Source organism: Echinicola soli, assembly GCF_006575665.1.
Classification (GTDB): domain Bacteria; phylum Bacteroidota; class Bacteroidia; order Cytophagales; family Cyclobacteriaceae; genus Echinicola; species Echinicola soli.
The window spans coordinates 2,606,371-2,664,041 of the sequence record NZ_CP041253.1; the positions used below are offsets into that span (position 1 = coordinate 2,606,371).

The window sequence follows — 57,671 nt, forward strand, 5'->3', positions numbered from 1 at the left end:
ATGAGGTGAAATTCGGAACGGGCGAACAAAGCATCACCAAAAAGTATGATGCTGAGGGAAAAATACTAGTAGAGGAGTAGTAGTTTCTTTTTATTCATGACTAAGGCACCGATTTATTGAGTCGGTGCTTTCTTATTTTATAGCAAAAAATAGTGAGGGTCAGGTAATGCTTGGATCAAGCAATATTTCAACTAACCTCTTCTTGGTACTTTAGGGATCAAGCGAACAAGTTGGGGGGATTGGATTGGTTCCGATAGCACGCAGGTGGCGCAGATTAAGAAGATTAGCGCAGATTTTTTATAACAACCTGATCTTGAATGCTGAAAACCAACTATTTAGGATAGGTTCCTGTAGTTCCGACAGCTGTGCTGCGGAACTACGAATATTGAGTTTTCAACTCAATACCACATATCTAGAATACTCCGGACCACGCCATATTTCTGGGGGCGGGGTAAGGTTTCCATTCATTTGGTATGTCGCCACGAAGTCGCCAAGACACGAAGTGTTTTGTAGGCGGATTCCAAATTTCATGGAAAACAAACAGCTTTGGGTCTTAGAATCTTTGTGGCAAAAAAGAAACCATATTAAAATAGAGGGATTCATGCCCAAACTTTTCCGATAGCCCCTTATTTGGTTCGTTGTCGGATGATTTCGTAGATCAATACACCACTGGCCACTGATACATTGAGGCTTTCAATATTGCCGGCCATGGGGATGCGGACAAATTCATCACTCAGTTCCATCAGGTCATCGGATATGCCGTCTTCTTCAGAGCCCATGATGATGGCTGTAGGTACAGTGTAATCTGCATCGTACATTTTTCGCTCCGTTTTTTCAGTACAGCTGACGATATTTAATCCCATTTTTTTAAGGTCCTTCACCATAAAATGGAGATTCCTGGCCCTGCAAACAGGTAAAAAGTTAAGTGCTCCCGCAGAGGTTTTTACAGCGTCGGAATTGATCTGGGCAGCGCCTTTTTCAGGAATAATGATGGCATGTACGCCAGCGCATTCGGCCGTTCTGGCTATGGCACCAAAGTTTCTCACATCAGTAATCCTGTCCAATACCAAAATCAGGGGATCTACACCTTTGGAAAAACACTCCGTGATGACATTATCGATGGAAGCATATTGTATGGCAGACATGTGTGCCACGACGCCTTGATGGTTCTTGCGCGTGATCCTGTTCAGCTTGGCCTCAGGGACTTTTACCACCGGTACGCGGTCTTGTTTCGCCTGGCTGAGGAGTTCCTTGATCAGTTCATTGTTCAGCTCCTTGTTCACCAGGATTTTGTCAATGTCTTTCTGCGCATGGAGGGCTTCCATCACTGCTCTAGTGCCAAATATGAAATCTTTTTCGTGCGCTCCCTTTTCGATCAGAAAGCCATCTTTCCGCTTCTCCATAATGTAATGCTTTGGAACCATTCAGGCTGATATGATCTGGAACGGTTCAACTTGTAGTAATTTGGTGTAAATATATTCCTAATTCGAGCAAAGGTAAAGCTTATTTTTGACTTGGAGCCTATTTTAGCATAAATCCAGATTTCTTTATCAGCGTCAAAAAATACACTGGCAGGAGGTCCCATAACGGTGTAGATCATGCCACGGTCAGTTTTCCACCCTTCTTTAAAATCTGTGAAGAGAATATTGGCAAACTCAATTTGACGGAAATACTCACGGATAATTCCCTGTGCTTTTTCCGTATCATGTGTCAGCTCCAACCAGTATTGATCCAATGCTTTCTTCTTGTCTTCTGCGGCACGCAGTGCTTCATGCTCGTTTCTGGTAGAGATGTATACCAATTTGTCGATCATCTCATCATAGGTGGATACACGGGGATAGGCAGCACTAGTGGCTTTGACCATAAATCCAGTTTGCTCAGTGGTGTCTGTCTGAACAAAATAATATCCTTCCTCTTCAAAGGGCTGAGGGACATTGACCAAGAACTCGCCATTGTCGATCACCTGAATGTCCTTGGCCACAGGAGCAGGTCGGGTTTCCATGGGGGGGAGAGGGATTTCAAAATCCTGGGGATAAAAGTAATTATAGAAGTTCAAACTTTTGCCACTCTTGAAAAGCAGTGCTTCTCCTTTATTGATAAATGTTTGATCAAAAGGAATGTCATTATCGTAATAGGCGCCAAAGCCAGGGATGTCAGCAATAAAAGGGCTGATGAGATCGGCATGGTAGACGTATTGGTCACCCTGTCGGGTGTCCTTGCAGATGATTACCGCATAGGCCTCTTGCTGGTCTGTAGGAATGGTGACGGACTTTTCGAAATAGAAATGCCTGTCGGTGTCTTTAGTCAAATCAGATGAGGTAAGTGGGACGATGTTTTTTTCATTGATCTCTTCTTCGAAGTCTTCTACGACTACATAAGAAAAGGCGTAATCATCAAAGTTGGGGCTTTCTTCGATTTTTTCCACCGGCATTTGAAGCAGGAATTTCCTTTCACCGGTTTTTATTGGGATAATCTTGGGCGAAATCCGGGAGTACCGGGAATAACGAAGGCTTTGATTGATGTTTTTCAGGTTACTTTGTGCCTGTGCATTCCATGCTGTCAGAAACAGTATCAAGGAAGTACTAAGTAATGTTAAATTTACTGTCTTTATCTTTATCATCATTCGGTTTTAAAAATTAACCTTAATTTTGCTTAAAATAATAAAATTTTAAATGGCTACCTATACAACGGAAATTGCTTCGGATAAGTTGGTAAGTGATAACCCAATTCATCAACGTTTATTAAAGGCATACATTGCGGCGAAACCTTTGGTAAATGGAGATTTATTGGAAATTGGCTGTGGAGAAGGCCGAGGAGTGGAAGTGCTCAGTGATCTGGTGCGTTCTTACCATGGGCTGGACAAAATCGGTGAAGTAATCGATAAGTTACAGCAGAAATTTCCTCAGGCAAAGTTTGAGCAGGCGGTGATCCCCCCTCTGGGTACGGTGCCTTCTGAGCATTATGATACGGTGGTGAGTTTTCAGGTGATCGAGCATATCCAGGAAGATAAGGTGTTTTTAGAAGAAATCTATCGCGTGCTGAAGCCTGGTGGCAAAGCCATTATTTCTACGCCAAATATTCGCCATACACTCAGTAGAAACCCTTGGCACATCAGGGAATATACAGGCACTGAATTAGTTCAGCTTTGTGAGCAGGTGTTTGACAAGGTGAATGCCAAAGGAATCGGAGGGAACGATAAGGTCTGGAGTTATCACGAGGCCAACAGGAAGTCAGTAAATAAAATCATGCGTTTCGATATTTTTGACCTGCAGCACCGCCTGCCTGCATCCATCTTGCGAATGCCATATGAACTATTGAATCGGGTGAACCGTAATAAGCTCCACAAACAAGGTGGCAATACCGTAACCGATATTACCCATGAGGACTACTTGGTAGTAGATCATCCTGATAAAGGACTGGATTTGTTTTATGTGTTAGAAAAGAAATAAAGTGGCTATACAATTCAGTATTGATGAGGTCAGCAAAGAGGAGTATTCTGCCGTAGTAGGTGTTTGGGAAGCTTCTGTGAGGGCTACTCATGATTTTTTGAAGCCCGGGGATATCGAGCGTTTTAAGCCGTTGATCCTAAACCAATATTTAGATATGGTTACGCTGGCCTGCATAAGAAATGAAGCGGGCAATATTGAGGGATTTGTTGGAGTGGCTGGGGACAAAGTGGAAATGCTGTTTGTCCATCCTGCTACAATGGGTACGGGTATGGGTGGGGCATTGATGCATTATGCCATTCATAGCCTAAAGGTCAAAAAAGTAGATGTCAATGAAGATAACAGTCGAGCAGTGGCATTTTATAAACATATTGGCTTTAAAGTCGAAGGCCGCTCACCCTTGGATGACGAAGGCAATCCTTACCCTATATTACATTTGCAATACCAAGACTAGCTTTGGAGAAAGATTGTTTTTGTTGGAAGGATGAAAACTAAAAAGAGCGGCCTTTTGAGCCGCTCTTTTTAGTTTTATTTCCTGTTCTGGAGGATGCCTCGCGGGGAGGCTGACGTCCCCATTACTTTGTCCAGATTGTTCTGGATTTCGGTGGCCAGTTCGTCGTATCCACGTTCTTGCAGCAGTGGTACAAAGAACCGCATCATCTCTAGGGAATACATCACTTCCCTGTCCATGGCACGATTTTTTTCCTGGTAAAACTGCAGCATCTCGAACGCTCTCTTTGAAAGCACCTCGATGATGTCCAGTGCCATATCATCTTCCCCTAATTCGAATAACGAAGGTACAGACTGCCCGCTGGACAGGTCATATGGAATGGCTTCGTTAGGGAACTTATCCATGCTCAGCTTTTGAATGTCTGCGGCCATGTCCAGCTTATCTTCCATGATCAGTGCATTGGTCAGGCTGTTAAACATGCTTCGGTGGTTAGAGGTAAACCTTCTGTATTCTTCGTCGAAGTAATTGTCCGGGTTGTTCATGCCACGGTATGCGAAGTTCTCCGTGACATTTTTATATGCCAGATCAGTGTTGACGAACTCATCGACATTTTCTGGCTTTTGGACAGGTAACAGTCGATACGTAAGGCCTTCCATCACCACATGATTGCTCAGATCGAGGCTGATAGAGGAAAGGGAGGTGTTGTTGAAATAAATTGGTCTCTCCCAGTTGTTTGTAGCGATAAGGTCCAGTAGCATCAGGTTTCCCTTGGTCAGGTAATTTCCTTTTACCCTAAGGTTCATATGGTTCACGGTAAGGTTTTCCATACCTTCTGGTACCACGCCTTTTTGGATCACTTCAGCAGAGTCCACTTCGAGAATCAGGTTCCTGGAAGGTACTTGGTAGATGGTATTGGTATAGCCTGATTTTACTTTCAGTAGATCGCTTTCGTTTTTAAGGAGTCTCAGGTATTCTTTGATCGATATCATTTCCAGTCCTTGGCGGTCATTGACAAATAGGATGTCATTGGTGCCCCGCTTAAAGTTCTTTTTCTCCAGAGAGAATGGCAACGCAGCGGACTTATTGATAGGCCTGGTCATTTGCTCTACATACCAATCTGTATCAAAATAGCTTAGCACAATGACACGCACGTCTGTCCTAAAGCCTTCGACCTCCTGCACATACCAAAGCGGGAAGGTGTCATTGTCCCCTCCCGTAAAAAGAATGGCGTTTTCTTCACATGAAGCAAGGAAGTTTCGCGCTGAATCTACAGAGAAGTATCGGTCTGAACGGTCATGGTCATCATAGTTTTGGGAAGCCATCAATACAGGTACCGGGAAGGCGATTAGCGTCGCCATGATAGAGGCTACCGCAAAGTTCTTGTTCAGCTTGGCCAGACCATGAGCAATGGCCAACACACCCATTCCTATCCATATGGCGAACGCATAAAAGGACCCAACGTAAATATAATCCCGCTCACGGGGTTCCACAGGTGGGGAATTGAGGTAAAGTACCAGTACCACACCCATCATCAGGAACAGCATCGTGGTAAGCCAGAATGACTTGGTATCGTACTTGGCCTGAAACAGCAGTCCTATGAGCCCCAGTAGTAAAGGAAGCATCAGGTAATTATTGTGGGCTTTGTTGTTTTCGATGAAATCAGGATAGTCTTCGAAGGCATTGGTGATGCCCATCCAGGGGGCATCGGTGATGTCGCTTTCCCTACCGGAGAAATTCCATAAGAAATAACGCCAGTACATATGTCCCAGCTGGTGATCCAGCATAAAAGCGATATTGTCACCAAAAGTAGGTTCTTCACCTTCCCTTAAGCCAAGTTTTTGACGGTAAAGTCGTTTATGTTGGGCCTGAGTGGAATATATACGTGGAAGAATAGTGGTTTTTTCCGGATCGTACTCCGTGACCATTTCATAATCGACAATTTCATATTTGTCATCTCCTTTGGCATAGACAGGATCTCCCTCTTTTTGCTCTTGTACTTCAGCTGTGAAGTATTGTCCGTGCATCAAAGGACGGTAACCGTACTGTTCGCGCTTAAGGTAACTGACAAAGCTGATAATGTCCTTCGGTGCATTTTCATTGATTGGTGGATTGGCATTGGAGCGGATGATGATGAGCGAATACGAACCATAGCCGATCAAGATAAAGGTCAATGAAAGCAATACGGTGTTCAGGATAACCTTTTCCTGCTTGATCGAGTAGATGACAGCGGCAATAAGGCCTCCGAGAAAAAGTACGATAAAGAAAATGATACCAGAACCAAATGGCAACCCAATGCTGTTGACAAAGAAAATTTCCATGGATCCTGCCAGGCTGGGCAATCCTGGTATAATGATGTTATTGATTGCTACCAAGGCTACCCCTCCCAATAGGAAAGCGACTATGGCTCCCTTGAGGTTTGGGTTCTTGTATTTCTTAAAGTAAACTACCAAGGCCAGGGCAGGTAGCGTCACCAAGTTAAGCAAGTGAACCCCGATGGATAGTCCTACCAAATAAGCAATGAAAATCATATATCGGTTTTCATCTTTTGGGTTTTCGATGACATCCCATTTTAAGAAGGCCCAGATAACAATGGCCGTAAAAAAGGAAGACATGGCGTACACTTCCGATTCAACGGCCGAAAACCAAAAGCTATCTGAAAATGTATAGACCAAAGAGCCGATGATACCAGCTCCCATAAGAGCGATGGTGTGGCCTTTGCTTTCCTTATCTTTTTCCAGTTTGAACAGCTTTCTGCCAAGAAGGGTGATGGACCAAAACAAGAAGAGGATGGTGAACCCGCTGAAGAGAGCACTGCCGGCATTCATCCAAAAGGCAATCTCAAGGGGATCCCCAAGAGCAAAGAAAGAAAACATCCTGTATATAAGCAGGAAGAAAGGCGCACCTGGAGGGTGGGGAACCTGCAGCTTATAGGCTACTGCTATGAATTCTCCCGGATCCCAAAAACTGGCCGTTTCTTCTATCGTCAGAAGATAAACGAGTGAGGCAATTAAAAATAAAACCCAGCCTGTGAGGTTATTGACTTTTCTATAATTGATCATGTTTGAGTTACACTGATGTGAAAGGCGAAAATAAAAAAATATTCACGAAAACAGGGCGATTTAACCATTTTTAAAAGGGTGGCAAAAAAAGGCTATAAAAAAAGGGAAAGCTTGGCTTTCCCTTTTTGGAATATCGTTAAGAAGTAATCCCCTGTTTTTTGTTCATTTCATCCACGAGCTGGCGCTTCAGCTTACGCTCCCTGTCCAGTGTGTTTTTGCGATGGGTTTCAAACTCTTCCTTGATTTCAATGAGGTCTTTTCGTGTTTCGACAATGACCTTGTGGCTGTTGGAATACTTATAAATAAAGTATGCAAGTGCAATGCCCAGGCCAATGATGATGCTCCACATCATGGTGCTGTATGTGGTTTTATATACTTGGATCCCCAGAAAGGAGAAACTGTCTTTGGCCGCCAAGGTTTCGTTGAGCTCATTTTCGGCATTTTCTATTCCGGTGTTTAGCTGGTCGATCTTAGCGTTCTGCTCGTTGATTTTGCTGTTTTTCTCCACGATCTGGTCTTTGAATACCTTTAGTGAATCCAAGATGTTTGATTTGATCTTGCTCAGGTTGGTCTTCTTGACCACTTTGTACTCTTGGTAGTTATTGGAGGCGTCATTGAGGTAGTCAAACTGGCTTTCGATGGTGCCGCCATTGAGGGAGTTCTGTGGTTTTTCAGGCTCAGGGTTGTCCTGGGCTAAAGAGGTATTGCATACAGCGATACACACGAAAAGTGCTATGATAATACTTCTTTTCATTTTGGTTTGGTGTTTAGAAATTCTAGTTGGTTTTGTTATTGTAACACGAGAATACAGGTTTTATTGCACTTTTGAAAGGAAAAGCGCCATTAAAGCCTATTTTTGGCCAAAAAAGCCTCGTTTTTTACCGTTTTTATAGGTATGTAATGGTTTTTTGAAGCCATATTCTATTTTAGGATAGGCGAAGTTTTTGATTTCATATAGCGAAAACTGTGTTTTTTTTTAAGGACATGGAAACTAAAATTGAGCATAAATGGTTTCCAAAGACAATTAAAAAAATGGCGATAGTAAAATTAAGGGCAGAGCTGATCGTTATCAATGTTTAGTCGGCATAATAATAAATTTCAGAATTTCTATTAAGGAAAATGAAGAAGGTCGTAATTTTGCTAAAAAATAATTCAATGAAAATCGCAACATACCTTTTCATTATTCTGCTGTTTGCATCTCAAGAGGTAGATGGCCGACAGTTTCAAAGGGATTCTGCAGAAGTGTCTTCAGAAAAACCAAAATACTTGCTGTTGGACAAGGGACTCCAGTTCAGGATTACCGAGGCAATCAACAGCATGTATAATTTTGATTTTGAGACCGCCGAAAGGGGATTTGCGATAATGCGATATACGTATCCTGAACATCCGCTACCTTATTTTCTCATGGGGCTTGCGCAATGGTGGAAGATTGTTCCCGACATGGACAATGAAGAGAACGACAAGATCTTTTTGAGGTTTATGGAGGAAACGATCACCAAGGCCGAAGTAATGCTGGATGAGGATCCAGATAATAAAGAAGCAGCTTTCTTTTTGGCTGCGGCGTATGGATTTAAGGGTAGGCTGCTGAGTGAGCGTGACAGTTGGACTGCTACGGCAATTGCTGGAAAGAATGCGCTAAAGTACATGGAGCTGAGCAAGGGTGAAGAGGAGTTGAGTCCGGAATTGTTGCTTGGAGAGGCATTGTTTAACTATTTCTCGGTATGGATTCCGGAAAATTATCCATTGATGAAGCCCGTTATGGCACTGTTTCCCAAAGGTGACAAAGCCCTGGGATTGATGCAACTGGAAGAAGTTTCCAAAAATGCATTTTATGCCAGGGTAGAAGCGCAGTATTTTCTTTTTCGATTGTATGCTTCGGAGGAAAAGCGCCCTTACGATGCTTTGCAGATTACAGATTACTTGCATGAGAAATATCCAAACAACCCCTATTTCCATCGGTTTTATGCCCGCCAGTTATATGCGGTGGGTAGAGGAGCGCAAGCAAAAGAAGCCTCGCTTGATATCCTTCGACGTATTGAAGACGAACAGCTTGGATATGAAGCGAACAGTGGAAGGTACGCCTCGTTTTTTGCTGCTCAATACTATGATCGGATAAATGATGTACCAAATGCCAAAAAATATTACCAGAAAACAGTGTCCTTCGGAGAAGAATCAGAAAGCCAGGAAAGCGGGTATTACCTGTATGCTTTACTGCATTTAGGGAAAATAGCAGCCAGTGAAGGAAGGGATAAAGAAGCCAAGGATTACCTCAAAATGGTGAAGAAATATGCTAAGCGAAAACACCCCGCTCATCAAGAAGCCAGAGATTTTTTAAAAAAGAATAAACTTTAATACTGCATAGTACGTGTATAATAAAATCAATCAAGAGAAAATTTGAAATTTTGGATATAATAAAGTTTTATGGTGTGAAAAGTTTTAAATATTCAAGGCTAAAATTAACAATATTTTGTATTTATGGTCGTTTTTTGTCTTGAATAGCTTTAAAATAATTTGAAAATATATTACCTTTGCACGACATAAAATTTTGCAAATACTATAAATCATGGATAATCACATAAAAGTAAAATTCGACAAAATTGATCGCAAGATCCTCGAAATTCTTCAAGCCAACGCAAAAATTACCAATGCGCAACTTTCAAAGGATATTGGCTTGTCTCCAGCCCCTACTTTGGAGCGTGTAAAGAAACTTGAACAGTCTGGCATTATTAAGAGCTATCACGCAAAACTGGACCCAGAAAGAATCGGTCTTGGTGTAAGTACGTTTGTTTTGGTAAGCTTGATCGGTCACAACAAAGCAAATATTGATGCTTTCATGAAGGAAATCGAAGCGATTCCTGAAGTGATCGAGTGTCACCATATCACCGGAACAGGGGATTTTATATTGAAGATCATCTCTAAGGACATTACGTCTTACCAGAAATTGATGCTAGAGAAGGTAAGTGAGATCAAGGAAGTAGACTCTATGCAGTCTATGGTCATCCTTTCTACCTTTAAGGACAGCAAAGTATTGCCGATCCCTGCTTAAATTAAAAGAAATTTAATCAATCAAGGGTGGCTGTTCAGTCGCCCTTTTTTTTTGAAAAGTATTGAATATTATGGAAGAGAATCCTTGGAAAACCAAGTCAAGGAAGTCGTTATACTCCAACTCTTGGATAGAGCTTGAAGAGCACCAAGTGGTCACTCCCGCTGGCACTGATGGGTTGTATGGAAAGGTTAAATTTAAGAATAAGGCCATGGCGATTTTGCCCGTGGATGAGGAACTCAACACGTGGCTGGTAGGTCAGTTTCGGTATACGATTGATGAATACAGTTGGGAGATCCCTGAAGGAGGCAGCCCAATAGGAGAAGATATCCTTGAGGGTGCCAAAAGGGAACTGAAGGAGGAAACGGGATTGACTGCGGAGAAGTGGACACCGATCATGCGGTTTCATACCTCCAATTCTGTTACAGATGAAGAAGGCTTTGCTTATTTGGCACAAGGCTTGAGCGCGGGAGAAACGGCTTTTGAGGATACGGAGAAAATTGAGGTGAAAAAGCTACCTTTAAAAGAGGCGGTCCAGAAAGTTCTCGATGGAGAGATTACAGATGTGATCAGTGTGGCGGTCTTGCTAAAAGCGGCCAGGATGCTTGGCGTATAATTTTTTTCAACGATTTGTTTTCTAGTGTAAAGAGATTCAAAGTGGCTTAGCGGCTAACGGATGATGTATTTAAAGCAACTGAATTTTAAGGAGCACTTTTCCAAAACCTTTAACCTGGCCTATCCGGTGATGTTAAGTCAGTTGGGACAGGTTTTGGTAGGGGTGGCGGACAGTATGATGGTCGGAAGGCTTGGAGCAGAGCCGCTAGCGGCGGCCTCCTTGGCCAATAGCATCTTTTTTGTGGTAATGATGTTTGGTACAGGGGTTTCGATGGCCATGACACCACTGGTGGCAGCTGCTGATGGAGAAGGAAAGCCACGTAAAATTACGCGGGTTTTTAACCATGGTTTTGCTATCAACGGGTTTACTGGCGTCATTTTGTTTTTGGTGATCGTATTGGCGTCACCACTCCTGGCACATATGAACCAGCCGGAAGGAGTCGTGGAGCAGGCGATTCCGTTTTTAGGAGTGATTACCCTCTCCTTAATTCCCCTGATGTTTTTTCAGACATTTAGGCAGTTTGCCGAAGGATTGAGCCATACCAAAGAGGCGATGTTGATCACTATTCTCTGTAATGTGGTCAATGTGTTCCTAAACTGGGTGTTGATATATGGTCACCTTGGATTTGCGCCAATGGGACTGAACGGAGCCGGTTGGGCGACGTTGATTTCTAGGGTGTTGATGGCACTGGTTATGGCGTATTTCATATGGAAAAGTGCGTTGTTCAAGAAGTATAAGTTGAAGCTTGATTTTAGGAAGCTGTATTTTCCGATGTTCAGTAAGCTTCTGAAGATTGGCGTTCCCACGGGGTTTCAGTTTGTGTTTGAGGTGGGGGCATTTAGCTCAGCAGCAATTATGATGGGCTGGATAGGAGTAAATGCATTGGCTGCTCATCAAATTGCCATAAACTTAGCCTCCATCAGTTATATGATGGCCTCAGGATTATCTGCTGCCGCAATGGTCAGGGTAGGGAATCAGCTTGGAAGAAACGATATCAAAACCCTTCGTGAAGCGGGTTTCACCTGTTTTGGCATGATCGCAGCATTTATGTTGTTGTTTGCGGGGATTTTTATAGTCTTTAAGGACTACCTTCCATTACTTTACATAGGGGATTCAGAGGTGGTGGAAATGACTGCGGGGTTATTGGTGATTGCCGGGTTATTTCAGCTGTCCGACGGTATTCAGGTAGTTGGCCTGGGAGCACTCAGGGGCATGGCAGATGTAAAGATGCCTACTGTGATCACTTTAGTGGCGTATTGGGTGATTGCACTTCCGCTGGGATACATGCTTGCCTTTCACTGGGGAGCTGAAGAAAAAGGAATTTGGTATGGGCTGTTAATTGGCCTGACCATTACCGGTGGGTTGTTACTTTTGAGGTTTCAGCGGCTTAGCCTGCGTTTGCTTTCTCGAAATAATCAGCGATTGGGGGTAGCCTGATCCCATATTTGATGGATTGATTTCAGTCTTCTTCAGGGTCTTTTGGAGAGTTTGTTTTATCTTTATCGAATTGTTTGCAGTTTTTAAAGAGACCAATCATGAGTATAGATAAAGAAATAGCGAGAACGTCTGCTTTTTCCAGAACCACCATTACCGAACTGATGATTCCTTCTTATGCCAATTTTGGCGGGAAAATCCACGGGGGAATTTTACTTTCGCTGATGGATAAGGTGGCTTATGCCACAGCCAGTAAGCACAGTGGAGCCTATTGTGTGACCGTTTCGGTGGATACGGTGGATTTTTTGCAGCCGGTGGAGGTGGGAGAACTGGTCTCCCTTATGGCTTCCATAAACTATGTGGGAAACAGCTCCATGGTAATAGGGATAAAGGTGATTTCCGAAAACGTAAAAGTGGGAAATGTCAAGCATACCAATACCTGCTATTTTACGATGGTGGCCAAAGGGGAGGACGACAAGCCTACCAAGGTGCCCAGGTTGATCTTGGAAGATGCTACTGATGTGAGAAGATTTGTAGAGGCAATTTATCGGAGGAAGTTCAAGCAAAACTATGAGACCAACCTGAAGGAGATAAAATCCAATTGGGAAAAACAAGACATCGATAAGCTACTGAAGGATCAGCGCTGCATTTACAAGGCAGGTAAGCATTAGGAGGATGATTTACTGAGTTCTTCATGAGGTATTTTGGAGGCAGTCTTAGTGATAAATAGGTAGAGGAAAGCTACCATGGCACCGGCAGTACCCATTAGGAATACCAGTGGGAACCTGTCGTGTTGATTGCCATAAATCCACCCTGATCCTAAAGCACCAATGCCAATCCCCGCTTCTAATGCAATGTACATGGTCGCCAGTCCCCGCCCTCTGAAAGCCGATAGGGACAAGTCGATGGTCCATGCAGCGATGGTCGGTGAAGTCATGCCCAGAGCAAAACCGAAGAGTACACCTGAGAAAATCAGCATTTCCTTGGAGTGGCTAAAGGCAGTGGCGGCCATGGCCATGGCTAGGCAAAAAGTAGCAGCTTTTAACACCGGGATCCTGCCATAGCGGTCTGATGCCCTTCCGGCAAGTAACCGTATGGCCAGTGAGCTAAGGGTAAATACAGCAAAGAAAATCCCTTTGTTTTCGATTTTTAGAAATGTTGAAAAATCAGGGATAATGGTCAGGATGATGCCGAAGGATAGGTAAGAAAAGAACAGTACAAAGCAGGGAGAAAATACTCTTTTTTCAAATAGCTCATCTTTTTTTAATTTGAAATGTCCCATGCGGAAAGGTTCTGTTTCCGGTACGGTCTCCTTCAATCGGGCCAGTAATAGAATGGAAATCAGCGCTACACCAGATGAACAGTAAAATAATGGAGTGATGCCATGCAAGCTGGCAATGTAGCCTCCTAAAGCTGGACCGGCGGCCATGCCCAGTGAACTAAAGAGCGATTGGAGCCCCATGGCTTCTCCGCGACGATTGAATGGCACTATGTCGGCGACGTATGCCGAAATTCCTGTAGGCGTAAAGCCTGTACTAAAGCCATGAAAGAAGCGTAGGCATAAGAAGCCAGCCACTCCGGAAATCATTGGATAGAGCAAGCTCACTACCAGGCAAACTCCTGCGCCAAAGATCATAACGGGTACTCGACCTATGCGATCTGCCAGCTTGCCACTGAATGGCCTGGAAAGGCCTGCGGTCAAGGTGAACAGAGCGATAATCAGACCCTTATAATCCTCACCGCCCAAACTGCTCAAATAAGCAGGTAGTTCGGGAATGATCATGTTAAAACTGGCAAAGAAAAGAAAGGAACTCAGGCATAACTGCAGAAAGCGCAACGTAAAAAACGGAGGAAGTAATTTTTGCAAGTTCATCGTTCGCCAGTTTAAATAGAAAAGCACACCGGAGAGAGTCCGGTGCGCTTATTGACCTGATTTTGAATTATAAACCGTCACTGCGAGCCTGTTTAGCACCAGGCAGGCCTGCCTGGTGCTAAACAGGGCTTAGAGGAAGTCTTCTTAAAAACGAGATTGCTTCGTTCCACTCCCCGTTCCATTCGCAATGACATATTACGATCAAATTGGGATTGCTAGGTTTTGATGAAGCGGAAAATTAATTGTTTTCAGCTTCTTCTTCACTTTGTGCCAACAGGTATGCTTTGATAAAGTCGTTCAGGCCTCCGTCCAAGACAGTTTGTACGTCTGAGGTTTCATGGCTTGTCCTGGCGTCTTTGACTAGCTTGTACGGATGTAATACATAGTTCCTGATCTGCGAGCCAAAGTCAATTTTCATTTTACCTGCTTCGATCTTGTCTCTCTCGGCGTTGCGTTTTTCCATTTCCATTTGATAGAGACGTGATTTTAGCATTTGCATGGCCTTTTCACGGTTGGCAAGTTGCGATCGTTCTACCTGACAGACCACCACAATTCCGGTAGGCTTGTGCGTAAGCTGGACTTTGGTTTCTACCTTATTAACATTCTGCCCTCCAGCACCCCCTGAACGGGAAGTGTGTAGCTCGATATCTGCTGGACTGATTTCAATATCAATGGATTCATCCACCACGGGATACACATACACTGAGGCGAAAGAAGTATGTCTTCTGCCACCGCTGTCAAAAGGTGAAATTCTCACCAATCGGTGTACGCCGATTTCTGATTTCAGGAAGCCATAAGCCAATGGCCCATCAAATTCCAACGTAACGGATTTGATGCCCGCTACATCACCTTCCTGTAGGTCCACTTCCTTGACCTTGTAGCCGTTTTTCTCTCCCCACATGATGTACATTCTCATGAGGATGGAGGCCCAGTCGTTACTTTCTGTGCCGCCTGCCCCGGGGTTGATTTCCATCAGTGCACTTAGCTGGTCTTCTTCATTGCTGAGCATTTTTTTCAGCTCTAGCTCTTCGATTTCGTTAAGTGCCTTTTGGTAATCAGCTTTGATCTCATCTTCTTCTACGTCTCCTGCGGTGTAGAATTCATGCAGTACTTCCAGGTCCTGGACTTTGGCTTCGGCACTTTCATAAGAGCCGGTCCAGCCCTTCCGTGCCTGAATCTGCTTCATGGTCTTTTCGGCTTCTTCAGGGTTGTTCCAAAAGTCAGGTTGTGCGGATACTGCTTCTAAATCTTCTATTTCTGCTTTCTTACGATCGTAGTCAAAGATACCTCCTTAAGGCCGTGATACGCGCCTTCAAGTCTTTCAACTGTTCTGATGTCATAAATTTATTTTCGTTTAATTGATTTTTAAGAGATGCGAATTTCGTCAAATTTTATGGCTTTACCTAAATCTGTACGGTGATCTTTATGGTGTCATTTGATTTCAATTGGGATTTAAAATTATCCACTAAAAGTATTTAGCAGTATTATACTTAATTTCAGGATTGCTGCCGCGAAGACCCTAAGACGTGTAGGTTTTTGGTTTGGCAAAAGGAATAGCCACAAAGCCACCACGGCACAAGTTTTTTTTGAAGATGTATTGGCCACGGTTTGGCATGGACAAATAGCACTTAGTGCCTTCGGGTCTTGGAGGCTTTTTTTTTATGGCCTTATGAAAAAAGCACTTTTTACACCTTCACAACAGCTTACTGGTTGAATAAAACCTTCCCGTCCAGAACCGATGCTTGATCCGAGCTATTGATAGAGGTTCTTTTTGTCGTTTTCTTCTTTCAAGGGCGTGATATCCAGGTATATGATTTGGATCTTGTTCCTCCCTTCATTCTTAAAATACTTTTTCTTAAATCTCGAAATGACGAAGCTCCCCGCGAGCAAAGTGCCCGATATGATGAGACCGCCTTTGGAATAGGAGAGTTCACCTTCAGTGTAGAGGCTGTTAATGGTTTCGGCGGTCAACAGCAAGGCACCTGCTGCGGCAAAGATGGTACTGAAACTTTTTATTGTCCGATTTTGCTCTCTGGTGTCGCGTACATCCACTACGGCGATGTTTTCCGGACGAATGATATTTTCCCTGAGCACCAAAAAATCACGGTGGATTTCCTTGATCTGATCACTGATGAAGTAGCTCATGTCCTTGGTTTGATAGGTGATCAGGTCACCTTCCTCATACTTGATGCGTGTCTTTTGATTTCCGCCCTTCTGAAGAATCATGTATCGCTGTGCATGGGCAGAGGAGCATCCAAGGGTCGTCAGTGCCAATAAACTGCAAAAAAGAAATAAACTGATGTTTTTGTTCATAAACTAATCGGTTTAGTATTGGAAAAAAGCTCTATTTATAACGTTTGATTGACTCTCAGGTTTTGTTTTAGTACCGTTGTAAATCATAAAAAAAGCATTTCAGAAAAAGTAAAGATCCTGAAATGCTTGGTTTTATACTATTATGATGGGATTTCAGACTTTGGTGATCCACCCATGTTTATCTTCTTGTCGACCATATTTTATGGCATCAAGGGTCTCCAGTACTTGGTAGGAAAAGGAGTCGGCAGGCTTCTCAGGAAGGTCGTAATCCTTGTCGCCTACATTAATTTTGTAAATATGAGCAATGGTGGCTGCAGTTCCCGTTCCAAAAGCCTCTTGAAGGGTGTTGTTCTCCAAGGCTTCTTTGAGTTCTGACACTGTCAGGAATCGTTCATCTACCTTTAGCCCTTTTTCTTTTGCTAATGTCAAAACAGAATCACGGGTAATGCCCTTTAGGATCGTGCCCTTAGAGGTGGGGGCTGTGATAAGGGAGCCATTGATGATGAACATGACGTTCATGGTGCCGCTTTCTTCGATGTTTTGATGGCTTTTTCCATCTGTCCACAGTAATTGGTCATAGCCTTGCTTCTGTGCGATTTGGGCAGGGTAGAGCGAGCCGGCATAGTTCCCCGCTGCTTTTGCTTGTCCGGTTCCTCCTTCAGCGGCCCGTGTGTATTTGGTCTCCACTTTCACCGACACAGGTTTGGCGTAGTAGTGACCCACCGGACAAGTGAAAATCATAAACTTATATGTGGCCGATGGCCTAATGCCCAGGTAGTCGTCAGTGGCAAAGATAAATGGACGGATATAGAGCGAACAGCCAGGCTTATTGGGGATCCACTCCCTGTCTACTTCCAGCAATTTCCTTAATCCCTCCATGAAAACATCCTCAGGAATCTGTGGAATGCACAGACGATCCGCTGATTCGTTCAGGCGTCGCTGATTGGCATCTGGTCGGAAGATGAGTACATTATTGTTTCCGTCTTTATAAGCTTTCAAGCCTTCAAAAACTGACTGGCCATAATGAAGGGTAGCATTGGCGGGGTTTAGGCTGAGTGGAGCATAAGGCTCTACCCTGAAGTCCTGCCATTCACCATTTTTATAATCGGCCACAAACATATGGTCACTCATTACCTGTCCAAAACTCAGGTTTTCAAAATCAGTTCCTTGTAATTTGGATTGGCTGGTTTGTTTTATTTGGATGTCTATTGTTGTATTCATGGTATTAAACTCTAGATTCCCACGTGATCTCTTTTACTTCTAATTCTATTGCTATTATCCTTCCCAGTACAAACAGGTAATCTGAAAGTCTGTTTAGGTATTTGATTATTATTTCGTCCAATGCTTCCTGGGTATGGAGTGCGATAATCCTTCTTTCAGCTCTCCTGCACACTGTTCTGGCTACATGGCTGTATGAGATAGCAGGATGCCCTCCTGGTAATATGAAATTTTTCAGCAAAGGAAGTTTTTCTTCCATCTGGTCAATTTCCTTTTCTAAATAAGCTACATCCTCTTCTAGAATGTCTGGTTTCTTTACCTTGTCGTTCCCTTGCTCAGTGGCCAAGTCTGCTCCGATGGTAAACAACCGGTCTTGGATGGTTTTTAACTGGCCGGAGCGTTTTTGGTTTACCGCCTGATCCTTGAGTAGTCCTAAAAAAGCATTTAACTCATCTATGGTGCCATAAGCTTCTATTCGTAAGTCAGCTTTGGAAACCCTACTTCCTCCCAATAGGGAAGTCTGGCCTTGGTCGCCTCCTTTTGTGTAAAGCTTCATTCGATAAAGTTTTTAGGTATAACGAAATGGAAGATATTTCCTTAGCCCAGGCTAAAGAAAATTTCACCGATTTCATTTTCTACTTTGAAATCAGGAAGCAAAATTAAGCATTTAATTGCAATACTATTCGCTGACCGCCTGAAAATTATTTTTTGTAGGGTTGGGGTTTCTTTGGTCTGTTTCCACTAGGCCATCCCGGAGTCTTACGATACGATGGGCGAAATGGGCAATGTCATCTTCGTGGGTAACCATGATGATGGTGTTTCCCTTTTGATGGAGTTCATCAAAGAGGTTCATGATGTCGTGGGAGGTCTTGGAGTCCAGGTTTCCTGTAGGCTCATCGGCAAGGATGATGCTGGGGTCGTTGACCAATGCACGGGCGATGGCGACTCTTTGACGCTGGCCCCCTGATAGCTCATTGGGTTTGTGGTTGATCCGGTCTTCGAGTCCTACGCTCTTGAGTGCCAAGAAGGCTTTGTCCTCACGGTCTGATTTATTGAATCCTGCATAGATAAGCGGTAAAGCCACATTCTCAAGACAAGTAGCGCGGGGAAGCAGGTTGAAGGTTTGAAACACAAAACCAATTTCCTTGTTCCTGATTTCGGCCAAATCGTTTTCGGACATGTGACTGACATCTTTGTTGTTCAGGACATAGTTGCCGGCGGTAGGGGTGTCCAGACAGCCAATAATATTCATCAAGGTCGATTTCCCAGAACCTGATGGTCCCATAAAAGCGACATATTCTCCTTTGTTGATATCAATGGTGACAGATTTGAGGGCCTGTACTTTTTCAGCGCCCATCACATAAGTTTTCTTAATGTCTTTGGTTTCAATTATTTTCCCCATGATAAAAATTGACGTTTTGTATTTCCTAAAGATACAGTTTTAAACCAAAAAGTATAATGGAATGATCTTAATTTATCTAAAAGGCAAAATGAAAGTATCAAGTAATGATATATGAGTACTGAGACTTGAGACTTAGGGCCTATATCAAACACCGTCATCGCGAATATAGCGGATGCGAAATGAAGCGATCCCGTATCAATATAACAAGATTGCTTCGTGACCGCTGGTCATCGGGGCAGGCGATATTTAGTACGATATATCAATCCTCCCTCTCCATCAATTCTTGGAGCTTCGTTGGAGGCACCCATTGTGATAGTTCATCCATGTAGGTCTTGACATATCCAGTCAGCCCCAGGTCGCGGGCAGCTTGGATCATGGTGAGCCATAACTTGGCATCCTTATTAAATTCGGCAGCATTTCTTAGCAGCTCGTACCGTTGGTCTGTAGAGGGCGCTTCCTTTGCAGCCATGAGTACCATTGGAGTGAAATAAGGGTTGGAAGCCAAAGGGGTGTCGTCCTGAAAATACGCCTGTAAAATAGGGCTTTCAGGTGCTTTGAGGATTTGCTGTCCAGCAATAGCGGCAAGCTCATGGATATACATGCTGTCCAGGTCTTCATGGGAAAGCAAATAGGATGTTAGCTGGTCGATTTCAGCTGTCGTTAGCCAGTGGCCTTTCTTGAACAGGATTTCATGGGTATAAATGACCTTTAGTGGCCCCTCTTCCATTGCTTCAAGGGATGGGATGAAATCAGCTTTGGTAGCCCGGTTAAGCTCGGCCAGGTGGCCAAAATAAGCGCTTGCTGGCTTTGAGCTCGCAGATGAATCCCGTTCGGCTTTTATCCATTCCGGAAACTCCAACTCGTATTTATCGGCAACCTTAAAGGAAGCATCTTTTTTACCTCCAAAATATAGAATGGGCAAGTGGTAGGGCTTAAAATCCCTGAAGCCCATCATTTCGGCCATTTCAAGTTCATTGGCGGCTTTTTCAATATCAGCTTCACCAATCAATACTTGTGCGGCCATGGCATGGAAATATCCCGCAGATCCTTTGAAATCGATGGCCAGTCCGTTGAGGTATTTTAGGGCTTCACCTATCTGATGAGCCTGGTAGCTTCTGATCACCCGGGTGAGCCGTAGCTCTTGTTGTAAAGCAGTTTGCTGTTCGTGGCTGTACAGTGAGTCCACCAGTGCGATGTCTTGTGCCAAGGGAGCCGTGGTTTGGTTGGTCCATTGGTTACGGAGAATGGCCTGCTGGATGAGCGGTGCATCACGTGCTTCAGCAGTCATGGTGAAGTCTGTGAAATCCCCCATAAGATTTTTATAGGCCAAGGTGTTGATCCTGGCGATTTTGTCCTTTCCGGGAGCAGGTAAGCTTTCGATACGGAGCAAGTGCTTTACCTGAAGACCAATTTGATTGGCAAGAATGGGCGAGTAAGGGTTCTCTTCGTTCAGCAGTTCAAGGGCTTGCTGTCCTTTGTTGCCTTTGCTGTAAAGCAGGGCCAGGTTGTTTTTGATATAGCTGTTGTTTGGGAACATTTCCAAGCCCTTTTCCAAGTAGAAAAGGGCGTCAAAATATCGATTACGCTTGTGGGCCATATTGGCAGCCAGCAACACTTCCGCCACGGAAGGGTCCCATTCAAATGCCTCTTCCATTTGCTTTTTGGCCAGTGTAAGCTGGTTTTCTTCTTGATACAGTAAGGCGGTAGTTACCTTTGCTTTACTGTTGTGGCGGTATCGGATCCAGCTGTTTTCAAAAAGAATACGTGCTTCCAGTGGTCGGTCGGTGGCGTAGTAATAATCCGCTGAGAAATTGGTGGAGCTGGTGCTCAATTGTGGGGCAATGACCCCGTCCGCATAGACAATCAATGACAGCAATGCAATAAATGAACCTATTCGCATGTGAATGTAAGCGAAATATTTGGGCTTAAAGATCACCTCGTCCACAGGTTTTCCCGAATTCATAAACCCTAGGAAATTGGCCAATAGGTAAAAGAAAAAGAGCAGGGACATGGCGATCTGTGTGTACAGCAGCCAATGATCCAGAAAATCCTGCATGGGTTGGTTCAGTGTAAAACTGGCTTTCCAAAAGGCCATTGCCGTGATGCCAAAACCAATCCAATAAAGGGATTTTCCGATAATTGCCCAGTCAAAGGGTTGGGGGACCTGGTCTAATTTTGCCTTTACTTCAAACCATCCCAAGCATCCCGCAAGAATAACCAAAGGGAAGAGCGGTGGATAGATGATGGGAAAAGAAAAGCTTCCGGTATAGTGCAGGTATAGTGCTAAAAGCAAGAGTAAATACACGGCTGTAAACACGATGAGGTGCCAGGAGATTTTAAGGCCGACACCTCGATTGAGCTTGGTGAGCAATAAGAAAAAACTTCCCATGACCGCATGTCCCACATACAGCAGAAAAATGGCCGCAATTCCCAATGTGGTCAAACCAATGTTCTCCGAAAATAACAAGGCCGGTTTGATCACAGGGCTGAGGAATAGCAGTGTTACGACGGTCAGCCAGGCAATAGGAAGAATGATCAAGCTCCTTCTGAGCAATGAGATGTGCTCATAAAAAACGTGAATGATCATGCCGGGTATCGTGAAGCCAATGATCAAAATGATCAGTGAAAAGTTACTGCTGGCACTTCCAATGTTGAGTGAGTTGACACCACTGAGGGTGAGTAGGATGATGACCAGTCCCATGCCACCAATAAAATGGTATCGCTTAAAGGTGGTGATCAGCACGATGCCCAAACTGACGAGTAGGCCGATTACAGCTCCAAAGAAATAAGTCTTTGCCTCTTGGGCCACTGGTGCCAGTACTTCATAGTTTTGGAAGATGAGGTAGTTTTCTACTGTAAGTGGATAGCTGCTGATGCCCCAGTTAAAAATATCAAGGGGCACCTCTACCATTTCCGAAAACAGGCCCGGCTGCACGGGCAAGGCTTCGTCCGGCGAAAAGAGATGCTGGTAGCACAAAAGAAAACTGCCAATGATCACGATGAGGATTGGCAGTTTTTGAAATATTATGTTGCTGGGTTTGTCTACTGGATAATCAGGCATTATTCTAGCACCTTAGGCACACGGAAATAATCAGAATCCTTTTGAGGAGCATTCTTAAGTCCTTTTTCATGGGAGAGATGCTCTCCTACAGCGTCTTCCCTGAGTACATTTACTTCAGAGGACATGGTCGTGATAGGTTCCACTCCTGCAGTGTCCACTTGCTCCAAGTGCTCCACCCAATCCAGGATCTGTGTCATGTCACGGGTCATTTTCTTGGCACTGTTCTCATCGAATTCCAAACGGGCTAGATGGGCAATTTTCTTTAACGTATTGATATCAATTTTCATGATGAATATTTTTTTGGTAAATCCGTGGGGTTAATTGTCCTTCCAAAGCTGCTCCTGGATGATTTGATGACAATGCGATTTCATGTCGGCCACCGCTTCCTTATCTGAGCCTTCAGGCATCATGGGCGCATGAATGACCACTTTTACCGGTTTATAGTGCAATAAGAACTTATTGTCGTCGGGCAAAATTAAGTGATTATAGGATAAAGTTACAGGAATTATAGGGATTTGTTTTTCAAAAGCCAGATTAAATGCGCCATCTTTAAACTGTGCAATCTTTGGTGGTTCGGTGCTGCGAATGCCTCCTTCCGGAAAAATGATGATGCTGCTTCCTTCATCGATGATCTCCTTGGTTCGTTTGAGGGTTTCGCCCCGGCTTCTGAAGCTTTCCCTGTCCACTGCGATATGAAGTCTTCTGAACATGTAGCCGAAAAGCGGAACTCTACCGATGGAGCTTTTGCCCACAAATACCGCATCACCGGACATCAGTCCGATCACAGGAATGTCCAAATAGGAGAAGTGATTTGCCACGATGATATATTGTGAGTGCTTTTTAAGGTGGTGCCTGTTTTCTACTTTGACGTTCATAAAGAGGCCGCTAAAGAAGACCTTTGCCCAGATACCATTGAGCATTCGGCCGTATTTTTTCAGTCCCGGTACCTCAATGGTGATGATGAAAAGCGGAAGCAGAATCAAAAAAGACCCCAAAAAGATGATGGTGCCGTATGTCGAATAAATCCTTCTGAGTAAGCGCATGCCTGAATTATTGATTGATCATGTGATTGGCTACTTTTACGAAGTAGCTCATCATGAGCTCTTTGATGTTTTGGTCGATAGCTACTTTGTCCATCGCAGTAAACATGGTGCTGAGCCAATGATCCCTCATGTTGTCATCAATGGCCCATTCAAGGTGCCTCATGCGAAGCCTGGGATGGCCACGCTGTTCGGAATAGGTGGTGGGACCACCAAAAACCTGTAGTAAAAACAGGAATAGACGCTTCTCGGCGGCATCAAGGTCACTGGGATAAAGTGATCTTAATGCTTCATTATTGGCCACGCCCTGATAAAAATACCCAGCCAGTTCCTTGATTTTTTCTTCTCCTATGGCCTGATAAACCGTTTGGAATTCATTCATGGAATTTCAGTGATAGTTACGGCAAACTTAATTAAAAATGCGCAAAAATGTAGAAGGTCAGCACACGATGGAGTACAAACACGCGAAAATGGGTACAATAACTCAATAACCTTCCCCCGCTAACTGATTTTTTTCACCGTTAGGGAAGTGCCCTCTGTACTGATGACTTTGATCTTTGCTCCTCGGTCAATGAACTCTCCCCTCGAGTGGGCGTCATATATCTCCTCATCGATCAATACCTTACCGCTTGGCATCAGCCGGGTATGGGCGGTGCCTTGCTTTTCCAGTAGGTCATTGGAATACCAAAAGGAGGTATAGCCATCTTCTTTCTTCTGGGTGGTGGCTAAAGTGATCTTGCTGAAGGCCTGCCATTCGTTGACTTTTGGCGCTAACATAAAGATCCCGCCTATAGCCACCACTGTCGCTAAGATGACCGTAACTACAGCTACAAAGAGCTCTCCTGAAGGGACAAAAGAAAAATCAAAGGCATCATTGGGAAGCATACCGAGGGTCAATCCTGCCAGTATGCAGGCAATTCCCAAAATACCGGCCACCCCAAAGCCTGGTATGACAAAAAGCTCCAAAGCAAGTAGGATAATCCCGAGGACAAAAACGATGATTTCCCAGTTTTCGGCCAGTCCTGTCAGGTAATAGGGGATAAAATACAAAATCACCGCAGTGACCGCTGCTGCTATGGGAAAGCCCACCCCAGGTGTTTGGATTTCAAAATAAATACCTCCAATAATGATTAATATCAAGAAACCGCTGATGGCAGGATTGAGGAAAATGCTGATGATCTGCTCTACGATGCTCATTTCATATTCAATGAGTTCGTAATCCTGTACGCCAAATTGTTTTATTGCATCATCGATTGAGCTGACTTCAGCTTCACAGAATCCATTTTTAATGGCTTCTGAAACGGAAAAGGTGATGACAGAACCTTCCGTGGTGATGCCTTCTATTTCGATGCGTTCATCGACCATTGCTTCGGCGATTTTGGGGTCCCGACCATTGGCTTCGGCGGTGCTGCGCATCATGGAACGCATATAAGACTGGTATTTGTCGGGAGCCGCTTCTCCGGAGCCGCCCATGACGACGGTGGCCGCACCGATGCTGGCGCCGGGAGCCATATAGATACTGTCGCAGGCGATAGAGATCAATGCACCCGCAGAGGCGGCATCTTTGTCGATAAAAGATATGGTGGGGATTTTGGCTTCCAAAAGCATCGTGCGGATATCGTCCGCGTCATTCACCGCGCCACCATAAGTGTCCATGTGGATCAGGAGTATGTCCGCTTCGATTGATGTGGCCTCTTCCAGGGCCATTTGTACTTTTCTATTCATCCTGGGATCGATGTTGTCCTGAATCTCGAGGACGTATACTTTTTTAATTTCCAAGGAGTCTGTGGCTGCCAAGAGATGAAAATGGGACAGCAATAAAAATAAGCAGAGAAAAAAACGAATGATCTTCATAGGTGAATTTTAGTAATGAATACTGCCAAACATGGAAATAAAGCTCCTTTTAGGTGTTGCAGTGCATGTAGTAGTCTTCAATGTGAAACTGCTACTATAAATATAGCGGTTTTATAACAATTTCCGTTTAGAAACTTTAAGGGCAATCAATCAGGAAATTTCTGTTGATTGAAATTTTTAGCAGTATTTTTGTAGTAATTTGGCAGCTAAGAAAAAAGCATAATTCAACGCTTAATTGCAAATAGTAATCACATCAGGAAATATGAGTTTTACAGTGAGTATGGACAGTTTAATCAAAAGTGTAAGTTTAGTCTTCTTTATTTTTTTTACCGGCACAGGAGCAACCTTTGCAACGGGAGTGGCCAGGGATTCGGTAGGAGTGGAAAAGATTGGAGACAAGACTTATATTATTCATGAAGTAACGGCGAAGGAAACGTTATTTGCAATATCAAGGCGTTATGAGACTCCCGTGGGAGATATCATCAAGAATAATGATGAGCTTAAGCAGGGGCTTAAAATCGGTCAACGAATCAAAGTACCGTATATCCCCAAAACAGAGATTCCAGCTGGTGCGGTGCTGCACAAGGTGAGTCCTGGTGAAACGCTTTTTTCTGTTGCCCAAAATTACAGCGTGTCTGTTTCGGACGTGAAAGCCTGGAATGACCTGAAGGGAGATGACCTAAGTGTAGGGCAGGCATTGATCATAAAAGGCGCAAAGCCAAAAGAAACTCCAAAACGAGAAGCTCCAGAGTTAAGGGGCAATCCGACTGAAATAAAGCAAGCGCCTGTAACGGCCACTACGGAGGCTCCAAAAAAAGAAAAACCTAAAGAGGAGAAAAGTAAAAAAGAAAAGGTATCAGCAAAAGCATCGGATGAAACCGAGCAGCCCCGTGAGGAGCAACGTATAGAAGATGTTCCCGCCGGCGAATCAGCTGGATGGATCACGCATACGGTTAAAGATGGAGAAACCCTTTACTCCATTTCCAAAAAGTATAATGCCAATATGGGGGATTTGATCAATTGGAATGTGCTTTCATCCAATAACCTACAGGAAGGACAAAAACTTAAAGTTGGCAGAAAGGAAGGTGCTGTCAATAATCCTTCCGTACCCGCAGAGCCAGCGACCACTTCAGCTAGGGATAATAAAGGGGTGACCACCCCTGAAGAAGAAGAAGCAGTCACTGCCGCGGCCGTGAAGAAAGCTTCCAATGAAAGTACTGCCTATAAAAACATCAAAGCGTCCGGACAGGCTGAAGTAATAGAAGGTACGAGCAATCACAAAAAATATTTGGTGCTGCACAAGACTGCACCGGTAGGGACGATTATGAGGATCCGTAATGAAGAAAATGATGTGACCATTTTTGCTAGAGTAGTCGGAAAGCTTCCTGATACCGGAGATAATGAAGAGCTGTTGATCAAGGTTTCCCAAGCGGCTTTTGACCAACTGAGAGCAGTGAATAATCGTTTTAGAGTCGAGATATCATATTAAATCAAGAATAACATTTCAAAAGGCTGTCTCCAAAGCAAGGTGCTTGGGACAGCCTTTTTTCATGGCCTTTGGCCAATGGGTTTATGTGACGGCATAAATGATGCGGATGACTTTAGAACTAAGCAATATTTCTGGGCGATGAGGGATTTCTAAGTGGGTAATGGTAAGTATATTTCTCCTTTTTAGCAATAGGAATGTGTGCTCCAGTATAAAAAATTACTGGCGTCCTACTAAATTTCAAACATGATCAAAACTGTCTTTGAATAGAAATTTGAGGGTTTTTATTCCAATTCCTAAAATGCCCCCCATCCCCTAAAGGGGGGCTTTAGAAAGTCCCCTTTAGGGGATGGGGATGAAAACAGTTGATTTTTTTCATTTTGACGATTGTTTTCTCGGATGCCAGCAAAAAAAATCAGGGCAAATCTAATTAATCTGCGCTATCTGCGTGCTATCGAAACCCACCTAATCCCCCCAACTTTTTCGCTTGATCCTGACTTTATGGCTCATTGATCGCTAGTTGCCAAACCTATTTTGTTAATTGTTGATAATTGGGCTATTTTTGCAAAGACGTTTGCATTAATAAATGAATAAAATCCAACTCATATTTCACCATATATTCAGGTTTATCTGGAACCTGATATTTGTCATTTCTTATCCTATTTTGGCCACTTTTGGACTGGTTTTTATAGGTGTGACCTATTTTTTTTCATGGATATCCAGGCTTTTGACACGGATGAAGAAGAAGGAGTCCATTACAGAGATCAATACTCCTGACTGGGAGCCGCTTTCCAAAGAAGTAGACTTGCTTGAAGGAAAACTTCATAAGCAGATCATGTTTGGACCTTCGTGTTATAGCGTTCGGCGAAAGGATGGTGTGCCATCGGTACTTGAAGACCATTTCTTTGGGACGAAGGTGAAATTGATCGATGAAGGGTATTTATTGGAAAAGTGGAATACCACAGATGCTAAAAAGTTACCGGATTTTGACGTTTGCCTTTATGAGCCCGATGAAGACCGGCTCACTCCCTTGACCAATATCAAATGCTTCGATTGGCATTTAGCTGAGAAGGAAGAAAATGAGCTGTATTTTAAGTGGTTTGACGGGATTCAGGGTGGTGAAGTGAAAGTGGCCTTATGATAGACCTAAAAGCGTTTTTGGATGAAAAGGTAGCACTATACAATCAGCCTGGTTTTATTTCCGCTGATCCTATCTTGATTCCCCATCGGTATTCAAAAAAGCAAGATATAGAGATTGCAGGTTTTTTTGCAGCCATCCTGGCTTGGGGACAGCGAAAGACTATTATTAAAAAGTGCACGGAGCTTTTGGCCATGATGGATGATGCTCCACATGATTTTATGCTGCACCATCAGGAGCGTGATCTGAGGCCATTCGTAAATTTTAAGCACCGTACGTTTAACGATATCGATACCCTGTGGTTTATCACTTTTTTAAGTCGGTTTTATAAAGCACACGAAAGTCTAGAGCAGGCTTTTATCCACGAATGGGTAGATGATTTCGATGTGATGGGGAAGTTGCTGACAAACTTCCATGAAGTTTTTTTTAGTGACCCGGAAGCACCACAAAGAACCCGAAAACACGTAGCTACTCCCAAGCGAAATGCGGCTTGTAAGCGTATCAATATGTTTTTACGATGGATGGTCAGGAAAGATGACTGTGGTGTTGATTTTGGGATTTGGCATAAAATCAAGCCTTCCCAACTGATCTGTCCTTGTGACTTACATGTGGACAGGGTGGCCAGGAAGTTGGGCTTGATCGAGCGAAAGCAAACCGACTGGAGAACAGCCTTGGAACTGACCGGCCGACTAAGGGAGTTTGATGCAAAAGATCCTGTGAAGTACGATTTTGCCCTTTTTGGATTGGGCGTCGAAGAGAAGTTTTGAAAGGTGAAACTGCCGAATTGTAGAATTGTAGAATTGTAAAACCGATGGGCGATTCCGCAATGCTACAATTCCAACAATAAAGCAGTTAATTATTCCGCTCCCCAGGTGTCTGGTGACTTTCTCCATTTTGCCAGGGATTGAAGGTCTTCATCGGAAGCATAGTTGTTTTCAATGGCTTGAGGAAGCATGGCTTCATAATCACTGAGGCAAATTAGCTTCACGTCTGCATTTACGAAATTCTGACGTGCTATTTCAAATCCATAAGTAAAGATGGCTGCCATTCCCAGTACTTCAAAGCCTGAGGCGTTGAGTGCTTCTATTGCCTTGAGTGAGCTACCTCCAGTAGAAACCAAGTCTTCGATAACCACTACTTTTTGGCCTTTGGTTAGCTTCCCTTCGATCATGTTTTCCATGCCGTGGCCTTTGGGCTTAGACCTCACATAGATGAAGGGAAGTCCCATATCTTCGGCAATCAGCGCTCCCTGGGGGATCCCCGCGGTCGCTACACCTGCGATGCCCTCTGCATTGGGAAAATTTTGCTTGATTACTTCCACCAGCTTTTCCTTAATGAAGGTCCTGGTTTCTGGGAAGGACAGGGAGAGGCGGTTGTCGCAATAAATGGGGGATTTCCAGCCCGATGCCCATGTGAATGGCTGTTTTGGCTGGAGACGAATGGCTTTGATGTCAAGTAATTTGCGTGCGACGGTTGCCGCTATTTCTTTGCTGTATAATTCCATGCCCCAAAATTAATTCATAAAAATCTTTTGGCTGTTGTGATGGCTAAAATTTTTGTGCATTTTTGATTTGAAATGACCATCGTATGCGAATATTTATCAACGACAAGCCGCTGGACATCTTATCGCCGGCACAACTCAACAAGAAAAGGACTTTTGAATGCGTCTATGACAATCCTAAGGATTTACCTGCTTATGTTGCTTTCCATGACGATGTGCTGATCACTAAGCCTTCCAAAGACATCATCATCAAGCTGCTTTACTTGCTGCGGACAAGGAAATTGAAAAATCTGGATTCCATAACCATCGTTTCTGACGATGTAGAGATGCTGAAATCATTCATAAAAAGCCGCTTCAATATTATCAAAGCAGCAGGTGGAATCGTTACCAAAAATGAGAAGGTGCTGTTTATCCATCGACTGGGGAAGTGGGATTTGCCAAAAGGTAAATTCGAAAAGGGAGAGACAGCGGAAATTTGTGCTGTCCGAGAAGTGGAAGAAGAATGTGCTGTGTCCGTAAAGCGAGGAAAGCTGATCTGTAAGACCTGGCATACTTATACCCAAAACAGGAAAAGTATTCTGAAAAAAACCTATTGGTATGCGATGGAGTGTAAGGATGATTCCAATATGGCGCCGCAACGTGAAGAGGGGATCGATGACATCAAATGGCTCAGTCACCAAGAAGCCAAGGTAGCTTTGATCAATTCTTACCCCTCAATGCGGTACTTGTATAAACGTTTTTTGAAAATGGTGCCTGAGGTTCAGACTTCGTAAGGAAGAAATTCGCTTACATTTCCGCCGTAGCGATGGACTTCTCTGATGATGGTAGAGCTGACAGCCGCATATTGCGGTGAAGTGATCAGAAACACTGTTTCCAAGTCGGCGTTGAGGTAACGGTTCATTTGGGATATAGTGTTTTCATATTCAAAATCCGTCGTGTTTCGTAGCCCTCTAAGTAAAAAATTGGCGTTATGTTTTTTTGCTAAGCTGGAAGTTAATTCGTTGTAGACTACTACTTTTACCGCTGGAATATCCTTATAGACTTCTTCGATTTTCTGAACCATCTTGTCTATTTCGAAGTAGCGCGACTTTTTGGAAGAATTATAGCCGATGCCCACGACAATTTCGTCAAAAAAATCCAATCCTCTCATGACGATGTCATGGTGGCCATTGGTATATGGATCAAATGAACCTGGGAAAATTGCGGTTTTTTTCATGTCTTCAGCTTGCCCAAAAGGCTTCCAGTTTTTTGGTTTCCCTAAAGCTTTCGGCTCCTGGGAGATAATTTTGGGTGGGTTTTGGAGAGGTAATTTCCATGTTCTTGAAATACTTTCGAAGTACTTGTTCCTGGACGTTGATTTCTTCCAAGTTTCCGCAAAGGGTGATTTTACAGTGCATCCTGTCGAATGCCAATTGGTGAAGAACACTGAAACTGTATTTTAGAAAATCCTGATTGTTCCGCACTTCAAACCGGTTGAAAAATTTCAACTCTTTATTCGTGAAACCTGCAATGTAGACTTCATTATCCTCAATTATCACTGCAAGTTCCTGATTGAGCATTAGAGGTTTCTCTCCAAGCAAATAAGTAATGGCGAGGCTACTGCCATGCTTTAGACTAAGGTTATTGACATACTTGCTAAAGATGGCTAACGTAGCTTTTTCGATGCCTCCTACGATGACGAGCTGATCTTCATTTAGACTTGAGTAAAATGAATCGGTACCGTCAGTTTTGGTACTGAAGTTAAGATAGGTTTCTGCTTCAGAGGCATCAAACAATACGCTGGGAACCAAACAAAAATCAGGTGAATAAACGTAGAGCGTGGCTTCGCAGTGACTGGCCTTTTGTGAAATGAACAAGTCTTTTTGCAAGATCATTTCTAGTTCATTTTTTTCCACAAAGGGGTAGTCATTTACCCCAATGACCAAGCCGTTTTGGTTTTTGGCCAGTACGATCAGCCTTTGCGGATAAAATAAAAGCGATAAACCTGACGTGTTTGACACGTCAAGTTTATCGCAGTGAAATTCTGTATGTGTATTTGTTACCGTTTTTGCCAAGGTTATTCCCAGTTACCTGAGGTAGAAGCGTCTGTTTTCGATCCCACTCTCAGCGCTTTCTCATTGTTGTTTTGTCTTCTTTCTGGATTTACAGGAGCAGGGTCTCTGATCTCGAATACATCGATAAGTGTTTTGCTGGCTCCTCTTTCCACTTTGTCCGCAAAGAACTCAAATGTTTTTCCTCCTGATCCGGGTACTACATTCAGGGTGTTGATGTTAAATTCAGGATACTTTCTTTCATTGAAAAGGGAGTCCATTACATTAACGGAACCTAGCGTATCATAGTGAATAGTCACTTCCTCTTCACCATAATCCAATAATTTGGTTTCTTCAGTCTTCTGGACAATGAAGATATCACCGTCTTCAATGAATTTTCTTAAATCCTGCCAGTTTCCGGCATATTCTCCGTTGGTGGCCAAATAGGCCTGTTGTGCTTGTCGAAGCATTTGGAGTTTTTCGATGACGCGTGCTTCGATGTTAGCAATTCGCTTTTCTTCTTGCATGACATCGTCAACGCCCTTGTAAAGCTTATAGCCTACGGCCAAAGCTGCGATGAGAAAAACAATCGATAAGATTCTAGTCAAATTCATTTTTCAGTGGATTTTACTTCTTATATAAAGGTTGATGGTATCTAATAAGATGCTATTTTATGCATTTATTTTCAAAATTAAAATATCCTTTCCATATTCTTATGTCATTCAGCGATTTTATCTTCCAAAAAAGATGATGTTTTTCATCATTGGGAATTTGGTTTATTTCCTCTAAACTCATGAAGCGCACATCTTCAATTAGTTGTGCGTGATCTGGGAGTTCAGGATCGGTTCCCCTTTTCAATTGACCTGATTCTTTGGAGACTTCAAAAAAAAGCTCCACTGCATGAAGGGGTGGTTTGAGAAATTCGGTAACCGTTAATAAAGGACCTATTTGGATCATGAACCCAGTTTCTTCCAAAAACTCCCTTTTGAGGTTTTCGGGAGCGGTGGATTGGTAGTCCATGCCCCCTCCAGGGACATTCCAAAAGCATTTTCCGTTACCCATATGATGCTTGACCATCAAGATCTTGTCTTCCAGGATGAGAACGCCATTTACCCTCGTGCGTAATCTACCCCCAAATTTCTCATTGATTTCTTTTTCTAAATTCTGCATTTAAGCTGTAGATTCGCTTTTACATGAATAAAGATAATCAAGATATTCCGAAACCAGCGAGCCTGATACGTCAAAATTTCCCACATGAGCCCACAGAGGGCCAAAGGGCTTTCTTTGGCTTGATGGATACCTTCTTGGATAAGGATTTTGATAAGAAGCCTACGTTTATTCTCAGGGGATATGCAGGGACAGGAAAGACTTCCGTGATCGCAGCCGTGGTGAAGTCTTTGGCCCGATTGAATTTCCGCTCATTGCTTTTGGCGCCTACAGGGAGGGCAGCCAAGGTAATGTCTGCTTATTCTGGAAGGATGGGCTTTACCATCCATAAGATCATTTACCGTCCAAAGGAGCAAGAGGGATTTGCCGGAGCTGGTTTTGACCTGCAGAAGAACTACTATAAAAACACGGTATTTATCGTGGACGAGGCTTCTATGTTGGCAGATGATGCCCTTGGGGGAAGCAACTTGCTGCGGGATCTGTTGCAGTACGTTTTTCAGCACTCCACCAATAGGCTGATTTTGATTGGCGATACGGCTCAATTGCCACCAGTGAGCAGCGAAAACAGTCCTGCGCTGGACGGGAATTACCTTATCCAACATTATGGTCTGGATGTCCTGGAAGCCGAGCTTACCGAGGTAATGCGGCAGCAATTGGACTCGGGAATCCTCTACAATGCCACTGAGCTGAGAAAAGAGGTGATCAAGAAGGAACCTGTCATTTCGTTTACAATCAAAGGGTTTCCTGATTTTTATAAAATGACCAGTGAACGGTTGGAGGATGGTCTGCGCTATGCCTATAATAAATATGGAGTGGAAAACACCATCATCATTACACGATCCAATAAAGCAGCCGTACAATATAACCAGTATATCCGTAGGGCGATTCACTTTTACGAAGAGGAAATTTCTACAGGGGATATGCTGATGATCGTGAGGAATAATTATACCTATATGGCCGAATCCGACAAGGTGAGTTTTTTGGCAAATGGTGATTTTGTGGAAGTGGTAAAAATCCGCTCTTTTGAGGAAATGTACGGGCTGAGGTTTGCGACATTGGAGCTGAGACTGATTGACTATCCCGAGGAGTCTTTTTTCGAGGCAAAGGTCATCTTGGACACGCTCTATACTTCATCTACTGCCCTTAGTGCAGAAGCTTCAAGGGAATTGTACCGACAGGTAACAGAAGATTACGCAGGGGTGGAGAACAGAAAAGAACGACGTGAATACATCAAGAAAGATCCTTATCTCAATGCATTACAGGTGAAATTTGCCTATGCGCTAACCTGTCATAAGAGTCAGGGAGGGCAGTGGAATGCCGTCTTCGTAGATCAAGGTTATGTGACAGAAGATCAGTTGGATACTGCTTATATTCGGTGGTTGTACACCGCCTTGACCAGGGCTACAGCAGAGGTGTTTTTAGTGAATTTTCATGCCAATTTCTTTGTGGGATGATTAAAGTGAGTGTTTTAATGGCATATATAAAAAGCCCATTAGCTTGATTATTCTACAAAAAATCGGAACATTTACGAAGCCATACGTTTAAGGGTTTAGGGTGTGGATATTGAAGATAAGTATATTTGGAACGAAAATTGAAGCTAATTTTCTATTAGTAATTAATAAAGACCAACTGAAATGAAAAAGTTAATTCTAATTTTTGCCGTGGCGTTTTCAGCATTTGCTGTGCAGGCACAAAGTGAAACTGAAAAGGCTACCGCCGAGAAAGAAGTAGTAAAGGGGCCAGTGATTACCTTCGAAGAGACCGAAAAGGACTTTGGTGAAATCACGCAAGGAACCAAGGTGGAACACACCTTTAAGTTTACCAACACTGGAACGGAAGTGCTCAAAATATCAAATGTAGCCGCTACGTGCGGATGTACCGTGCCAAATTGGCCAAAAGAACCGGTGGCTCCAGGGAAAACTGGTGAAATCAAGGTGAGCTTTAACTCTGCAGGGAAAATGGGCAAGCAACGTAGCGTCGTGAGAATTTACTCCAATGCTTCTGAGCCTATTGAAAAGGTAGCATTGATCTCCAATGTGACCAAAGACGGAAAATAACCTAGCATCAAGATTTCAGATGCTAAGCGTGAGATATTAGACTAAACCTCCGGGAAAGTAGGCCAAGGGCCATCTTTCCCGGAGGTTTGTTTTTTTAGGTTGCTATGACAGCTTAAGAACAACCGGACTTGCGGTACTTGATCACTTCGGAGATAAGTCCAGTGGTCGCTAAAATGATTACCAAGATATAAACATGATCCAAATAAGGAATAGCATGATCAACTCTCATCAAAAGAAGCATTGAGACGATTATCGCAAGAAATGAAATGATATTTATGATGAGTTTTTTCATGTGGGGCATTAATAAAAATCACTTGGTCCAAAAGATCTCATAAAGCTAATGGATGCTATGCCGTGGCCTGCCATAGCAGTCACAGCCAAAACACCAATACCGCCTGTTAGAACTGCTAGTCCAACCGTAGCAAATGCCCAACCACAATCTTCACTCATTCCTCATCTTACCTTTTCCATACTTTCAAAACTAAGCTCTTTCATAATTTACAAAATTTAACGTAAATACATAGATTTATCAATGGGCTCAATTTATCCCTGATCCACTGCAATTTCCTTGCAGTCAACTGTTTTTTTTGTTTGAATCTGTGTTAATGACCACCATGTGCGACAAAATATAGGTAGCAGGATTGTTTTATAAAATGACTAAAAAGTTGTTGAAAATCCGGATTCGACCAAGCAGCGGGTATCAAATCGTTATTGAGAATGCAGCTATGATGGTATCGAGAAACGGGAACGTCATAACTATGGATCAAGCTGAAAAGTTGGGGGGGATTAGGGTTGGTTTCGATAGCACGCAGATGATGCAGATTAATAAGATTTACGCTGATTTTTTATAATAAACGCGATTTAAAATACCGTCATTGCGAATGCAGAGCAACGGAGTGAAGCAATCTCGTTTTCTTAATACGGGATTGCCACGTTCCCGATAGGTCGGGACAGGCTATACTTCCTCGCAATGACGGATTTATACTGATTTTATAATCTACACATTCCTATTGCTAAATTAAAGAGAAATATGCTTACCAAAACCACATGGAAATCTCTCATCTTCCAGAAATATTGCTTGGTCCTCAAAATGTGCTAAAAAGGAGGCAAGCGAAAAAGTTGAGGGCATGAATCCCTTTATTTCAATAGGATTTCTTTTTTGTTTTTTTGCCACAAAGATTCTAAGACCCAAAGCTGTTTGTTTTCCATGAAATTTGGAATCCGCCTACAAAACACTTCGTGTCTTGGCGGCTTCGTGGCGACATACCAAATGACTATAAATCTTCTCCCGCCCCCAGAAATATTGCTTGATCCATAACTATGACGTCATTGCGACGACCAGAGGAAGGAAGCAATCTCGGCTTCGTGTGAAACATGGGATTGATTCTTTCCCAATAGCTACGGGATAGGCTATACTTCCTCGCAATGCGGTAAATGAAATCGTCATAGCGAGCCATTATATGCAAAAAAACACAGAGCCTTGTTGTTGGGATTTTAAAATTGAGTTAAAAAATCGTATTGGTAAAGGCAATCTTCACTTTCATCTGGAAGTTTTTGATCACTTTGAAGATTTCGATGAGGGTTACCTTTTCGATTTTGGTGAGGCTGTCGATGCTGATGAAGTTTTCGGGTTCCATTTTGTCCAGCATGATCTGTTTGGCTTGCCGGTCCAGTCGCAGTCCCATCAGGTAATAATAGGCTTGTTTAAGTTCCAAGAGTTCTTCTTCTGTGATATGATTGGTCTTAGCAAGGGCATCTAGTCGTTCGCCCGTATTGGTCAGGAAAATCTTGTCTTTGAGCGCAAACACCCGGGTGATGTCCACAATGGGCGTCATGGCCTTTTTGATATCAAAGACCTTTTGCTCACCAACAGTGAATGTCCTGATCCCCTTGAAAAAGGTCAGGGGAGGTTCGTATTGCAGGGCATTGGTGGCCATGTTAAAGAAAAAGCGTTCCAGCGGGACATCCAGCTGCTTGTCCATGTAGCCGTGCAGCTCATCCAAAATGCTGAAGTCCCCATAAATCGGACGGTTGTCGAAGAAAGTGGAATACTTCATGACCGTCTCTTGTGTGGACTCCATCATCCAGGCATCATAGTTGCGCTTCCAGTGGGAGAGTGAATGGGTCCATTTGGGGTTTTTGGCCATGAACCCGCCTTTGCAAAAGCTGAAACCAATGGTATCCAAATGAGAGGAGATTTTGTCGGCAAAGTCCAGGAAATATGCCCGAACCTCTTCACGGTGTTCGTTGGCTTTGTCCTCGTAAATGATCGCGTTGTCCTGATCGGTTTTGAGGGTTTGTTCTTTGCGGCCTTCACTTCCCAATGTGATAAACACAAACTTGGAAGGCGGGGGGCCTACTTCATGGATAACATCATCTATCACACGAAGGGCAATGGTATCGGAGACGGTGGTGATGACCTGATTGACTGTTTCGGACTTGACACCTCGCTGAAGCAATTGCTCCACAATGGCCGGCACCTGGCTCCATTTTTCCCGAAGTTCACCCACAGAAGTGGCCTGTTTTACGGATTGGATAAAAAGAAAGGGCGATTGTGACTGCTCACTGAGGAGTTTGGTCCGGGAAATAAATCCCGTAAACTTCCCTTCATTTTCCACCAAGAGATAGCGGGTTTTGGTTTGGAACATCAGGAGCAGGGATTCATAGATATAAGCATCCGCGTCAATGGACACGATATCCCTTTTGGTGATTTCTGCCACAGGAGTAGTAGTGGGAATATTCTGTGCGATGACCTGGTCCCGCAGGGTGATGTCTGTGACATAGCCGATGATGCTGTCTGCTTCATCAGTGATGAAAATACAGCTGGTTTTTTCCTCGCCCATGATCTTGGCGGCTTCGGCTATGGTGGATTGTGCTTGTGCAGTGACCAATTCGCGCGGATTTAGCGAGCCAACTTTTTGCGTATAGAACGTGTCGGAAGTGATGTTGTTTTGTTGGGGATAATAGGTGGCGCCTTTGATGAAGTGCACGAATTCAGGCTCCAGCATGCGTTCACCAAATTCCCTTACAAAATGATCCCTGAATGTTTGTTGTTCTTGACAAATCAGGTGGAATTCCTCTGGAGTGAGGCGCATCACCTTGGTATTGGGCAGGGTGTCCACCGTCTGTAAGGAGATTCCTTTGTTGTACAGTAGCGAAATTCCCCCAAACCAAGCGCCCGGCCCATACTGTTCTATTCGCCGCTTCTTTTGGTTGCGGTCATAAAAGTATCCTTCAAACCCTCCCTCGACGATAAAATCAAATCCCTCAATGCCAGATTGGTTTTGGAGGTATAGCCGCTGGGATTTGGCGTATTTTACTTCCTTGAATTTTTGGCTGAGTTGATTTTGAGCAGTTTCAGGGAGTGCTGTAAATGGCTTGGTAAAATATACCATGGGTAATTCCTGTTTTAAAGTTGGTTTTCTAAAAATATGAAAAAATAAAAAATTAATTGCGATGACAATACATTCAGTGAAAATATAATTGGTTCGATATGATTTATGGTGGGTGCTGAACTGGCTTGTTGCGTGGTAGAGCTGTGGAATAGAATAATCGTTTTGATTGTCTTACAGGGGGTGCTGATCAGGGAAATCGCTTTTTAAAAAATGTTGTATAAATCACAATTTCTAATTCGTTGTCATCCCGACTTGAGGAGGGATTTCAATTTTAAATAAGAGATTCCTTCCCGATATATTGGGGTCGGAATAGCCTGTCCCGAAATCCTTCGGGACAGGCTGGTGGATATCGGGGACAAAGGCATTGTTAGAATGGCGTAGCTAGTGGAATACGCAGTCGCTCATCTAAAAGCGATTTCCCCGGGACGCTGATTGAGAATGATGAATAAGAAGGAGAACACCATTACCAAAAGCCAGAATCTTTCAATGCTACAACGAGGTAAATCGTTTTTGAACTATCAGTGAAATGATGTCAGCCTGAGCGAACCTGGCGGACAAACAGGTCCGCTTGGTCTGACACCATATTGCTTGAATTGAATAACACCATTGGCTAAAAACGATTTCCCTGATGCGACAACCTTTAAGTCTCTCAATGGTTTAAATTAATTACATTTAAAAGAACCAAATGAATGGACAGACCGTTTTTACTCTTTGTCAACTTATTTTAAACCATTAGTAACAATGAATAACAAAGATTTGACGTTTATTTTTGACCTGAACGGTACCATAATAGATGATATGCATTTTCACACTAAAGCTTGGCACCAGCTGTTCAATGAGGACTTGGGCGCCAATCTCAGCTGGGAAGAAGTGAAAGTAGAGATGTACGGAAAGAATCCGGAAGTTTTGGACAGGGTTTTCGGAAAGGGGCGTTTTACTGAGCAGGAAGCAGATCAATGGTCCATGGAAAAAGAGAAAAGGTACCAGCAGGAATATAAACCCCATTTGTCCTTGATCAAAGGGCTGGGCGGGTTTTTTGAAACAGCAGAAAAAGCTGGAGTGAAAATGGCCCTTGGGACGGCAGCCATTCCCTTCAATGTGGATTTTGCACTGGATAACCTGGATATCAGAAAGTACTTCTCCGCCATCGTCACTGCAGATGATGTGAAGCTGAGCAAGCCCCATCCAGATACTTTTGTGATGGCAGCAGAAGCCCTGGGAAGGGAGCCGGAGGATTGTGTTGTTTTTGAAGATGCACCGAAAGGGGTGGAAGCAGCCCAGAATGCAGGTATGAAAGCTGTGGTACTTACCACTGCGCACCCCAGAGAGGACTTCGATCAATATTCCAATGTGCTGGCCTTCATTGAGGATTATGACGATCCCTTTATAAAGGAGTTGATCTAACGATAAAATTTTGGACACAAATGGCTCCAGAGATAAACACAGGTTAATGGACTTTATTTTACTTTGATCTGTGTTTATCTTTCGATAGAATAATAGAAGTATTTCTGTGAAGATTGTTTGGCTAGATGAATGTACTGAGCCAGGCTTCCAGCCTGTGGTAGCGTAATGTGTTTGGGTATATGCCCCAAGGCCTTGCTTTGGATCAATGCCAGGTAAGGCTTTCAGCCTTCGGTTCTCGTCTCGATAGGGGTAGGATGAAAATTAGTCTTGATGTGGCTGCAAGTCGAATTTCGGGCTTAGAGTAGCAATGCAGGATCCACTTCGAAAGCCAAGATGCTTTAAACAGGGAAACTGAGGTTATCATCTTCCAATTTTACAATCTTTCAATCAAAGTTTCAGCCAGTTGCTGTGACCAAGAGCGGTAGATATTTCCACTGGGATGGAGTCCATCGGAAGTAAGGTTTTCTTCCAAGTGGCCAATTTGGCGGTATTCGGTAGTGATGTCCACGAATGTAACGCCCCTTTCTTCCGTGATTTGTCGTTGAGCTTGGTTATAGGAGTCAATTTCAGCCGCTATTTTTTCCTTGTCCACTTGCTGCTGCTCGGCAAACTGGGTGACGCCCCAGTCAGGGATTGAAATGACCACGACCCGGTTGGTGTTGCCATCGGCAAAATGGATGGCTTGGTCCAATAGCGCTTCGAATTCCAGTTTGTAATTTTCTACAGATCGGCCTCTGTACTGATTATTGACACCGATGAGGAGGCTGACGATCGAGTAAGTGTTGCCTTCAATATGGGCAGAATCAATGCCTTGTTGGAGTTCGTCAGTGGTCCAGCCGGTGGTGGCGATGATCTTAGATAGCGTAATGTTAACCCCCTTGGCGGTGAGTGATTTGGTCAATTGGGCAGGATAGGTTTCGTTATCACTGACACCTTCACCAATGGTGTAAGAGTCTCCAAGTGCCAGGTAGGTCAATGCTTCAGTAGGATTGGTCATGTCCTTGTTTTTGGGTGTTTGTGATGAATAGGGGGTTGGTGAAAGATTGGTGCCATTGGTGGCGCAGGCTGAAAGTCCGATTGACAGCAGGCTGATTAAGGTCGAAAAGAGCGATAGGGTTTTCATGCTTCAACATACGATGTTTATCGGGTTGGGGATTATCCGTGTGGTTTAGTACGAACGGTCATGCTCATCCTGAAAGATCTTTTCTGTCATTTCAAAAATCCCTTGGTCTGCGTCCATTTTTACCCTTGCTCCGATAGGCACGATAAACTGCTTGCTGACATGGCCGATCATAGCTCCACGGTAAGCAGGAATGGCCAACGGCTTGATGTAGTCTTCCAGGATTTGCCAAATGGTCAATGAACCGTATCCTCCGGAAGGTTCGCATTCTGAACATTGGCCAAAGATAAAACCATTGATTTCATCCAGTGCCCCCATGAGCATCAGGGTGCTCATCATGCGGTCCACGCGGTAAGGATCCTCCCCGACATCTTCAAGGAAAAGGATTTTGTCCTTGAATTCGGGCAGGTAAGGGGAGCCGGCGGTTCCTGTCAAGACCGTCAGGTTTCCGCCCACAATGATTCCCTCGGCAGTGCCAGAAGTGATGGTCTGGATTCTGTTTTTCTTCACGATCAGGTCATCGCCTTTTTCCTGCTCATTTTCAAACCTTACCAATTCCTGATCAAAGAACATTTGCTCAAATTGATTGACGTTAAAGCTGTTCCAGCTTCCGGTGCCATTTGGGCCGTGGAAGGTGATCAGGCCGGTCTGTGCATAGATGGCATTGTGAATGGCGGTGATGTCACTGTAGCCAAGGATGGGTTTGGGATTTTTGCGGATGGTTTTATAATCCAAAAGGGGTAAGATCCGCGCCGCTCCAGAACCACCACGAATGCAGATGATGGCTTTGACGTCCTTATTCGCAAACATGGCATTGATGTCTCCTGCTCGGTCTTCATCTTTGCCCGCGAGGTGTCCGTACCGATCTGTGAGGTGCTTTCCTTTTAGGACCCGAAAGCCAAGCGCTTCCAATGTCTCCTGTGCAAATTGGAACAACATCTCGTCATTGGTCGCGGCGGATGGGCTGACCAATCCCACTAAGTCTCCTCGTTTTAGTGGCTTGGGCAATAAGGTATTTGAATCTATAGTGGAGGCGATGACGTCGCTTTTGAGGCCCATCATCGGTGAGAGGCCCGCCGTCAGTCCCAAAACTTTGATAAATGTTCTCTTGTTCATGCAGGTGTTTTTTGATTGAACCCGGATTATTCATTAAGAATCGTTATAGCCTGTCCCGACGGATACCGGGAAGAGCTGAAACTGTAAGAAAATCAGGCTGTTTGGAGATTTAGGCATCCGCCGTGGCGGACGATGAAATCGAAAACAGCAGCATAGCGGCTGATTTTGAGACAGTTTCAGGTCGTAATACCTGTGCGCCGTGGCGTAGATAGGCTAATGCATATTTAGGGTTGAAGTTAAAAATTATCCCGGACAAACAATAACACCTTTTCCATCTCATTGATGACTTGGCGGGCTTTGTAGGGATAATTATTGTTCATAAAGGCAAAGGCGTAGAGCTTGCCTTTTTTGGTTTTGATATAGCCGGCCAGTGAATGATTATTGCTGATCGTGCCTGTTTTGGCAAAGATATAAGGAGTAGGGGCGCGGTAGGCGTTCTTAAGTGTGCCTGTCCTGCCCCCTTGCGGCAAAAGCCTGAATAAGGTGGTGTCTGGCACGATCTGGTAAATCTTTTCAGCAATGGAAACCATGGATCTCGGAGTGAATAAATTGTACCGGGACAGTCCCGATCCGTCCAGCCAAATGGGCTCATCCTGTAGGTCGGAAAGGTAGTTTTTAGTCACAAAGTCAATGGCTTCCTCCGCATTGAGCTTAAGCATCAATTCATCGGCGACCATCAGTAAGAGATGTTCGGCCAGAAAGTTGTCACTTTCGTGAAGCATTTCCTGGTAGAGACAGTTCAAGGGAATGCCTTTTAGGACAAAGTGGTTTTCGGGCAGTTTGTCTTTGGTGGGGATGACCTCTTTATCCAGCTCTTGACTGGCCAGCTGCGCAAAGGTCTCCGTGGAGGTGGCAAAAGGTACCTTGGTGTCCCTTCCGCGGTACACATAAGTGTTGGGATTATAATAAAATCGGTTACTGCGAAAATCACGCTCCACGTCTTTGATAGCTTTGGTAGTGATGGCCAGTGCATTGGCAAAAAGCGGTGGTGCCAAGCTGGGAGATCGCTGAAGGCTCTTTACTGTGGCCAAGTTCCCATAAATGGGAAGAGGGGATCGTTCGGCAGCATAGGAATAATAAAAATCATCCCACTGCCAGCCATACCCATACGGTGTATCTTCCCAGTTGCTGTCAGAAAAATAAATGTCATCATAGTTGGCAAAGAATCCCTTCATATCAATGTCAGGAACGGGCTTGTACTTCCAAGAAGGATCCCCGGTGCCCCAAATGATGACGTCCTTCCCTTTGGGCAGATAGCGAAGGCGCTTGGTACTATCCCCAAGTGTGACCAACGCTGCATAAAAAGTAAACAATTTGGTAGTGGAGGCTGGTGCAAAGTACAGCTCGCTATTTTTTTCATAAACGGTTTGCTGCTCGTCCAGGTCATAGAGCATAAAGCCCGTAAGGTGCTTTGAAAAAAAAGAATTTTCTCCCAGTTGGTTTTCTAGTGCTTTGACGGCTGGTTTGGTTGCTTGCGCCCAAAGTTGAAAAGGCAAGCATAAACAGCAAATAAGGATGAAGTTTCTAGCGTCTTTCATAAAAAAGTGGTTGCCTATGCGGGTAAAACAAGTATAATTATCAACATGCCATCAACTTTTAGCAAGCGGCTTTGCTCCCAAAAATACCATGATCCATCCGGCAATAAAAGCCACTCCTCCGATGGGGGTAATGGCTCCCAACCAGGTCACACCAGTGGTGGACAGTATGTAAAGCGAACCGGAGAAAATAATGATTCCTGCCAAAAACGCATAGATGGCAGTATCCAGGATTTTGGCATGAGGGAGTTTTGCCTGCAATAGCCCTACCATGAAAATGGCCAAGGCGTGGTAAAACTGATACTTTACGGCTGTCTCAAAGGTCGCTGTCCGGCCAAATTGCTCCAAGGTGGCCGCGAGGCCGTGGGCGCCAAAAGCCCCTATGGCCACCGTTAATGCACCTAGGATTGCGGCAAGTTTAATAGTACTGGTATAGTTCATCTTTTCGTTGGTTATTTAAGTGTCCATAATCAGCTGTCTACTGTCTATGGTATGTTTGTTCCATGACATTGGATTTTGATTGCCTACTGTCACGTTCTGAATTTAGTTGACACTTTTTACTTGTTTTTCCTTAACTATTTGCTTTGGGCATTAGCGTAAAGGAACCTAAGACTCTACTTTAGTGTCTAGATCAATAAGCCTATTAATCGACTTTTACCATGGCTATAAAGCTTTTGCTCTGTCAGGCACTCAGAAGCCAGGCAAGCCCTGCGGAGTTTGTCTTTGCTCCAAAAGAACCCTACCTAACCTCTTCACCGTGGCGAAGAGGGACTGCTCAATACTCATGTCTCAAATCTCCCGTCTACATATACTTTCTTTTGCCAAAAATGGCACTACCGATCCGGACCATGGTGCTGCCTTCTTCCTGGGCAATTTGATAGTCACCGCTCATGCCCATGGAAAGCTCCTTGAGGGCCATGCCGTTTGGAAGATCCAAGGTGTTTAAGTGATCCATTAGCTTTTTGAGCCCGGAAAATTCCGCTCTGACCATTTCTTCCTTGTCGGTGTTGGTAGCCATGCCCATCAATCCGATGATACGGACATTTTTCAAAGCAGCAAATTCAGGCAGTTTGATCATCTCTAGGATTTCCTCTTCACTAAAGCCAAATTTGCTTTCCTCCTTCGCAATATGCACCTGCAAAAGGCACGCGATGACACGGTTGGCCTTTTGGGCTTGCTTATTGATTTCTTTAAGGAGCTTAAAAGAATCCACGCCATGGATAAGATGGATAAAGGGAGCGATGTATTTGACCTTGTTGCGCTGTAGGTGACCGATCATGTGCCAGCGGATATCGTTGGGCAGCTGAGGTTGCTTATCGACAAGCTCTTGGGCCTTGTTTTCCCCAAAATGCCTCATCCCTGCATCATAGGCCTCTTGGATATCCTCCACTGGCTTGGTCTTGCTGACCGCAACCAACAAACAATCTTGCCTTTTAAATTGTTTTTTTAACTCGGATAGGTTCTCTTTTATGCGCATTCCGTTATTTTTATGCCTGAAAGCTGGATGGCTACTTGACTGGAGCATTTACCATCTGTATCCAAAGATAGTGGGGAAGATGGCTATTGGCAAATTAATGCATGGTGGAAGTGAGCAGTTTCATTTCAGTGGATGGAACGATGATCACGTGAGATCAGCTGAAATTTGCAAATAAACGGAGGAGTCGATCGTGGTAAGTGTTTGAAATACAGTAAAATCACAACAGGAAATAGAACATCGAGATATTGAAGCGTAAAATATGGCTATACTAGGCACATTGCTAAAAAGGGGGATCAGGCTACGGGAATCCCTTGAGCAGGAATACAGCTCACCCCTGGAGCTGCAAAAGCAGGAATTGAAGAAGCTGCTCATCACGGCCAGCAAAACCCAAATGGCTGAAAAATATGGTTTCAAGACCATACTTTCACAGTTTCCAAACGCAGGGGATGATTTTTATAGGGCATTTTCAGAGAGGGTTCCCATTTATGATTACGACAAGATATATGAAGAATGGTGGTACAAGCTTCAAGATGGAGAAAAAAACGTAACCTGGCCCAAATCCATCAAGTATTTTGCACTGAGTTCAGGGACATCGGGAAGTGCCTCCAAGTACATTCCCATAACCAGGGAGATGGTCAAGGCCATCAGGAGAACAGGCGTGAGGCAAATCCTGACCCTTTCGAAGTACGATTTGCCCTCCAAGTTGTTTAACAAAGGCATCCTGATGCTTGGCGGAAGTACCGATCTGGAATTTAACGGAACCTATTTTGCGGGTGATCTCAGTGGAATTACGGCCGGAAACCTGCCCATTTGGTTTCAGCGTTTTTATAAGCCAGGCCAAGAGATCGCACGCAACAAAAACTGGGGAGAAAAACTGGAGAAGATTGTGGAAAATGCTCCGAAATGGGATATTGGGATCATCGTAGGCGTTCCTGCCTGGCTACAGATTTTGATTGAGAAGATCATTGATAGGTACCAGGTGGATACCATACATGATATTTGGCCAAACCTGACGATTTTTGTTCACGGAGGAGTGTCTTTTGAGCCATATAAAAAAGGTTTCGAAAAACTGTTAGCCAAGCCATTGATTTACCTGGAGACTTACTTAGCAAGTGAGGGATTTTTGGCCTTTCAGGCATTGCCGGATCGTAGCTCCATGCGACTGGTGCTGAACAATGGAATCTTTTATGAGTTTGTTCCTTTTAATGGGCTTTATTTTGATGAAAACAGTGACTTGAGAAACGGAGTAATGCCCCTAAAAATCGATGAGGTAGAAGAAGGGGTGGATTATGCCATTTTGATATCTACTTGTGCCGGTGCTTGGCGGTATATGATAGGTGATGTGATCAGATTTGTCTCGTTAGAAGAAAGTGAAATAGTCATTACAGGGAGGACGAAGCACTTTTTGAGCCTCTGCGGGGAGCATTTGTCCGTGGATAATATGAACAAGGCCGTAAAAATGGCCGAGGACGAGCTGAATATCAATATCCGGGAATTTACCGTGTTGGGAGTGCCGCACGGAACCTTGTTTGCGCATCATTGGTATATTGGCACAGATGATCAGGTGAACCAAGATGAGCTTTGCAGGGTCATTGACCATAATCTGAAAGTACTTAACGATGATTATGTGACTGAGCGAAAGCACGCACTGAAGGAAGTTCGGCTGGATGTCCTTCCCGTTTCGGTATTTTATGACTGGATGCGGGAACAAGGCAAAGAGGGGGGACAACACAAGTTCCCAAGGGTGCTAAAAGGGCCACGAATGGAAGCTTGGCTGGAATTTTTGGAGAAACGGTAGTAAGATGGGATTTTCACTGGTAGAAGGAATCGGGATGGGGCTGGTGTTGAGTTTGATCATCGGTCCTGTTTTTTTTGCACTGATACAGAATAGCATCGAGCATGGTTTTAGGAACTCGATGTTTATGGCCATGGGGATTTTACTGAGCGATACGGTCTATGTGGCGATTTCCTATTTTGGCGTAAGCTATTTGACCAATAATCCAGCATTCAAGGCAGGGCTCGGGTATGTGGGCGGGGCGATCATGATAAGCTTTGGATTGGCCAGTCTTTTTAAAAAGGCGGTCTCCAGGCCAAATTCAGGGGGATTGCCCCATAAGACTCCTCCCAGTCGCAGAAGAGGTTTTTTTAAAGGATTAAGTTTGAACGGAGTGAATCCTTTTGTGCTGCTTTTTTGGATTTCCATCGCCGGGATGGTACACCTGAAAAAGCGTTATGCAGCAGGCGATATTTTTGGGTTTTATTTGGGCATGCTGCTGACGGTGTTTAGCACTGATTTGCTCAAAGTTTATATTGCCAAAAGACTGAGCAAATTCATCACACCCAAGCTAATGATGTATATGAACAAAACGGTAGGTGTGATACTGGTGGTTTTTGGCGTTCGATTGCTTTGGTATGCGCTGAGCAAGACATGGTAAAAGTCTGAAGACATAGGAACCTTTTTAGTGAAAAGTTCGTGACCAGGCATAAATACTGTCGATATGGATTTGTTAAGAAAGAGAAAAGATGGATAGGTATATGGTGTTAGTGGACAGCTCCGTTTGGATCGATTATTTTATAAGAAGGAGGTAATAGGCCATTGGAGAATCTAATCGATGAGGATTTGGTTTGTACTAACAAACTGATATTGACGGAGCTTGGACCCTTTTAAAGCACCAAGGAAGAACTGATATCTGGGATTGTTTACAAGCTCTTCCTATCATTCCATTCTACTATCTTTCAATCTCCCCCTAATCCAATAGGAAATTATTGACAAAGGTACTTTTCAGTCCTAGCCAGATGAAGAAAAAGAATATGCCTAAAAACAAATAAGGCCTGTAATAATCCTGGGTTTCCTTGTAGCGGGATTCGAGGATTTCGGCTTTTTCCAGTTGGTCAATCTGCTCGAATATATTCTCGAGGGCCTTGTCGTCAGAAGCCCTGAAAAACTGGCCTTTCCCGATTCGGGCCAGGTCTCTTAAGGTGGTCTCATTCAGATAAGATTCGACCATTTGTGGCCTTCCGAAGAAATCCGTGCCATAAGGAACCATGCCGTCTTTGCCAACAGCGATGGTGTAGATTTTGATGTCCATCGCTTCAGCCAATTCTGCTGCAAACACTGGATCCACATTTCCGGCATTATTATCCCCATCGCTGAGGAGGACCATTACCTTGGATTTGGAGTCTGATTCCCGCATGCGGTTAGTAGCCGTGGCCACAGCGCTGCCAATTGCCGTGCCTTTGGCATCCATCATATCAAAGGAAATATCATCAATAAGGTCAGTGAGCAATTCATAATCAGTGGTCAGTGGTGCCAGTGAAAATGCCTCTCCGGCAAAGATCACCATGCCTATTCTGTCGCCAAAGCGACCGTTTATAAAGTCGATGGCGGTGGATTTGGCGGCTTCTAGCCTGTTGGGTTCGAAGTCTTGTAGGTCCATGGATTCGGAAATATCCATCACCAGCATGATGTCGATGCCTTCTGTAGATTGCTCTACTTTTTCATTGGAACGCTGGGGACGCGCCAGGGCGATGATCACCATGGCGAGGGCCAGCATAAAGAACAGGGTGGGCACCAACCGTAAATAAGTCCATGGATTGCTGCTGGATACCCTTCCCGGCAGTGAGAGCTCCAGGGAAGGGTTTTTAATGAATTTGGTAAACTTTCTGATCAGCAAAATCAACGGTACAATCCACAACAGGTGCATTACCCATGGGTTTTCCCATTCGTATGAGCGGAAGGTTTCCGGTAAAAACCAACTCCATGAAAACCATTCAATAATACTATTTGCGTTCATGGATTTCTTTTACTTTTTGATTGTACATGTTTACACAGACAGCTTTTAGCTTATCGGCCGTAGCCAGGATGTCCTCAGCCGGTCTGTTGGCATAGATGATGATTTCGATCTTTCTGAAATCCGCTACCAGTTCCGGCTGATCCAAGTGTTCGGCAATTTCTGTAGCTGTCCATTCCTTATAAGGTTTTCCACTGAGCTGTTCCATATAATCCCTCCATAGCCAAAGGGTGTCTTCGGCCGTTTGTAGCGAAGGGGCGGATTGAAGGGACTGGATGGTAGTATCCCATTTTTTGAGGAAGATGCTGTGGCGTTTTTTCAGGCGTCCTGCTGCCCATCGATGCTGGATTTTTTTACCAAACAACAGTAAAACGGCCAAGCCAATCACCAAGACAATTCCCAAGAAAATCAGCAAATAGGGATAGTTGAATTCCTTATCGATCGGCATGTACTTATCGTTGTCCTTAAAGGTCAATTCCTCCGGTAGCGGATCAATTGTAAGCTGGAGAATCAGTTCATCTTGGGAGGCATAATGAACAATGCTGTCATATTTGAGGATTTCAAAGACCGGGAGGGCATAGGTTTTTACAGAATCCAGCGAGAAATTGGAAAGGAAGTAAATGGCACTGTCCTGGGTGATACTGTCAGGAGTGTAGGAGGTAAAGGTCTGTTTTCCCAGAAAGGAAAAGTCCCTGTACTGAAAAGCGGAGTCAGGAAATACGATGTTCATTTCGGAAGGATACTCGGCCTTTAGCACATAGCCGATACGCTCGCCCAATTTGGCGGAATCCTGCATAAAATACCCTTCCACTTTGAGACCTTGGGGCTGACCTTGCGCCCGTCCCTGGACTGGGAGGGAAAGGCTGAGGACTGCAAACAAATAACTTAAGATAAATACGTTGATTTTACCCACGTTTCATGGATTTATTTCTATACCTAAACAATTCTATTAGAGGAAGGACGATGTCCTCACGGGTGTCTATTGGAAGATAATTGATTTGGTTTTTCTTGCATAGTTCTTTTAATGTGTTTCTTTCTTCAGAGAATGTTTCGGCAATTTTACGTGAAAAGCTGCCAAATGCAGTGTTTACCCAGGTGGTCTTGCCCTCTTCCTTGTCAAACACCGGGATGATGCCCAGGGCAGGCAATGCCGACTCACGGGGATCGGTCACCTGAATGGCCACAACATCGTGCTTTTCGCCCATGGCTTTTAGTGACCGCTGGTAATTTTCATCGATAAAATCCGAGATGATGATGATAATGCTCCGCTTTTTGATAAGGTTGAGTGCAAAGGAAAACATTTCATTGAGATCTGTTTTCAGTGATTTGTTTTCATGGTTAAAGATTCCTCTGATCACTTTTACCCCTTGCCGGGGGCCTTTGCCGGGAAGGATTATCTTTTCTTTTTGGTCAGAAAAGGAAATGAGCCCTACTTGACTGCCCTCGTGAATGGCAGCTAGGGTAAGTACTCCGGCGATTTCTTTTCCCAAATCGATTTTCTTTCGACGCTCATCACCAATGTCCTGGGATCCGGAAATATCCAGAAGGAAATAAACTGACTGGTCCTTATCTTCTCGGAAAGTTTTTACGAAAGCCCCATGGCCTTTGGCGGATACTTTCCACTCGATCGTGCGGACATCATCACCATACTGATATGGCCTCAGGTCATCAAATTCCAGGCCAGCACCTTTAAAGATGGATTGATAATCCCCTTGAAGGTGGTTGTTGGCCACTTTCCGGATCATTATTTCGTATTTCCTGAGTTTTTTCAGTAGTTGATTCATGGGCGGTTTTATTCCGAAGGCCTAAATTTAATGGACTCCTTTGAATAATAAAACGAGTAATGGCTAACATATTACCTAAATTTCAACGGAAATGGCTAATTTTGAATTGTGAAAAAGGCAATATTCTTCTTCGTTTTCGTGGTTGGGGTCATTTCATGTGATGATGACAAGGCTCCCAAATACCTGCTGTCTGAGGATGAGATGGTGGGAATAATGGTCGATATCCACATGGCTGAAGGCATGGCCAGTTCATTGCCTGTTTCCTATGACTCCTCCAAAAAATTGTACCCGCTTTTTGAAAGCCGTGTTTTCGAAAAACATCAAGTGGTCGACACAACTTACACAAAGAGCCTGGAGTATTATCTGAGGGATACCGAAAAGATGAAGGAACTGTACAGCCGCGTGATTGATTCATTGAATGTGAAGGAGAAAATCGGACAGGAAGATGACAAATGAGGTGAATGGTGCCAGTGTTCAGTTGCCGGTAATCGGGGTTCAGTGACCAGTATTCTCTAAGGAGTAATGGGTGGATATGCCCCACTGTTGTCTTTTACGGCCAAATTAACGAATAACTATTAGCGAATAACCAATTCTAACGTATGCAATATCCGGATAATCTTGAAGCCAAGATTAATTTCGATAAAATAAAAGAGTGGATAAGGGAAGAGTGTAGCAGTGCGCTGGGGATAGCCATGGTGGAGAAAGTGGGCTTTTCCAGTGATATTGTTCTGCTAAACAAGCTGTTGGACCAAACGGAAGAATTTCGCCAGATATTGATCTCTGGGGAGCTTTTCCCTTCATCCAATTATTTGAATATATATCCCTATCTGGAAAAGGCAAAAATCGAGGGTACGTTTTTGTATGAGGATGATTTTCACGAGATCAAGCTTTCCCTGATTACCCTCAAAGAGTGCGTCGATTTTTTTAGCAAAAATGAAGAAGAGTACCCCCAATTGTTTCAGTTGATCGGAATGGTGGCGCTCGATAACACCCTGCTTCGGGCAATCGAGCGAGTGCTGAACGATAAGGGCAAAATAAAGGATAATGCCACTAAGGAACTCGGCCTGATCCGTGGACAGATCATTTATGAAGAAAATCGCTTAAGAAAAGTCTTGGATAGGATTTTTAGGGAAGCTAAAGCAAAAGGATTGACACCTGATGATGCTTCCATTACCATTCGTGGAGGACGTATGGTGATGCCTGTTTTGGCTGAGAACAAACGGAAAATCAAAGGCTTTGTCCATGATGAATCGGCTACTGGCCAGACGGTTTTTCTGGAGCCCGCAGAGGTGTTGGACATAAATAATGAGCTTAAAGAACTGGAGTACATGGAGCGCCGTGAGGTGCAGAAGATCCTGATGCAGCTCACGGATACCTTGAGACCATTTATCCCTGAACTAAGGAGTGCTTATAAATTTTTGGGCATGGTGGATTTTATCCGGGCCAAAGCACGATTGGCACTCAAGATGGATGCCAGCAAACCGACTCTTCAGAAAGAGAAAATCATCGAATGGTACAATGCCCGTCATCCGGTTCTGGAACATGCGTTGAAGCAGCAGAGCAGGCCAATTGTTCCCCTGAATATTCACTTGGATCATAACAGTCGCTTGCTGGTGATTTCAGGGCCCAATGCGGGAGGTAAATCCGTTACCTTAAAAACGGTGTCATTGGTGCAGTACATGCTCCAGTGTGGTCTGTTGGTGCCGATGGATCCGCATTCAAAGTGTACCGTTTTCCATCATTTATTTATAGATATTGGGGATGAGCAGAATATTGAAAATGACCTGAGTACGTACAGCTCCCACTTGATGAGCATGAAGTATTTTACGCAGTTTGCTGATAAGAAAACCATTTTTTTTATTGATGAATTTGGTACAGGTACAGAGCCGCAGTTTGGCGGAGCGATAGCGGAATCCATTTTATTGGCCCTGAATAAATCGGGTGCTTACGGGATCGTGACGACGCACTATGGTAACCTGAAACAAATCGCAGCGAAAAACCAAGGGATGACCAATGGTGCCATGCGCTTTGATATCGATAAATTAGAACCGCTCTACCAGTTGGATATTGGGAAGCCGGGGAGTTCTTTTGCACTGGAAATAGCCACTAAGATTGGGATTCAGAAAGATATCATCAGCTATGCCAAGGCACAGATCGGTGATGAACGGGTTCGATATGATAAATTGCTCAACAAGCTTGAATCTGAGAAAAATAAATACGAGCAATTGGTACTGGAATCACAGCGTAAGGAAAGGCTCCTGACGCAGCGGCTCAAGGAATACAATGAGCTAAAGGAAACCGTCGATAACAATAAAAAGCAGCTGATCCAGCAAGCAAAGCTAGAGGCAAAAGCGATCCTGGACGGTGCCAATCAAAAGATAGAGGAAACCATTCGCTCCATCAAGGAAAACAAAGCTGAAAAAGAGGCTACTAAAAAGCTGCGTAAAGACCTAGAACAGCATAAGGCGACCATCAAGCCAGATAAGTCCATCAAGGCAAAAGCGACGGAGGAAATAAAAGTGGTGGGCGGAGCCATAGAGGTAGGAGATTATGTGCGGTTAAAGGATAACGGGGCCATAGCTGAAGTCTTGGCTATCCGAAATAAGGATGTGGAAATCAGCATTGGTGATCTGAAATCCAATGTCAAGCTCAGCAGACTGGAAAAAGTATCCAGGACGGCCATGAAGAAGGAGAAGAAGACGATCGCAGCAAGGTCTACTTTTGATACTACTTCTAAGATGCGTGACTTTTCCCCAAATTTGGACCTAAGGGGCAAAAGGGGAGAGGAAGTTTTGCCAATTGTTCAGAATTTTGTGGATGAAGGCCATATGCTTGGCGTAAAAGATTTACGGATTGTTCACGGCAAAGGCGATGGAATCCTGAGGGAGATTACCCGAAACTTACTTCGATCCATGCCTGCTGTGGGCAAATATGAAGACGAACATGCTGATCGAGGTGGCGCAGGGGTTACATTGGTTACCTTGAAATAATGGGGAGATGGTTTTCCGGTTTTTAATCAGGGCTTCTACTGCGGGACTTTATAGGCCTGTCTGGCCAGTAGTTTCCATGATTCACCAGTGTCACGCCAGATCATAAGTACACCAATTTTGACATTTCCCGGCACCCCATTGTCGTTGGTTTCGGCGACCAATATATGTCTGGCGATGCCAATATCATCGACGACATCATAAGATTGCTCATTTAGATTAATGGTTACAAAGTCTGATTTCCCGGTCATCAATGAGGAAATGAAGGTGTTTTGGTCCTCTTGACGACCACTGGAATGCCCGTATGATAGTTTTTTATGCGTGATTTTCTTTAGCTGGGCCTCATCCGGATGGATCATCAGCTGGGTAAATTCTTGCACTGCATTTACCAGTTTGATGCTATTTTGAGACTGGGCAAAGCAGCCAAGTGTGGAGCCCCAAAAGGCGACGACCAGTATTAACCATTTTTTCATAGGGGCTGCTATTTTTTTTCAAGCATAAATACGTAATCACCGGCCAAAGCGTTTACCCTGCCGTTTGCCGGGGCAGGAACATTAAATTCCAGCCGAAGCGTATTGCCCTGTCCGGAAAAAGCAATTTCCTGTCCTGCTGCCGGTTGGTTGCCGCTAAGGGAGAGCTTGTCAAAATTGGTACCTTCAAAGAACCAGCTGCCACTCTCGTCAAACAGTAAATTGCTGTTTGAAGAAGTGTAGGCTTTATTGCCTGCTGTAGCAGAAAATACAATTTCGAAATCGGCAAAGTCAGCCGTTTCATCTGAGCCTTTATGTGTGACAAATCCATCTTCGCCAATTACCCAGGCCTGCGCTCCTTCTCCGGTCAACTTTTCTGAAGCTACTTGCTCCTTGGACTTGGAAGGCGTGGGCTTGTCATCCCCGCCGCAAGAGAAAAATGCCATAAAAGTAATAAGGGCAAAAGAAGAATAAAATCGTCGTGTCATAAGTGCAATTTTTTTTCGAATAGTATGAATATGGCTAAATATAGTCAGATTCATCAAAAATCCACGTTACTTTTTTAGCTTATAATCTTCTATGGAGAGATTCTTGGAACAGAATCCATATTCCGCAGGATCATTGGATGCGACAAAAATGGTGCGGTCCTTTCCATATGAATTTACCAGTTCCCGGTACCACTCACTTCCCCTGCGATCGAGGTTTGAGGTAGGCTCATCCAAAAGTAACAAAGAAGCATTGGCAAAGAAACAAAGGCCTAATTTTAGACGTTGTTTCATGCCTGAAGAGAAATAGGAGATTTGTTTATTGACCGCATCCTCCAGGTACATGACCTTGATCATTTCTTCTGGGCGCATACCTTGGTATGGTGTTTTGAAATTGAAATGGAACCTCAGGAGTTCAAGTAGTGAAAACTCTTCCGGAAGTTCCATGTAGGGGGCGGAAATGGATAAGTACCGGTAAACTTCACTATCAGCGATATGCTGTTGTCCGAGGGTGTACAGTATCCCTCCCTCGGTAAAAGGATTGATTCCGGCAAGGCATTTCAGAAAAGTGGACTTGCCGGAACCATTGCTGCCAGTGATGGCGATTTTATCAGTTGGTTTTACATGCAGGTCAAGGTTTCTAAAAATCCAGTCATACTGGAATCGTTTTGCTGCATTGGTTAACCTTATTTCGAGCATTTATTAATTTATATAGCCTTTCATCACTCCTCTTTCAGAGGACCTGATGAAGTTGACGATTTCGTCCCTTTCTTTGGTAGCGGGGAGATTGACTTCTATTTCTTCAAGTGCCCGGCTGTTATTGAGACTGTTGAGGAACAGGTAACGATAGACTTCTTGGATATGACTGATCGATTCACTGGTGAAACCTCTTCGCCTTAATCCAAGGGAGTTTACACCTGCATAGCTTAATGGTTCTCGAGCAGCTTTAGTAAATGGGGGGACATCCTTTCTGACAAGCGACCCGCCGGAAACCATCGCGTGCATGCCGATTTTCACAAATTGGTGAATCGCACTGCTTCCGCCGATGATGGCCCAATCATCAATGGCAACATGCCCTGCCACCTGCACTGCATTGGCAATGATGACATTGTCCCCAACGATACAGTCATGGGCAATGTGGACATAGGCCATCAGCAGGCAATTACTGCCTACCTTGGTGATTCTTTTGTCAATAGTGCCACGGCTAATTGTTACGCATTCTCTGATGGTCGTGTTGTTCCCGATCTCTACCGTAGAAGTTTCTCCTTGGAATTTAAGGTCCTGGGGTACCCCTGCAATGACTGCCCCTGGGAATATTTTGCAATTTTCACCAATTTTAGTTCCGGGGTAGATGGTTACATTTGAACCTATCCAGGAACCTTTTCCTATTTCTACGTTTTCATGAATGACCGAAAAAGGGTCGATGGTGACATCTTCGCCAATTTGGGTTTTTTCATGTATTTGTGATAGCTTACTTATCATGCTTCTTTTCTTACTATACTGGCAGTCATAACGGCTTCGCAAACCAATGTGTTGCCCACATAGGCTTCACCTTTCATTTTGGCAATCCCTCTTCTGATAGGGGACAGTAACTCACATTTAAAAACCAACGTGTCTCCTGGTAGGACCATTTTTCTGAATTTACAGCTTTCGATGCCCAGAAAATACGTCCAATAGTTTTCCGGATCATCCACGGTACTGAGTACAAGAATTCCGCCAGTCTGAGCCATGGCTTCTACTTGTAATACTCCTGGCATTACAGGATTGTTTGGAAAATGCCCCATAAAAAACGGCTCATTGATCGTGACATTCTTTACACCTGCCACTACCGTTTCGTCAAGATAGATGATTTTATCCAATAACTGAAAAGGATAGCGGTGTGGAAGTATGTTCCCAATCTGATTAATGTCCAATACAGGCGGTAGCTTTGGATCATAGTGGGGAATATGGCTTGGCCCGACTTTTTCCATTGCCCGCTTAAGCTTTTTGGCAAAGGCCACATTGGCGGCATGTCCCGGTCTGGCCGCTAAAATTTGTCCTTTCAGAGGACGTCCGACCAATGCAAGGTCTCCCACTACATCCAGTAGTTTATGCCTTGCTGGCTCGTTTTTATAGCGAAGTTCGACGTTGTTCAGAATACCTTCTTTACGTACCTCTACTTTTGGTTTATTAAACATTTTCGCCAAGCCATCCAGCTCTTCATCCGTTACCACACGGTCTACGACCACGATAGCATTATTAAGGTCCCCTCCTTGGATGAGGTTTTGGTTATAGAGCATCTCTAGTTCGTGCAAGAAACAGAACGTCCTGCAAGAAGCAATCTCAGACTTGAATTGGCTTATGTCTGTAATAGAGGCGTGTTGGCTGCCCAGTACGGGAGAATTATAGTCCACCATAACAGTGACCCTATAGTCATCGAGCGGTAAAGCGGCCATTTCTACTTCCCTGGAGGAATCCCTGTAATGGATGCTCTCAGGAACTTCAAAGAAGCGCCGAAGGGCATTTTGCTCTTTCAGTCCCGCTTCTTCGAGAATATTGATAAATTGGATAGAGCTACCGTCCATGATAGGAGGCTCAGGTCCGTCCAACTGGATAAGCACATTGTCTATTTCTAATCCTACCAGTGCAGCCAGTACGTGTTCGACCGTGTTGACACGCGCACCACTTTGCTCGATAGTTGTCCCTCTGGATACATCCACCACGTTATCGACATCGGCATCCACGATAGGCGCCCCTTCCATATCTATACGTTGAAACTTATAGCCATGGTTTGGTGGGGCAGGAAGAAATGTCATGTTGGCATCCACTCCGGTATGTAGCCCTACACCCGAAATGGTCACCTGTTTTCCAATAGTATGCTGTTTGACTTTCATTAAAGATGATTTTTGGGCATCACTTATTTTGCCACAAATTTATTGTTTTTTTTCCAGTTCTTTTACTCTGTCCTGAAGAGATGGAAGTTTTTTGAAAATAGAATAGGACTTTAGGAATTCCTTCATTTCAAAGCCCATGTATCCAAAAATCGTTTTTCCGGATTGTAAAATCGACTTACTGATACCTGTATTGGCACCAATAATAGTGTTGTCAGCTATTTTGAGATGTCCCACGATACCTGCTTGTCCTGCGATGATGCAGTTTTTGCCAATTTCCGTGGATCCCGAAATACCGGATTGGGCGGCGATGACCGTATGTTCTCCGATGATGACATTATGAGCGATCTGAACAAGATTGTCTATCTTGACTCCCTTCTTAATAATCGTGGATCCCATGGTGGCACAGTCAATGGTACTGCCAGCCCCTATACTTACATTGTCTTCCAGGATGACATTGCCGAGCTGAGGGATGTTTTTGTAGCTTTTGTCTTCCTGAGGAGCAAATCCAAAACCGTCTGCGCCGATGACTACATTTGGGTGGATTTCACAATCATTCCCTATGACGGTGTCATTGAAGATTTTGGCACCGGGATGGATGATGGACCTGTCCCCGATTTTGACATTGTCTCCAATGTAGGCTTGGGTGTGGATGCAGACTTGTTTTCCTATGTTACAGTTTTTACCAATATAACTAAATGCTCCACGAAAGCCCCCATCTTCCATTTTACTGGATTTATCCATAAATGATGGTTCTTCTACACCTGTTTTGTTGTGTTTGGTAAGTTGAGCATAAGCCTCCAGCAATATGGTGAATCCTGAATAAGGATCCTTAACCCTGATAAGCGTGGGCCGGAGCGGTTTAGATGGAGAAAAATCCTCGGATACGATCACTGCAGATGCTTCCGTATTGTAAATATGAGGCTCATACTTCATATTGGATAAGAAACTGATCCCTCCTTTTTTACCTTCTTGGATTTTATCTATCCGTTCGACTTTTCGGGAACCGTCACCTTCTACTGTACCGTTTATTAGCGTTGCAACCTGA

At 44.0% G+C, this 57,671-nt stretch carries 54 protein-coding genes (2 of these 54 only partly in view); 19 read left to right on the plus strand and 35 right to left on the minus strand.

Annotated elements, in window-relative coordinates; genetic code table 11:
- A protein-coding gene (locus FKX85_RS10395) for a hypothetical protein (RefSeq protein WP_141614665.1) crosses the window boundary here: on the plus strand, positions 1–80 show its final stretch. It extends 232 nt beyond the left edge of the window; only the last 80 of its 312 coding nucleotides appear in the window; the start codon falls outside the window, past its left edge; it ends in the stop codon at positions 78–80.
- Between the two features lie 546 nt (positions 81–626).
- On the opposite strand, the gene rlmB is transcribed toward FKX85_RS10395, so the two are convergent.
- On the minus strand, positions 627–1,403 hold the full coding sequence (rlmB, locus tag FKX85_RS10400) for a 23S rRNA (guanosine(2251)-2'-O)-methyltransferase RlmB (RefSeq protein WP_141614666.1): 777 nt from the start codon (positions 1,401–1,403) through the stop codon (positions 627–629).
- A complete protein-coding gene (locus FKX85_RS10405; RefSeq protein ID WP_141614667.1) occupies positions 1,376–2,623 on the minus strand; it encodes a GWxTD domain-containing protein in 1,248 nt (415 codons plus the stop codon). Before FKX85_RS10405 ends, rlmB begins: the two co-directional genes overlap by 28 nt.
- A gap of 49 nt (positions 2,624–2,672) precedes the next feature.
- On the opposite strand from FKX85_RS10405, the gene FKX85_RS10410 reads away from it, so the two are divergent.
- The gene (locus tag FKX85_RS10410) at positions 2,673–3,449 is read left to right on the plus strand and encodes a class I SAM-dependent methyltransferase (protein WP_141614668.1); all 777 of its coding nucleotides are present in this window, start codon (positions 2,673–2,675) and stop codon (positions 3,447–3,449) included.
- 1 nt (position 3,450) lies between these two features.
- Positions 3,451–3,900 carry a GNAT family N-acetyltransferase gene (locus tag FKX85_RS10415; RefSeq protein WP_229239824.1) on the plus strand — a complete coding sequence of 150 codons (450 nt, stop codon included), beginning with the start codon at positions 3,451–3,453 and terminating at the stop codon, positions 3,898–3,900.
- Between the two features lie 74 nt (positions 3,901–3,974).
- Here FKX85_RS10415 and FKX85_RS10420 read toward each other — a convergent pair whose 3' ends face one another.
- Together FKX85_RS10420 and FKX85_RS10425 are read right to left on the minus strand one after the other, a co-directional pair.
- The gene (locus tag FKX85_RS10420) at positions 3,975–6,956 is read right to left on the minus strand and encodes a glycosyltransferase family 117 protein (protein WP_141614669.1); all 2,982 of its coding nucleotides are present in this window, start codon (positions 6,954–6,956) and stop codon (positions 3,975–3,977) included.
- 136 nt (positions 6,957–7,092) lie between these two features.
- A complete protein-coding gene (locus FKX85_RS10425) occupies positions 7,093–7,710 on the minus strand; it encodes a hypothetical protein (RefSeq protein ID WP_141614670.1) in 618 nt (205 codons plus the stop codon).
- A gap of 401 nt (positions 7,711–8,111) precedes the next feature.
- Between FKX85_RS10425 and FKX85_RS10430 the strand changes: the two genes are divergently transcribed.
- The 5 genes from FKX85_RS10430 to FKX85_RS10450 all read left to right on the plus strand — a co-directional run bounded on the left by FKX85_RS10430 (position 8,112) and on the right by FKX85_RS10450 (position 12,720).
- Entirely contained in the window at positions 8,112–9,308 is a 1,197-nt protein-coding gene (locus tag FKX85_RS10430; RefSeq protein WP_141614671.1) for a tetratricopeptide repeat protein, read from the plus strand.
- 211 nt (positions 9,309–9,519) lie between these two features.
- Positions 9,520–10,002 (plus strand): Lrp/AsnC family transcriptional regulator, encoded by a 483-nt coding sequence (locus FKX85_RS10435; protein ID WP_141614672.1) that lies wholly within the window; start codon positions 9,520–9,522, stop codon positions 10,000–10,002.
- A 70-nt stretch (positions 10,003–10,072) separates the two neighbouring features.
- Entirely contained in the window at positions 10,073–10,615 is a 543-nt protein-coding gene (locus FKX85_RS10440; protein WP_141614673.1) for an NUDIX domain-containing protein, read from the plus strand.
- Positions 10,616–10,678: 63 nt separating this feature from the next.
- Positions 10,679–12,052 (plus strand): MATE family efflux transporter, encoded by a 1,374-nt coding sequence (locus FKX85_RS10445; RefSeq protein WP_141616763.1) that lies wholly within the window; start codon positions 10,679–10,681, stop codon positions 12,050–12,052.
- Positions 12,053–12,150: 98 nt separating this feature from the next.
- Positions 12,151–12,720 carry an acyl-CoA thioesterase gene (locus FKX85_RS10450; protein ID WP_141614674.1) on the plus strand — a complete coding sequence of 190 codons (570 nt, stop codon included), beginning with the start codon at positions 12,151–12,153 and terminating at the stop codon, positions 12,718–12,720.
- Here FKX85_RS10450 and FKX85_RS10455 read toward each other — a convergent pair.
- The 11 genes from FKX85_RS10455 to FKX85_RS10505 form a co-directional block, all read right to left on the minus strand.
- Positions 12,717–13,922, minus strand: a complete 1,206-nt coding sequence (locus tag FKX85_RS10455; protein ID WP_141614675.1) for an MFS transporter — start codon at positions 13,920–13,922, stop codon at positions 12,717–12,719. The two genes, FKX85_RS10450 and FKX85_RS10455, sit on opposite strands and share 4 nt — an antisense overlap.
- Positions 13,923–14,160: 238 nt before the next feature.
- A protein-coding gene (gene prfB, locus FKX85_RS10460) for a peptide chain release factor 2 (RefSeq protein ID WP_141614676.1) occupies positions 14,161–15,262 on the minus strand; the annotation gives its coding sequence in 2 pieces (ribosomal slippage) (positions 14,161–15,201 and positions 15,203–15,262; 1,101 coding nt in all).
- Between the two features lie 412 nt (positions 15,263–15,674).
- Positions 15,675–16,235 carry a hypothetical protein gene (locus FKX85_RS10465; RefSeq protein ID WP_141614677.1) on the minus strand — a complete coding sequence of 187 codons (561 nt, stop codon included), beginning with the start codon at positions 16,233–16,235 and terminating at the stop codon, positions 15,675–15,677.
- A gap of 153 nt (positions 16,236–16,388) precedes the next feature.
- Entirely contained in the window at positions 16,389–17,456 is a 1,068-nt protein-coding gene (locus tag FKX85_RS10470; RefSeq protein ID WP_141614678.1) for a branched-chain amino acid aminotransferase, read from the minus strand.
- A gap of 4 nt (positions 17,457–17,460) precedes the next feature.
- Positions 17,461–18,009: a cob(I)yrinic acid a,c-diamide adenosyltransferase gene (locus tag FKX85_RS10475; RefSeq protein ID WP_141614679.1), complete on the minus strand. Its 549-nt coding sequence runs from the start codon at positions 18,007–18,009 to the stop codon at positions 17,461–17,463.
- Positions 18,010–18,132: 123 nt separating this feature from the next.
- The gene (locus tag FKX85_RS10480; RefSeq protein WP_141614680.1) at positions 18,133–18,855 is read right to left on the minus strand and encodes an ABC transporter ATP-binding protein; all 723 of its coding nucleotides are present in this window, start codon (positions 18,853–18,855) and stop codon (positions 18,133–18,135) included.
- A 259-nt stretch (positions 18,856–19,114) separates the two neighbouring features.
- Positions 19,115–21,853 (minus strand): tetratricopeptide repeat protein, encoded by a 2,739-nt coding sequence (locus FKX85_RS10485; protein WP_141614681.1) that lies wholly within the window; start codon positions 21,851–21,853, stop codon positions 19,115–19,117.
- A 62-nt stretch (positions 21,854–21,915) separates the two neighbouring features.
- The gene (gatC, locus tag FKX85_RS10490) at positions 21,916–22,203 is read right to left on the minus strand and encodes an Asp-tRNA(Asn)/Glu-tRNA(Gln) amidotransferase subunit GatC (RefSeq protein ID WP_141614682.1); all 288 of its coding nucleotides are present in this window, start codon (positions 22,201–22,203) and stop codon (positions 21,916–21,918) included.
- Between the two features lie 30 nt (positions 22,204–22,233).
- Positions 22,234–22,959, minus strand: coding sequence for a lysophospholipid acyltransferase family protein (locus tag FKX85_RS10495; RefSeq protein WP_141614683.1), 726 nt, complete (start codon positions 22,957–22,959; stop codon positions 22,234–22,236).
- Between the two features lie 7 nt (positions 22,960–22,966).
- Positions 22,967–23,338 carry a globin domain-containing protein gene (locus tag FKX85_RS10500; protein WP_141614684.1) on the minus strand — a complete coding sequence of 124 codons (372 nt, stop codon included), beginning with the start codon at positions 23,336–23,338 and terminating at the stop codon, positions 22,967–22,969.
- A 119-nt stretch (positions 23,339–23,457) separates the two neighbouring features.
- Positions 23,458–24,810, minus strand: coding sequence for an NfeD family protein (locus FKX85_RS10505; RefSeq protein ID WP_141614685.1), 1,353 nt, complete (start codon positions 24,808–24,810; stop codon positions 23,458–23,460).
- Between the two features lie 262 nt (positions 24,811–25,072).
- Between FKX85_RS10505 and FKX85_RS10510 the strand changes: the two genes are divergently transcribed.
- The 3 genes from FKX85_RS10510 to FKX85_RS10520 all read left to right on the plus strand — a co-directional run bounded on the left by FKX85_RS10510 (position 25,073) and on the right by FKX85_RS10520 (position 28,201).
- Positions 25,073–26,299, plus strand: a complete 1,227-nt coding sequence (locus FKX85_RS10510) for a LysM peptidoglycan-binding domain-containing protein (RefSeq protein WP_210416923.1) — start codon at positions 25,073–25,075, stop codon at positions 26,297–26,299.
- 583 nt (positions 26,300–26,882) lie between these two features.
- Positions 26,883–27,437 carry a hypothetical protein gene (locus FKX85_RS10515; protein ID WP_141614686.1) on the plus strand — a complete coding sequence of 185 codons (555 nt, stop codon included), beginning with the start codon at positions 26,883–26,885 and terminating at the stop codon, positions 27,435–27,437.
- Positions 27,434–28,201, plus strand: a complete 768-nt coding sequence (locus tag FKX85_RS10520; protein ID WP_141614687.1) for a TIGR02757 family protein — start codon at positions 27,434–27,436, stop codon at positions 28,199–28,201. The genes FKX85_RS10515 and FKX85_RS10520 overlap by 4 nt, the downstream gene beginning before the upstream one ends.
- An 89-nt stretch (positions 28,202–28,290) precedes the next feature.
- Here FKX85_RS10520 and pyrE read toward each other — a convergent pair whose 3' ends face one another.
- On the minus strand, positions 28,291–28,938 hold the full coding sequence (gene pyrE, locus FKX85_RS10525) for an orotate phosphoribosyltransferase (RefSeq protein ID WP_141614688.1): 648 nt from the start codon (positions 28,936–28,938) through the stop codon (positions 28,291–28,293).
- Positions 28,939–29,021: 83 nt separating this feature from the next.
- On the opposite strand from pyrE, the gene FKX85_RS10530 reads away from it, so the two are divergent.
- Positions 29,022–29,708, plus strand: a complete 687-nt coding sequence (locus FKX85_RS10530) for an NUDIX hydrolase (protein WP_141614689.1) — start codon at positions 29,022–29,024, stop codon at positions 29,706–29,708.
- Here the strand turns inward: FKX85_RS10530 and coaD are convergent.
- From coaD to FKX85_RS10550, 4 genes are read right to left on the minus strand one after another with little or no spacing between them, the layout of a single operon-like run.
- Positions 29,696–30,151 (minus strand): pantetheine-phosphate adenylyltransferase, encoded by a 456-nt coding sequence (gene coaD, locus FKX85_RS10535; protein WP_141614690.1) that lies wholly within the window; start codon positions 30,149–30,151, stop codon positions 29,696–29,698. The two genes, FKX85_RS10530 and coaD, sit on opposite strands and share 13 nt — an antisense overlap.
- A gap of 4 nt (positions 30,152–30,155) precedes the next feature.
- Positions 30,156–30,935: a DUF3822 family protein gene (locus FKX85_RS10540; protein ID WP_229239825.1), complete on the minus strand. Its 780-nt coding sequence runs from the start codon at positions 30,933–30,935 to the stop codon at positions 30,156–30,158.
- A 56-nt stretch (positions 30,936–30,991) separates the two neighbouring features.
- Positions 30,992–31,579: a hypothetical protein gene (locus FKX85_RS10545; RefSeq protein ID WP_141614692.1), complete on the minus strand. Its 588-nt coding sequence runs from the start codon at positions 31,577–31,579 to the stop codon at positions 30,992–30,994.
- A 52-nt stretch (positions 31,580–31,631) separates the two neighbouring features.
- Positions 31,632–32,135 (minus strand): NUDIX domain-containing protein, encoded by a 504-nt coding sequence (locus FKX85_RS10550; protein ID WP_141614693.1) that lies wholly within the window; start codon positions 32,133–32,135, stop codon positions 31,632–31,634.
- A gap of 23 nt (positions 32,136–32,158) precedes the next feature.
- On the opposite strand from FKX85_RS10550, the gene FKX85_RS10555 reads away from it, so the two are divergent.
- Positions 32,159–33,586: an ATP-dependent DNA helicase gene (locus FKX85_RS10555; RefSeq protein WP_141614694.1), complete on the plus strand. Its 1,428-nt coding sequence runs from the start codon at positions 32,159–32,161 to the stop codon at positions 33,584–33,586.
- Between the two features lie 180 nt (positions 33,587–33,766).
- Entirely contained in the window at positions 33,767–34,189 is a 423-nt protein-coding gene (locus tag FKX85_RS10560) for a DUF1573 domain-containing protein (RefSeq protein ID WP_141614695.1), read from the plus strand.
- A 1,505-nt stretch (positions 34,190–35,694) separates the two neighbouring features.
- Here the strand turns inward: FKX85_RS10560 and FKX85_RS10565 are convergent.
- Positions 35,695–37,584, minus strand: coding sequence for a DUF294 nucleotidyltransferase-like domain-containing protein (locus tag FKX85_RS10565; protein ID WP_141614696.1), 1,890 nt, complete (start codon positions 37,582–37,584; stop codon positions 35,695–35,697).
- 741 nt (positions 37,585–38,325) lie between these two features.
- Here FKX85_RS10565 and FKX85_RS10570 point away from each other — a divergent pair.
- Complete coding sequence (locus FKX85_RS10570; protein ID WP_141614697.1) at positions 38,326–38,988, plus strand: HAD family hydrolase; 663 nt, start codon at positions 38,326–38,328, stop codon at positions 38,986–38,988.
- A 373-nt stretch (positions 38,989–39,361) separates the two neighbouring features.
- Here FKX85_RS10570 and FKX85_RS10575 read toward each other — a convergent pair whose 3' ends face one another.
- From FKX85_RS10575 to FKX85_RS10595, 5 genes are all read right to left on the minus strand, one after another.
- Complete coding sequence (locus tag FKX85_RS10575) at positions 39,362–40,111, minus strand: SGNH/GDSL hydrolase family protein (protein ID WP_141614698.1); 750 nt, start codon at positions 40,109–40,111, stop codon at positions 39,362–39,364.
- A 45-nt stretch (positions 40,112–40,156) separates the two neighbouring features.
- Positions 40,157–41,224 (minus strand): S66 peptidase family protein, encoded by a 1,068-nt coding sequence (locus tag FKX85_RS10580; RefSeq protein WP_141614699.1) that lies wholly within the window; start codon positions 41,222–41,224, stop codon positions 40,157–40,159.
- 236 nt (positions 41,225–41,460) lie between these two features.
- Positions 41,461–42,762, minus strand: coding sequence for a D-alanyl-D-alanine carboxypeptidase/D-alanyl-D-alanine-endopeptidase (locus FKX85_RS10585; RefSeq protein WP_141614700.1), 1,302 nt, complete (start codon positions 42,760–42,762; stop codon positions 41,461–41,463).
- 51 nt (positions 42,763–42,813) lie between these two features.
- Positions 42,814–43,200 carry a DUF423 domain-containing protein gene (locus FKX85_RS10590; protein ID WP_141614701.1) on the minus strand — a complete coding sequence of 129 codons (387 nt, stop codon included), beginning with the start codon at positions 43,198–43,200 and terminating at the stop codon, positions 42,814–42,816.
- A 361-nt stretch (positions 43,201–43,561) separates the two neighbouring features.
- A complete protein-coding gene (locus tag FKX85_RS10595; protein ID WP_141614702.1) occupies positions 43,562–44,236 on the minus strand; it encodes a YggS family pyridoxal phosphate-dependent enzyme in 675 nt (224 codons plus the stop codon).
- A 259-nt stretch (positions 44,237–44,495) separates the two neighbouring features.
- On the opposite strand from FKX85_RS10595, the gene FKX85_RS10600 reads away from it, so the two are divergent.
- Positions 44,496–46,034: a GH3 family domain-containing protein gene (locus tag FKX85_RS10600; protein ID WP_141614703.1), complete on the plus strand. Its 1,539-nt coding sequence runs from the start codon at positions 44,496–44,498 to the stop codon at positions 46,032–46,034.
- A gap of 4 nt (positions 46,035–46,038) precedes the next feature.
- On the plus strand, positions 46,039–46,671 hold the full coding sequence (locus FKX85_RS10605; RefSeq protein ID WP_141614704.1) for a LysE family translocator: 633 nt from the start codon (positions 46,039–46,041) through the stop codon (positions 46,669–46,671).
- A gap of 312 nt (positions 46,672–46,983) precedes the next feature.
- On the opposite strand, the gene FKX85_RS10610 is transcribed toward FKX85_RS10605, so the two are convergent.
- From FKX85_RS10610 to FKX85_RS10620, 3 genes are read right to left on the minus strand one after another with little or no spacing between them, the layout of a single operon-like run.
- The gene (locus FKX85_RS10610; protein ID WP_141614705.1) at positions 46,984–48,030 is read right to left on the minus strand and encodes a vWA domain-containing protein; all 1,047 of its coding nucleotides are present in this window, start codon (positions 48,028–48,030) and stop codon (positions 46,984–46,986) included.
- On the minus strand, positions 48,017–48,940 hold the full coding sequence (locus FKX85_RS10615) for a hypothetical protein (protein WP_141614706.1): 924 nt from the start codon (positions 48,938–48,940) through the stop codon (positions 48,017–48,019). The genes FKX85_RS10610 and FKX85_RS10615 overlap by 14 nt, the downstream gene beginning before the upstream one ends.
- The gene (locus FKX85_RS10620) at positions 48,933–49,811 is read right to left on the minus strand and encodes a DUF58 domain-containing protein (protein ID WP_141614707.1); all 879 of its coding nucleotides are present in this window, start codon (positions 49,809–49,811) and stop codon (positions 48,933–48,935) included. The genes FKX85_RS10615 and FKX85_RS10620 overlap by 8 nt, the downstream gene beginning before the upstream one ends.
- 108 nt (positions 49,812–49,919) lie before the next feature.
- Between FKX85_RS10620 and FKX85_RS10625 the strand changes: the two genes are divergently transcribed.
- Positions 49,920–50,267, plus strand: coding sequence for a DUF4296 domain-containing protein (locus FKX85_RS10625; RefSeq protein ID WP_141614708.1), 348 nt, complete (start codon positions 49,920–49,922; stop codon positions 50,265–50,267).
- 143 nt (positions 50,268–50,410) lie between these two features.
- The gene (locus FKX85_RS10630; RefSeq protein ID WP_141614709.1) at positions 50,411–52,801 is read left to right on the plus strand and encodes an endonuclease MutS2; all 2,391 of its coding nucleotides are present in this window, start codon (positions 50,411–50,413) and stop codon (positions 52,799–52,801) included.
- A 35-nt stretch (positions 52,802–52,836) separates the two neighbouring features.
- Here FKX85_RS10630 and FKX85_RS10635 read toward each other — a convergent pair whose 3' ends face one another.
- The 6 genes from FKX85_RS10635 to lpxD form a co-directional block, all read right to left on the minus strand.
- The gene (locus FKX85_RS10635; RefSeq protein ID WP_141614710.1) at positions 52,837–53,271 is read right to left on the minus strand and encodes a nuclear transport factor 2 family protein; all 435 of its coding nucleotides are present in this window, start codon (positions 53,269–53,271) and stop codon (positions 52,837–52,839) included.
- Between the two features lie 8 nt (positions 53,272–53,279).
- Positions 53,280–53,756: a hypothetical protein gene (locus FKX85_RS10640; protein WP_141614711.1), complete on the minus strand. Its 477-nt coding sequence runs from the start codon at positions 53,754–53,756 to the stop codon at positions 53,280–53,282.
- A 66-nt stretch (positions 53,757–53,822) separates the two neighbouring features.
- On the minus strand, positions 53,823–54,452 hold the full coding sequence (locus FKX85_RS10645) for an ABC transporter ATP-binding protein (protein WP_141614712.1): 630 nt from the start codon (positions 54,450–54,452) through the stop codon (positions 53,823–53,825).
- A gap of 3 nt (positions 54,453–54,455) precedes the next feature.
- Positions 54,456–55,235: an acyl-ACP--UDP-N-acetylglucosamine O-acyltransferase gene (lpxA, locus tag FKX85_RS10650; protein ID WP_141614713.1), complete on the minus strand. Its 780-nt coding sequence runs from the start codon at positions 55,233–55,235 to the stop codon at positions 54,456–54,458.
- Positions 55,232–56,626, minus strand: coding sequence for a bifunctional UDP-3-O-[3-hydroxymyristoyl] N-acetylglucosamine deacetylase/3-hydroxyacyl-ACP dehydratase (locus FKX85_RS10655; protein ID WP_141614714.1), 1,395 nt, complete (start codon positions 56,624–56,626; stop codon positions 55,232–55,234). The genes lpxA and FKX85_RS10655 overlap by 4 nt, the downstream gene beginning before the upstream one ends.
- Before the next feature lie 39 nt (positions 56,627–56,665).
- A protein-coding gene (lpxD, locus tag FKX85_RS10660; protein WP_141614715.1) for a UDP-3-O-(3-hydroxymyristoyl)glucosamine N-acyltransferase crosses the window boundary here: on the minus strand, positions 56,666–57,671 show its 3' portion. The gene runs 17 nt beyond the window's last position; the window shows 1,006 of its 1,023 coding nt (coding positions 18–1,023); its start codon lies beyond the right edge, outside the window — the gene reads right to left on this strand; it ends in the stop codon at positions 56,666–56,668.

What these genes read in the sequence shown, in the direction of transcription:
- rlmB (WP_141614666.1), bottom strand. Translation starts at nt 1,403, where the DNA reads ATGGAGAAGCGGAAAGATGGCTTTCTGATCGAAAAGGGAGCGCACGAA.
- FKX85_RS10405 (WP_141614667.1), bottom strand. Translation starts at nt 2,623, where the DNA reads ATGATGATAAAGATAAAGACAGTAAATTTAACATTACTTAGTACTTCC.
- FKX85_RS10410 (WP_141614668.1), top strand. Translation starts at nt 2,673, where the DNA reads ATGGCTACCTATACAACGGAAATTGCTTCGGATAAGTTGGTAAGTGAT.
- FKX85_RS10420 (WP_141614669.1), bottom strand. Translation starts at nt 6,956, where the DNA reads ATGATCAATTATAGAAAAGTCAATAACCTCACAGGCTGGGTTTTATTT.
- FKX85_RS10425 (WP_141614670.1), bottom strand. Translation starts at nt 7,710, where the DNA reads ATGAAAAGAAGTATTATCATAGCACTTTTCGTGTGTATCGCTGTATGC.
- FKX85_RS10430 (WP_141614671.1), top strand. Translation starts at nt 8,112, where the DNA reads ATGAAAATCGCAACATACCTTTTCATTATTCTGCTGTTTGCATCTCAA.
- FKX85_RS10435 (WP_141614672.1), top strand. Translation starts at nt 9,520, where the DNA reads ATGGATAATCACATAAAAGTAAAATTCGACAAAATTGATCGCAAGATC.
- FKX85_RS10440 (WP_141614673.1), top strand. Translation starts at nt 10,073, where the DNA reads ATGGAAGAGAATCCTTGGAAAACCAAGTCAAGGAAGTCGTTATACTCC.
- FKX85_RS10445 (WP_141616763.1), top strand. Translation starts at nt 10,679, where the DNA reads ATGTATTTAAAGCAACTGAATTTTAAGGAGCACTTTTCCAAAACCTTT.
- FKX85_RS10450 (WP_141614674.1), top strand. Translation starts at nt 12,151, where the DNA reads ATGAGTATAGATAAAGAAATAGCGAGAACGTCTGCTTTTTCCAGAACC.
- FKX85_RS10455 (WP_141614675.1), bottom strand. Translation starts at nt 13,922, where the DNA reads ATGAACTTGCAAAAATTACTTCCTCCGTTTTTTACGTTGCGCTTTCTG.
- FKX85_RS10465 (WP_141614677.1), bottom strand. Translation starts at nt 16,235, where the DNA reads ATGAACAAAAACATCAGTTTATTTCTTTTTTGCAGTTTATTGGCACTG.
- FKX85_RS10470 (WP_141614678.1), bottom strand. Translation starts at nt 17,456, where the DNA reads ATGAATACAACAATAGACATCCAAATAAAACAAACCAGCCAATCCAAA.
- FKX85_RS10475 (WP_141614679.1), bottom strand. Translation starts at nt 18,009, where the DNA reads ATGAAGCTTTACACAAAAGGAGGCGACCAAGGCCAGACTTCCCTATTG.
- FKX85_RS10480 (WP_141614680.1), bottom strand. Translation starts at nt 18,855, where the DNA reads ATGGGGAAAATAATTGAAACCAAAGACATTAAGAAAACTTATGTGATG.
- gatC (WP_141614682.1), bottom strand. Translation starts at nt 22,203, where the DNA reads ATGAAAATTGATATCAATACGTTAAAGAAAATTGCCCATCTAGCCCGT.
- FKX85_RS10495 (WP_141614683.1), bottom strand. Translation starts at nt 22,959, where the DNA reads ATGCGCTTACTCAGAAGGATTTATTCGACATACGGCACCATCATCTTT.
- FKX85_RS10500 (WP_141614684.1), bottom strand. Translation starts at nt 23,338, where the DNA reads ATGAATGAATTCCAAACGGTTTATCAGGCCATAGGAGAAGAAAAAATC.
- FKX85_RS10505 (WP_141614685.1), bottom strand. Translation starts at nt 24,810, where the DNA reads ATGAAGATCATTCGTTTTTTTCTCTGCTTATTTTTATTGCTGTCCCAT.
- FKX85_RS10510 (WP_210416923.1), top strand. Translation starts at nt 25,073, where the DNA reads ATGAGTTTTACAGTGAGTATGGACAGTTTAATCAAAAGTGTAAGTTTA.
- FKX85_RS10515 (WP_141614686.1), top strand. Translation starts at nt 26,883, where the DNA reads ATGAATAAAATCCAACTCATATTTCACCATATATTCAGGTTTATCTGG.
- FKX85_RS10520 (WP_141614687.1), top strand. Translation starts at nt 27,434, where the DNA reads ATGATAGACCTAAAAGCGTTTTTGGATGAAAAGGTAGCACTATACAAT.
- pyrE (WP_141614688.1), bottom strand. Translation starts at nt 28,938, where the DNA reads ATGGAATTATACAGCAAAGAAATAGCGGCAACCGTCGCACGCAAATTA.
- FKX85_RS10530 (WP_141614689.1), top strand. Translation starts at nt 29,022, where the DNA reads ATGCGAATATTTATCAACGACAAGCCGCTGGACATCTTATCGCCGGCA.
- coaD (WP_141614690.1), bottom strand. Translation starts at nt 30,151, where the DNA reads ATGAAAAAAACCGCAATTTTCCCAGGTTCATTTGATCCATATACCAAT.
- FKX85_RS10545 (WP_141614692.1), bottom strand. Translation starts at nt 31,579, where the DNA reads ATGAATTTGACTAGAATCTTATCGATTGTTTTTCTCATCGCAGCTTTG.
- FKX85_RS10550 (WP_141614693.1), bottom strand. Translation starts at nt 32,135, where the DNA reads ATGCAGAATTTAGAAAAAGAAATCAATGAGAAATTTGGGGGTAGATTA.
- FKX85_RS10555 (WP_141614694.1), top strand. Translation starts at nt 32,159, where the DNA reads ATGAATAAAGATAATCAAGATATTCCGAAACCAGCGAGCCTGATACGT.
- FKX85_RS10560 (WP_141614695.1), top strand. Translation starts at nt 33,767, where the DNA reads ATGAAAAAGTTAATTCTAATTTTTGCCGTGGCGTTTTCAGCATTTGCT.
- FKX85_RS10565 (WP_141614696.1), bottom strand. Translation starts at nt 37,584, where the DNA reads ATGGTATATTTTACCAAGCCATTTACAGCACTCCCTGAAACTGCTCAA.
- FKX85_RS10570 (WP_141614697.1), top strand. Translation starts at nt 38,326, where the DNA reads ATGAATAACAAAGATTTGACGTTTATTTTTGACCTGAACGGTACCATA.
- FKX85_RS10575 (WP_141614698.1), bottom strand. Translation starts at nt 40,111, where the DNA reads ATGAAAACCCTATCGCTCTTTTCGACCTTAATCAGCCTGCTGTCAATC.
- FKX85_RS10580 (WP_141614699.1), bottom strand. Translation starts at nt 41,224, where the DNA reads ATGAACAAGAGAACATTTATCAAAGTTTTGGGACTGACGGCGGGCCTC.
- FKX85_RS10585 (WP_141614700.1), bottom strand. Translation starts at nt 42,762, where the DNA reads ATGAAAGACGCTAGAAACTTCATCCTTATTTGCTGTTTATGCTTGCCT.
- FKX85_RS10590 (WP_141614701.1), bottom strand. Translation starts at nt 43,200, where the DNA reads ATGAACTATACCAGTACTATTAAACTTGCCGCAATCCTAGGTGCATTA.
- FKX85_RS10595 (WP_141614702.1), bottom strand. Translation starts at nt 44,236, where the DNA reads ATGCGCATAAAAGAGAACCTATCCGAGTTAAAAAAACAATTTAAAAGG.
- FKX85_RS10600 (WP_141614703.1), top strand. Translation starts at nt 44,496, where the DNA reads ATGGCTATACTAGGCACATTGCTAAAAAGGGGGATCAGGCTACGGGAA.
- FKX85_RS10605 (WP_141614704.1), top strand. Translation starts at nt 46,039, where the DNA reads ATGGGATTTTCACTGGTAGAAGGAATCGGGATGGGGCTGGTGTTGAGT.
- FKX85_RS10610 (WP_141614705.1), bottom strand. Translation starts at nt 48,030, where the DNA reads ATGAACGCAAATAGTATTATTGAATGGTTTTCATGGAGTTGGTTTTTA.
- FKX85_RS10620 (WP_141614707.1), bottom strand. Translation starts at nt 49,811, where the DNA reads ATGAATCAACTACTGAAAAAACTCAGGAAATACGAAATAATGATCCGG.
- FKX85_RS10630 (WP_141614709.1), top strand. Translation starts at nt 50,411, where the DNA reads ATGCAATATCCGGATAATCTTGAAGCCAAGATTAATTTCGATAAAATA.
- FKX85_RS10635 (WP_141614710.1), bottom strand. Translation starts at nt 53,271, where the DNA reads ATGAAAAAATGGTTAATACTGGTCGTCGCCTTTTGGGGCTCCACACTT.
- FKX85_RS10640 (WP_141614711.1), bottom strand. Translation starts at nt 53,756, where the DNA reads ATGACACGACGATTTTATTCTTCTTTTGCCCTTATTACTTTTATGGCA.
- FKX85_RS10645 (WP_141614712.1), bottom strand. Translation starts at nt 54,452, where the DNA reads ATGCTCGAAATAAGGTTAACCAATGCAGCAAAACGATTCCAGTATGAC.
- lpxA (WP_141614713.1), bottom strand. Translation starts at nt 55,235, where the DNA reads ATGATAAGTAAGCTATCACAAATACATGAAAAAACCCAAATTGGCGAA.
- FKX85_RS10655 (WP_141614714.1), bottom strand. Translation starts at nt 56,626, where the DNA reads ATGAAAGTCAAACAGCATACTATTGGAAAACAGGTGACCATTTCGGGT.